The sequence below is a fragment of the Agaribacterium haliotis genome, assembly GCF_002312815.1.
Taxonomy (GTDB): domain Bacteria; phylum Pseudomonadota; class Gammaproteobacteria; order Pseudomonadales; family Cellvibrionaceae; genus Agaribacterium; species Agaribacterium haliotis.
The window spans coordinates 403,699-461,369 of sequence record NZ_NKQJ01000001.1 but is presented as its reverse complement, the minus strand read 5'-3'; the positions used below and the strand labels follow the sequence as shown (position 1 = coordinate 461,369).

Genomic DNA, 57,671 nt, shown 5'->3' with positions numbered 1-57,671 from the left:
ATTACGGAATAAAAGTATCTTCTAGTCCGCAGGGGGTTGAAGTGTATGATGGAGCTTATCGCGTTGGGGAGAATGGTCGTTCATTTGGTAGAAAAATGAGCTATGTTTTCCTGCGTAATACTAGTGACGAAGCTCGTACGGTTACCATTAACTTCGATCGTGGATGTACAGACTAATCTCCGATGATCTAAGAGCCTAATCCTTGTACTTATGTCTGTTTCAAGGATTAGGCCCGATAAAACGAAAATTTCCACCTATGCGGCATTTTTAACTGCCGATTTTTTCTGGTTGCTTGGTCGATGTTGGCCCTTTGTTTGTATACGTTAGCGCATAACGAATACTGTTAGAGGGAGGCGTGGTCGACATTTCAACTCTGCCCGAAACAAAACTGAAAAAAATAATTATTTTTTTATTCACACAAAATACAGGGATATGGGCTTATAGTCATAGATGACGCTACTTTCCTTATTTGTGTCACTCTCGTGTCACATATCTGAAATATAGCTTTCAAGTCTTTGTCATATTTGCTTTGCATCATAGCGCGCGTATTTGCTTGTTTGCGCGCCAAGTTGGTGTTTGTTTGATCCCCGGGGGAGGCTGACAAACATTTAAGCCAGCGGCCTGCTTACCAGTTATTTCTATTCCCATTGGGACCAACCTAAAGCAAGGCATGATGATGATTAAGAGCTCTCGTAGTTTGCTCGCAGCTGCTGTCGCCCTGGCCGCGCAAGGCGCGTGGTCGGCTGATACCTACCTCAATGTTTTTCTCGACAAAGCACCGATTGAAGGTGTTGAAGTTCGCCTTGATGGCGAGTTAATTGGCTCGACTGATGCTGTAGGCCGCGCTTCAAGTGCTATTGAAGAAGGTCATCATAAAATCGAATTACTTCGTGCAGGTGAGATCGTCAGTCGCTTTGACTATTACACCGAAGCGAACCAAGATGCAGAGATCAGTGTGACCTTCTCTGATAAAGCGAGTGAGCCCAAGGTAACGGTTAAAAAGTTCGCAACAGATGACAAGAGTGTTGTGGGTTTTGTTGGTGGTATTGTGCGTGACGCCAACGGCAAACCAGTTGTTGATGCCCTGATCAAAGACAGTGAGAGTGATGTTCAGACACGAACAAACCAAGATGGTGCGTTTGAGCTGGCGCTGCCTAGAGGCACTTACAACCTCAATATCTCTCACCCTGATTTAAGCTCTGCGAGTATCGATGACGTTCGTGTCTTGGCGGGTCTGGGGGTTTCGAGTTCTATTACACTCTACCCAAAAGCTGACGGTGTTGATGTTGCTGCGCCTGTTATCGCAGGGCCAATTGAAGAAGTAATGACCTTAGGTACATACAAGCCTCTCGATAGTTCTTCTGGTATTGAGCGCTTTTCTACCGGTGTTGTGGATGCAATGGATGTTGTGCAACTTGAGCGCCTAGGTGATAGCAATGTTGCAATTGCATTAACTCGCCTTGTAGGTGTTACCGTTAATGCCGGCAAATATGCAAATATCCGCGGTCTTGATGGTCGTTATATTTCTGCGAGTTTGAACGGCTTTTTGATGCCCAGTACTGACCCTATGCGTCGTGATGTGCAGCTGGATTTATTCCCGTCAAACATTCTATCTGGTGTGGAGGTTCAGAAAAACTTTTCTGCTGGAGCGCTCGGTACAACTACCGGTGGTGAACTGAAGATTAAAACCAAAGGCTTACCTGACGAGCGTGTTGGCAAGGTTAGTGTGAAGCTAGGTGGTAATTCCGAGGTGACAGGTAAAGACATCCTTAGCTATAAGGGCAGCTCGAGTGATGCATTTACTTATGACTCTGGCCTTAGAGATATGCCCAGCGGATTTTTGGAAGAAACAAACGGCGCAAGTGAGCTCTTTATTGGCTGTGATCTGGATGACTGTATCGACCAGTTCTCAGCGGCTGTTTACGCTGTGCAGTTTCAGAACGAATACGATTTAAAAACGACGACAGGTAACCCAGATGTAGGGATGTCGGTGTCTTTTGGTGATGTTTTAGACAGCGGTGTGTTTGGTTATTACGGCGCGATGAATTACAACTACGAGACAAGTGCTCGTGTTGATGCTGAGTTAAGTGATCGTTCAAGTGCTGTAGGTGACTACGATCGTAGCGAAGAGACTTATTCGATTGACGGTTACCTTGTTTTAGGGTCGGAATTTCGCGCTGAAGATGAAATCCTTAGTCGCACGATGTTTATTCGAGAGGGGGAGAAGCTCGCTCGTGCTGAAAGTTACATCGATAAAGAGGGTAACTCGTTTGATACAGGATTTTTACAATGGGTAGAGCGCCAGTTCGTATCTCAGCAAATCACTGGTAAACATGTTTTTGATTTCGCGGCTGATTCGCATCAGTTTGATTGGCGTATTGCGTATTCGAATACTCAGCGCCATGAGCCAGACCGTCGTGCTTATTATTACCTCAATGGTTTTCTCCAGCTCAACGGTGTAGAGCGTCGTTGGTCCGACCTTGATGAAGATAGCGTGGATTTTGGCTTTGACTATTTGGCTCCTGTGTCTCTTTCTGAAGGCGTAAACACAGATATCACCTTTGGTGCTTTGCTGTCTGATAAGAGTCGTACTTATGAGCTTTACCGTGTTGGTAGCCGAAATGGCCAGAATGCTTCTCAACTTGATAGGAGAATCGAGAATAGTCCGAGTGATATTCTTTCTTATCAAAATTACGTTGATGATGTTATTCGCCTGAATGTATTAACGGCAAAAACGGATTCTTACGATGCCGATGAAGATATTGAGGCGGTTTATTTAAATACTAATACCGAATTTGGCAGTGAGTGGACTTTAGAGGCCGGCGTGCGTCAAGAGGATTTTAGCCAGTCTATTGTATACCCTAATGACGATCGCTCTACCCCCTCAAAACCGTTAGACTCAAGTGAGTTGTTACCCGCAGCAATGCTTACCTTTGCCCCGGGTGACACATGGCAATTCCGCTTTGGTGGTAGCCAGACAGTTTCCTATCCCGGGATTATCGAACGTTCTGAATCTCGTTTTTATGACCCAGAGACAGATCAGCTTGTTGTTGGTAACCCGAACTTAGTTGTGTCGGACATCGACAATATTGATTTTCGTGTTGAGTATTATTTCAGTGATGAAGAAAGCGTTTCTTTAGCTTTATTTAATAAGAAAATTTCAAATCCCATTGAGCGTGCAGTGCTGGATGGTTCAGGATCGGCTGCTCAGGGTTACACCTTCCGAAATAATGAGTCTGCAACTTTAAATGGTGTTGAGCTTGATGCTAGTGCAAATATGTTTGAGACCACGTCCTGGCTTGGTTTTGTTGCAGGAAACATAACTTACATTTCATCTGAGGTGGAGCTAAACAGCACGTCGTTGAGGTTGGAGGGAGAGAATGCCGACGGTCGTGAGTTACAGGGCCAGAGTCCGTGGTTAGCTAACTTGCAGTTTGGTTTTGATCATTTTCCTTGGGATCAAAAATTTACTCTTTTAGTTAATTATTACGACGATCGAATTTATGCGGTGAATCGCGGAAGTTTTGTTGGGCCTCGCTATGAAATCGGTCGCACCATGGTTAACTTTAATTACGAAAAACAGTTTGGCGAAGCATTCAAGCTCAAAGCTAAACTTGGTAACTTGTTAGATGAGCCGGTTGAATATTCTGTTGATGATGAAATAGTTGAATCATATAAAGAAGGTATTGACTATAGTCTCTCAGCAAGTTTTGAATTTTAAGGTATAAGTTTTTAAGTTACGAAGCCCATCACTTTCCTTATTTAAGTGACGGGCTTTTTTTGTATCTGCGTCTCTGTTTTTTTGTGGTGATTGGTGTACAAAAATACACGGTTTTGTCTTGTGTTTGTAACATGTGTGAAATATTTGGCGCCCAGAATTTCCAGCACTGATTAAAACACCCTCCTTATGTAGGACTTAATATGAAACACAATAAACTCTTTGCGACCATAGCCATGCTTGGCTCTGTTAGCATGCTTACTGCTTGTGGCGGTGATGACGGTGATAACGTTGTTATTACCCCACCTCAGCCTACCCCTAGCCCCAGCTCTGACCCAACAGCTCCTGGTGACTGCGGCTCTGCTGTTCAGGCCTCGTTTGTTAGTTTTAACCAAGACTGTAGCGTGGGTACCTTAAGTGGTGTCGTTAATCAAGATTACACACTTGATGCTGAGCGCATGTGGCAGCTCCGCGGTGAAGTTGTAGTTGGTCAAGGTAACGGTACCGTTGCTAACGCCGACGACGTTCAGAAAATTAAAGATGCTGGCGTTACTCTGACTATTGATGCCGGTGTTGAGGTTAAGGCCTATGATGATGGCGCCTTGATTGTTACTCGCGGTTCAAAGCTAATGGCTGAAGGTACAGCCTCTGACCCAATTACTTTCTCTAGCCTTGATTCAAATTATGACGGTCTTGGTGAATGGGGTGGTGTAATTGTTCAAGGCTTTGCTCCTCAATACGGTCAGGGCGGTACTGGCGTATGCCACAAAGACAGCACCTGGTGTAATATTGAAGGTGAAGGTGGTACGGTCGTTGGCCTATATGGCGGTAACGAAGAAGATGATAACAGTGGTGTTATCAAGTATGTTCGTATTGCTGAGGGCGGAAAAATTGCTGGCCCCGATAACGAAATAAACGGCTTAACTTTGCAAGGTGTTGGCCACGGTACTACTGTTGAGTACGTGCAAGTTCACGGGAACCTCGATGACGGTATTGAGTGGTTTGGCGGTACAGTTAACGCTAAATACTTAGTGTTGACTAATAATGATGACGACGATATCGATTTTGACGAAGGTTACATGGGTAATATTCAGTATGCCATCGTTCAAAAAGACCCTCTGGCGGTCGCACCTCAAGGTAAAAATGATCCTCGTGGTATTGAAGCTAACTCTAGTGACAAAGACTTTGTTAGTGAGACAACCGCGGTAATTGCTAATGTAACTATCGTTGGTTCAGAGGTGAACAAAGCTGCAAACTCAAAAGGTGATGGTTTGCAACCTGGCATGCGTTTGCGTGGCGGTTTAACGGTTGAAATCGTGAACTCTGCAGTGACTAACTTTGATGATTGTGTTCGCGTTGACGATGTTGACGCTGATGAAAAGCCTGATACTGGTGATGCGGACGGTAAAGAGTTCTACTCAACTGTTACTTTGACAAATGTCGCTGGTGCTTGTGACGACAAGTTCTACGCAAAGCGCGCGGCGGACAACGAAAGTGGTGTAATGCAGAATGCCCCGTTCTCTTTAAGCCCCACATACGCAATTCAAGAAGAGTTCGCCAAGCTGGATTCTGCGGTTGCAATCACTCCTGTTGCCAACGGTTCAAGTTTCTCGTTTGATTCAACGGATTTTATTGGTGCAGTTGACCCTGCTAGCACTTCCGCTTGGTGGCAAGGCTGGACTCTTCCTGGCACCCTTGGTGCGAAACCTAAAGAAACTGGTTTTGCAACCTGTAACGATGAGATGACCCAGTGTACGTTGCAGGGTACTGTTGATGAAAACTACACTCTGGTAAGTGGCGTTGAGTACCTACTTCGTGGAGAAGTACTTGTAGGTAGCGGTAATGTTGCTATCTCAAGTGCCGATGGTGTTGCTCGAATCAAAGAGGAAGGTGTTACCTTAAGCATTCAGCCTGGCGTTCATATTCGTGGTTACGATGACGGTTCTTTGCTTGTTACTCGCGGCTCTAAATTGAATGCAATTGGTACTAAGACTGCACCGATTACCTTTAGCTCGCTTGACAATGGTTACGACGGTCTCGGTGAATGGGGCGGTGTCATTATTCAGGGTTTTGCACCTCAATATGGCCAGCGCGCTACGGGTGCATGCTGGGGGGAAAACACCTGGTGTAATGTTGAAGGCGAAGGCGGTACTGTTGTAGGCAACTACGGTGGTAATGAGCCTGCCGATAACAGCGGTACGATTCAATATGTGCGTATTGCCGAAGGCGGAAAAATTGCAGGTCCTGACAACGAAATTAACGGCTTGACCCTGCAAGGTGTTGGTCATGGCACTACCATTGAATATGTTCAGGTTCACAACAATCTTGACGATGGTGTTGAGTGGTTTGGTGGAACGGTGAATGCTAAGTATTTGGTATTGACTGGCAACGACGACGACGACATCGATTTTGATGAAGGCTACATGGGTAATATTCAGTACGCCATCATTGTGAAAGATCAAGACGCTACAGCTCCTCAAGGTAAAAATGACCCTCGCGGTATTGAAGCTAACTCTTCTGACTCTGAGTACGCGCCTGAAACGCGCGGTGTTTTAGCTAACATTCTAATCTGGGGTTCCGAAGTCAATAAAGCAGAAAATAGCAAGGGTGATGGCAAGCAGCCAGGTATGCGACTGCGCGGTGGTCTGACTGCTTCTGTATACAACACAGCGGTTAAAAACTTTGACGACTGTGTGCGTATTGATGATGTAGATGCTGACGACAAGCCTGAAACTGGTGATGCGAACGGGAAAGAAGCTTACTCTAATGTGACTTTGGTAAATATCCTCGGTGAGTGTGACGACAAGCTTCATGCAAAAGGACGTGTTGCCGATTCTGAAACTAATGTTCAAGGCCCAGGCGCTAGTGTTACTGTTGATGCAGCATACGCATTGACTGATGCTGCTGCACAGGTAACTGAAGTAACTCCTACAGCATATGACAACGGTTCAGGCTTTACTTTTGACGCCACTGACTATGTCGGTGCGGTTGCACCAGGTACAGCAGCGAATGAAGCTTGGTGGGCCGGTTGGACCATTGAAGGTTCTTTATAAGCTGTAATCCCCTCCGCTGTTAGCGGAAGTGATCTTAAAAAAACCCGCTCAATGAGCGGGTTTTTTTGCTTGTTGTTCTTGGTCTAGTTTTAGTGATCTAGTGTTATGATCGTTACGTAAGCAAGTTTTTATAGCGAGCGTATCTATGTCCCGGTCTTCATTCGCCTGTTTTTTTCTGTTGCTGTTGCCCATCTTTGCTGTTGCCGAAGGTTCAGGCATTAAAATAACCATCCTCAGCGAATCCAAATCTGAAGCGCTTTCCGGCGCCAAGCTTGAACTGATTTCTCGAGATGGGCAGCGCAGTGAGTTTCGCGCTGATAATGCCGGGGGCGCTGAGTTTGACGCTGCGCCGGGGCTTTACGAGCTGCGGGTAAGTGCCGATACGTATCAAAGTGAGCTTGTGCCTTCGCTTCGTGTGCGCAAAAATAAAATTACCGAGCTTAAAGTTTATTTAAGCCGCAGCTATGAACTTGAAGAGACCTTGGTGCTCGGGCGCGGTTTAAGCTCGGTATCGGGCGATTTAAGTCCGTCTTACAGTTATGGGCGCGAAGAGCTTCGCAGTGCTGCGGGCAGTGGCGGCGAAGTGTTAAGAGCCCTCGATGGTCTGCCGGGTTTAAGTTCAACCGGCGATTCTGCAAGTTTCAGTGTGCGCGGCCGCGGGCCGGACGACAACTTAATTACTGTGGACGGTATTCCTTTTGCGAATGTTGTGCATTTTCGCGAGAGCCTTGGCGAACAAGAGGAGCTTGAAGGTGGGCGCTATTCCATCTTTGCGCCGAATGTTGTTGCCAATGCCGATTTTAAACCCGGCGGTTGGTCGGCCGATTACAGCGGTAAAAATGCGTCGTTGTTAAATTTACAGGTTGCCTCGGGCAACAGTGTGTCGCCTTCTTTAACTGCCCGCGTAGATATTTCAGGGCCGGAGCTGACCTATGATGGCCCAAGTTTTGTACACGATAAGACCTCTTTGTTGTTTTCTGTTCGCCACCTGGATTTTGGCCGTGTATTTGAGTTGATAGACCAAGACAGCATTGGCTCGCCAACCCTGACCGATCTTATTGTTAAAACAAGTACGGAATTAAACAGTGCCAATCAGTTGGATGTACTGTTGATTGCTGCGCCGGAAAAATACGAGCGCACGATAGATAATGTACTGGTGTTAAATGACGACGATGAAATAGACGATGTCTCGTTGGTCAGTACCGAGCAAGATAACAATCTTGCGGCGCTGAATTGGATGGTTCAGGCCGATAACTATTCAATTAAAAACAGTTTGTATTATCGATACCTGGATAAAACCAGTGTTGTCGGTGAAGCGTATCCAGATTTGGGGCCGCAGCCGCCGCAAGCGGCAAGTGTGCCACAAAAACCAGAGCTCTTAAGCCAAAAAGAAAAGGAAACAGAACTTGGCTGGCGCCTGGACTTAAGCTACGACAATGCCCTGGGGCAATTTCGCAGCGGCCTGCGTTTAACTCAGCTTGATAGCGACTATGAAAGTGAGCTGCAAGAAGACTGGATCCGCTATGTTTACGATCAGAATGATTATCGCCCAGACCCGAATCAAAAGTATTTATTACTAGAGCCCGAGTTTGTTAATAACAGCTACAGTGAGAGCCTGTCGCAGTATTCAATTTATGCAGATCAGAATTTTTACGCAGGGCAGTTGCTTATGCAGGCCGGTTTGGCGCTTGACTACGATGCGTGGTCTGAACAATCGCTGTGGTCGCCGCGCCTGGCCGCGCGTTGGCCGGTGGCTGCCGGGCTTGAGTTAAATGCCAGTCTCGGCCGTTATTATCAGGCCCCCGAAGCGCTGGATAGGGCGGCGGCTTCGGCTAATCGCGATCTTAGCAGCGAAATTTCCGATCAGTTCAACCTGGGGTTCACTAAGGATCTTCCGGCAACATGGCAGCTCATTGGCGAGGCCTATTATCAGCAGCTGGATGATTTAATTGCTCCGCGCGATCGAGCTACGGGTATCACAACAAACAGCGGCAGCGGTTATTCTCGCGGTGTCGATTTTGTCTTGAATCGCTTTTTTGCCGATCGTTGGTCGTTAAACCTGGCCTATTCCTTTAATCAAAGCAAAGTCGATTTTGATGACGGCCTTGGGCAGTTGCATGCCGATTATCAGCGCCCCCATGTTTTTAGTATTGGTGGCCTGTGGGAATTTAACGAGCGCTGGAAAATGTCAGCGCGCTGGAAGTGGATGAGTGGCCGTCCGGACGACAGTTATATTATCCACGACGATGTATTAGCAGATTTGGGCCCAGGCCAGCCGCTGCGTTACTCCAAAGAAATTACCACCCAGAATGACCAGCGCTTTGATGCCTACAATTCATTAAATGTTCGTGTCGATTACGAGCGCACGCTCGGGCCAACAACGGTTGTTGCGTTTGTTGATGTGATTAATTTACTTGGCTCGGCCAATGAAAACCAAAGCGGTTTTAATGAGCGCACCGGTGAGGTGCCCGACAGCGATGGCAGCGCCTTTCCGCTCGTTGGTTTGCGTTTTGATTTTTAGGCTTGTGCAATTTCCGTTGTTTGATTTTTAAGCACTTGGGCCGTAAATTCATCAGCTTCACTTTGCTTGCTCTGTGTTATAGTTTGTGCCATCTAACGCATACATGGAGTGTCACAAATGAGTAACGAAACCGCCGCCAATCCCGATTTGGTAAAGCAGGCCGAAGCCTTTTTTGCCGATGGCAGCTGGATTGAAGCCCTGATTCCATTTTTCACCAATGTCGGCATTGCGATTGTTGTTTATATCGTCGGCATCTGGATTGTTAATCGCTTTTTGGCCCTGGTTGATAAAGCCATGAGCCTGAAAAAGTTTGATCAGGCTCTGCAGCACTTTGTGCATGCGGTGTTATCGATGGCGCTGAAGTTTGTCGTGGTGCTTGTGGCGCTTGATATTGTCGGCATTCCGACAACATCTTTGCTGGCGGTACTTGGTGCGGCTGGTCTGGCTATCGGTTTGGCGCTGAAAGACTCACTGTCAAACTTTGCTTCGGGTGTTATGTTGATTGTCTTTAAGCCTTTTCGTCTCGGCGATTTTGTTGAGGCCGGCGGCACGGCGGGCGTGGTGGAAAAAATCACCGTCTTTAATACGATCTTTCGCTCACCCGATAACAAAGAAATTATTGTGCCAAACGCACAGATTTACGGCGGTACTATTGTCAATGTCAGTGCTAAACCAACGCGCCGGGTCGACCTGGTCATGGGTATCAGCTACGACGACGATATGAAAAAAGCCAGGCAATTGATGCTCGAGGTTATCGAGGCCGATGAGCGTGTATTAAAAGAGCCCGAACCTGTGATAGCGGTAGATGAGCTGGCCGATAGCAGCGTTAACTTTGTTGTGCGCCCCTGGTGTAAAACCCCTGATTATTGGGCGGTAAAGTGGGATTTAACCGAAGCCATCAAAGAGAAGTTTGATAACAACGGTATTACCATTCCTTACCCTCAGCAGGATGTTTATATGCATCAAAACCCTGTTGCTGAAGTGTCTGGCGATGCGCAAGAAGCTATGAAATAGATGTGTCTTAATAGCGGCGGCTAAAGAGGCCGCTAAATAAGATGTGACAGGTAAAATTAATATCTTTTTTACTAGCACATTAAATTAAAAAGAGGGCATTGATGCCCTCTTTTTGTTTCTGTCGGCTTTGTGTTATTCACCCCAATGGATGATGCGCTCGTTTAAATCTGGCCGCACGCGCTCGCTGGGTTCTTCTTTGGTCGAGCCTATATAAATAAAGCCCGCCATGCGCTCGTTTTCATTGAGTTCGAGCACTTTGTTGATGTCTTCGTCAAACGCGTACCACTCGGTCACCCACTGGGCTTTAAAACCTAGCGCCTGTGCCGCGAGCAAAATATTCTGGCAGGCCGCGCCGGCGCTTAACTCTTGTTCCCACACGGGTACCTTGTGCTGTAGGTTGGGGTTGGAGCTCACGCCAATGACTATAGGCGCACGCATAAAACGCTGGGCTTCAAACTCAAGCAGTTTTGCAGATGCCGAGTTTTCTTTCTGCGCAAAGCGCAGTTTTAAAATGGCGCCAAATTCGGCCCGTTTATCACCGCGAAATACAAAAAAACGCCACGGACCGATTTTGCCGTGATCGGGTACACGGTGCGCAGCTTTGAGTATATCGTGCAGCTCTTCGTCATTCGGGCCCGGTTCGCACATATTGTTGGCGAGCACCGAGCGGCGGCTGTGAAGTGCGTTGAGTAGGGTATTTGAGCTCATGCTTTTTCCTTGGGGTGTTACGCATGCCTAGTTGACAGTAAGGATAAATACTGATGAAACAAAGGCGAAGATTAGAGCAAAAATTTGACCAATTCGAGCGGCTCTATTGGCTCCAATACGAGCGAATTGGAGCACACTGTTTGCGTAAAGGGTACAAAAGGTTATGAGTATTGGTAATATGTAACGAAAATCGATATTAGCTGGGAAGGTCATTCTCATATAGGTGACAGCAGCCCACAATACAAAGCCAACGAGGATTATTGGTGCAAGTTGTATCACTGTTATTTGGGGTGTGTAGTAGAGCCCGATAAAAATGTATATAAGCATAAATACAAATACGGCACTTAATATAATCGCGCTATTAATACCCGCTGGATAAGGGTACTTAAATTCGCCAACTAAGCCTGTCTTGCCAAGGTAGTTCCAGAAAAATTGCCGGCCGTAGCGATCGTCGTAAGGGTCGGTGAACGGTTTGGTTATGAACACTTTTGCGTCAAACCATAAGTAGTTTGCGGCGGTGTTACCGACAATGTTGGCTTTTGATAAGCCTTCAATATCATCAATGTAGAGTTTGTCGCGCTTGCCTTCCATCTTGAGTATTAGTGCGGGGCCAACGGTAATTCCGACGCATGGTATAACTATCAGCAGCGGGATAATTGAGCGTTTGAGGTAGAGAAGCCATTGCTTTGTCTTGATCATGCGAACAAAGCCTAGTAGGCCGATAACCGCAATTAATATTTCCCCATTGGCTTTAGTGAGTGTAGTGGCGCCTGCGAGCGCTGATGCGATTATTAGATCTCTATTGCTATCGCTGTGATACCACAAATAGATGTAGTACATGGTGATTGCAAAAAGGGCGTAGAGCAGCGGGTCGTTGCCGATACGGATAGAGTGAATGATCGCGGATGGCCAGCAAGCAAGGACAAGGCTGACGATTATCAGGGTTTGGGCTTTTAGGTTGGAACCCAGCGCGCTTTTCCAGTCGTCAAAGCGGGTGCTTGTTAACCTGTCACTCTCTGGCCAAAATACTTTTTGTAGTAGCAGTAAGCCGTAGAGTAAAAACGCTGCTGAACAAAAAAGGCTGAAAAATTGTAGAACTTTTAGGCCCGCGTGTTGTGAGCCAGGTAAAACAATTTGTGTGAGTTTATAGACAATGGCGCTTGCGTAGTAATAAAGGGGGGGGTGAAAAAAAGCACCTCCTACAGCGTAGTCAACTGGTGGGAGCTTCCAGTTTTCGGCAAGGTAAGTGGTGTAGCCAAAGTGATCGCCTACATCATGGCTTCGCTCTTCGGCATCTGTTTGTGAGAGATAAAAAACTCTCAGGGCTAAGGCAAAAACTAGAATAATTAGCAGTGGGCTGGATAGTTTAAGCTTTCTTGCCCATGCGATATAAAAGACAGCAACGAAGATAAACGCGAGCAGATACATCAAGCTGACTGATGAGCTCGGCAGCTCCTTGGATATCACCAACCCCATTAAGCCGCCTCGGTCATAGTAGCTCGCTTCAATGGTGTTATCACCTTTTTTGAGGTACGGGCTTAGGTCTATCAAAAAGCCATTGCGATAATCGGAGCGGGCTTTATTTGGTATATGGTTAAGGTCTACGTCGATACCATTGATGGCCAGCTTATCTATTCTATCGTCGGGTACGATACGAAAGGTTTGCTGCCCTTGCATGCTGACATAAATGTCGCCGCGCAGTGTATAGTGGCCTGTGCCTTTGGATTGCCAAAAACCCGGAGTTGCAACGTCGATAGTTTCTTTGGCTGGCGTTACTAATTCGAAGTTAGAGTATTTGGGCTGGTTTACGTTAACCGTTGTAATAAGTGCGATGAGTGTCGTTAATAGTATGGCTGTAACGATTATTGCGGCCTTAGCTTTCGCCATGGGGGTTCTCCTTGGGGGCGACACTGGTTTTGTCTTCAAACTCTCTGCGTAAAATTGCTAGCTCCTGAGTAAGCAACTTACATTTTTCAGATAAGGATGAAATAACGATAGAAAATTGAATAAGTATGCAGAAAATGCTGATGATTAACAGCATCAGAATTGCCGTAGGGGCGTAAGCAATCCCCAATAGCGAGGCTGCAAAGTCAACTAGATCGCGGAAAACTGCGAGGACAACAAACAAGCCTGTGAACCCTAACCATACCAGTGAATATTCCACTCGGATATGTTTGCGTTTGACTAGGCGAACAACAAATAGAAAGAGCAAAACACTTAATATTATCGCAAAAATTTGCATGCGCTGAGTGGTCAGCGACGCGAAAAGCTCATTTGGATTCATCATTTTTGCGTGACCTCCAGTATGCCATGAGCATTGATATGCTCACTTTGACCATGTAGTAAATGCTTTTCCAGCTTGAAATAGATGATTCGCCGCCTTGCCGTGCTTTCATTTCTGTTGCGACTTCAGTTAGCTTGAACCCGGCTCTTGCTAACTCAATAACGGCTTCCGGTTCTGGATAGTCTGTAGGGTAATTATCAGCTAAGAACTCAATTGCGGGGCGTCCGTAAGCACGAAAACCCGAAGTGCTGTCAGTGACGCGTTGCTTTATAAGTAAACGGTTTAGCGTTTCAAAAAAGTAGATACCTAAGCGACGTATTCGAGTAGATTGAAAACCTTGGGTTTGCTCTACAAAACGCGAGCCGATACAAATATCGTAACCGTCATCTAGTTTGTGGATAAGTTTTGGGATTTCGCTGGCCATATGTTGGCCATCCCCATCAAACTGAATTGCAACGTCGAAATTAAAGCGTTTTGCGTATTTAAAGCCAGTTTGTACTGCGCCACCTATGCCTAAGTTGGCTGGTAGGTCGAGGACTTTTGCTCCTGCATTTTCTGCAAGTTGCGCAGTGTCGTCTTGAGAGCCATCGTTGATCACGACACAGAAGTAGCCCTTTTTTTGCTCATTGATAGAGTTGACAACACCCACAATGCTCGCTGCTTCATTGTATGCTGGGATAATTATTAATATTCTTTTAGCTTGCACTGTGCCTCCTTTTGAAGATCAAAACACGGCTTATAAAAAAGTTTATTATCGGCAGGCTGATAACCACAAGCAGCATGGCCCAAGTAAACGGCATTATGTGTGTCAACCACTCAATTCCCACTGCGCTTATTAACCAATTGAGCGTACCTAGGGAGGCATATTGCATGAGATTCTTTAATGTGATGCTGCTTTTGAATGTAAAAAGCGCATGGCCAACATATGAAACTATAAAGCCGCAAACAAAACCTAGTGTGTTGGCTATCTGCACACGTCCCTCGAGTAAGTGCTCGCTTAACAGAGCGACAAAGAAATGTGCACACGCAGCAAGCACGCCGACGATAACAAATTTAATAGCATTGAGAAGCATCAGCTTCGTCTCGTGTTGAAAACGGGGCGCGAATAGATCGTCGCTTGGTTCGGTATGTCCACGACTCGTAAATTCGGCTTTGAGAGAAGTGCTGGTGCATTGCTGTCAGTTGATGTTGAGCTTATCAGAATATCTTAAACTGCGTTTGAAGGAGATCTCGAAGCGGTATAGAAACAGGCCATGTTTCTTGTAATTGATGTTATGTCCCGAAATCGCAAAGGCCTAATACTCAGTCACGGCGGCGTGTACCAGAGTTAGCGTAATACCAGCAGGCGAGGATGGTAGCTTGTATCTAGGCCAAATACTAGGCAGATCCGGTTGCAATTGTGTTGTTGGGCACGAAGTAATGACTCGGCCTATTGGAGTCCTTATAATTCTGTCGCTTCTCTGTCCCTAAGAGTGGCTTAACGAGCTACTGCTTAGATTACAATCCCGCTTTTGAGGTAGTTTATGACGGTTCGCACCCGTATCGCGCCATCGCCAACTGGCGACCCGCACGTAGGCACGGCCTATATCGCACTGTTTAATCTGTGTTTTGCTCGCCAGCACGGCGGCCAGTTTATTTTGCGTATCGAAGATACCGATCAGAGCCGCTCCACCCCGGAAAGTGAGCAGGCCATTCTCGACAGCCTGCGCTGGTTGGGTCTTGACTGGGATGAAGGTCCGGATGTTGGCGGTAATTCTGGCCCCTACCGCCAGAGCGAGCGCAAAGATATCTACGGCCAATATGTACAGCAGCTACTCGACGCCGGCCACGCCTTTAAGTGCTACCGCACCGGTGAAGAGCTGGATGCTCTGCGCGCCGAGCGAAAAGAGGCGGGCATACACACGGCGCTGAAAGCTTCTGACCTTAAGCTTGACGATGCTGAATACGCTAAACGCGAAGCGGCCGGTGAGCCCTATGTGGTGCGCATGGTGGTGCCGGAAGAAGAGGGCACTTGCGCGGTAGAAGATATGCTGCGCGGCACGATGGAGCTTGACTGGACTTTGGTTGACGCTCAGATCCTAATGAAGAGCGATGGCATGCCGACTTACCACCTGGCCAATGTTGTCGATGACCACCTGATGGGTATTACCCACGTTTTGCGAGGTGAAGAGTGGATTAACTCGGCGCCCAAACACCTACTTTTATATAAGTACTTTGGCTGGCAGGCGCCGACCTTCTGCCATTTACCGCTGCTGCGCAACCCGGATAAAAGCAAGCTCAGCAAACGCAAAAACCCAACCAGTATTTTGTATTACAAGCGAATGGGTTATTTACCTGAAGCGGTGTGTAATTATCTCGGCCGTATGGGCTGGTCTATGCCCAGCGGCGAAGAGAAGTTCAGCTTGGCACAAATGCAGGCGGCGTTTGATATTCAGCGTGTTAGCCTCGGTGGGCCGATTTTTGATGTCGAAAAGTTAAGCTGGCTTAACGGCCTGTGGATACGTGAAGATTTAAGCCAGGAGCAGCTGGCCGATCGCCTGGCTGAATGGCTGCTTAATCGCGAAAATATGTTGGCGGTACTGCCCCAGGTACAGCCGCGTATGGAAACCTTTAGTGATTTTGTTCCAGCGGTGAGTTTTTTGGCCTCGGGCATGTTGCCGCTCACTGAGGCGAGTTTTGCCGAAAACAAATTAGAGCTAGAAGAGCAGAAAAAGGTACTGCAATTTGCCCTGTGGCGCCTTGAAGCGCTGCGTACTTGGCAGCGCGATCAAATTTTTGCCGAATTAAAATCGCTCGCCGATGGGCTCAATATCAAAATGAAAGATTTTCTCGCGCCGGTATTTATTGCCATTGCCGGCTCGACCTCTTCGTTTTCGGTAATGGATGGCATGAGCTTGCTCGGCGCCGACCTAAGCCGCGCCCGCCTGCGCTTTGCTGTTGAGGTATTAGGCGGTGCAGGTAAAAAGGTTCTGAAACGTTACGAGAAAGAGTATCAGGCTTTAGTTTGATTTCTGGCTAAGGCTGCTGGTTTGCGGGGCCTACTTCTCTAGCAGTTGTGGGCCCGTTTGTTGAGTGATGCTCTTAAGCGTAGCCAAGCTCCGCCATAAGCACCCGGTTTCGGCCTTGCTGTTTGGCTCGCAGTAAGGCGAGATCTGCCTGTTTTAGGGTGAATTCGAGGCTGTGCTGCGGGAAGTATTCGGCGACGCCAAAGCTTGCGCTGATGATTAAAGGTTTGTCGCCGCAGTTGAATTTGCGGGTGTTGAGCGCGAGGCGGATCTTTTCGGCTTGGCGCACGGCAGCCTCGCGTTCGCAGTCGGACATTAAAATTAAAAATTCTTCACCGCCCCAGCGCGCGACAGTGTCTTCTTCGCGCACTAGAGATTTTAATGAAAATGAAAAGTCTTTGAGCACCTGATCGCCGATATCGTGGCCAAATTCATCGTTAATGGATTTAAAGCGGTCGACATCGACAAGAATGACACAAAACGGAATGTAGTATTCTTTGTAAATATTGATTGCGTGCTGCAGGCGGTTGGTCATTTCGCGGCGGTTGACGAGCTTGGTTAAATAATCCGTGCGTGCACACTCTTTTAGCACCACTTCCATACGGCGGCGTTCGCTGACTTCTTGTTCGAGCTTGTTATGGCTGTCGCGCAGTTCGGCTGTGCGATGTTGCACCTGCTGTTCAAGCTCGTTTTGGGTCTGGCTCATATGATCTAGCAGGTAGTTAAACGCGGTGCTTAGATGGTCGAGCTCATCGCCGGTGTTTTTAACGGCGTTTTCTTTTAGCGGGGCTAAAGACGCGCAGCGCCGGTGCAGGTTGTCTATACGCGAAAGCATATTGCGCGAGAGCACATGGGCAAAGGCGTAAGCAAAGATAATTGATAGCACAAGCGAGGCGATGCCTTTGTTGCGCAAATCAACTAATTTATTAGCAAAGGTGTCGGCGCGCATATCTATACCGACCAAATACGGGCTGGTGCCGCCGGCAATCGGCGCGTAACCGGACATGAAACTGCCCCAGCGGTCGTGGGTGATTTCTTTGTCTACGCTCAGTTTACTAAAGCCACTTTGAAGTGCGGATATGTTTTCGTTGTAAATCTCACCGACTGTTGCAGGCGCTTCGATATCTGAGTCAAGCACAAAGCGCACGGTTGAGCCGTCCTGCTGCATAACGTAAATAAAGGCGATATCGCTGTTAGCTTCGGCTAAATCGCGAATTTCATTTAAATAAAATTGATAATCGGCTGAATTCCGGCCCGAACTTGCAAGAATGTTGTCGAGTTTGCTGCCGTCGAAACTCTGCGCAAGCAGCGCGGCACTGTGTTTAAGGCGCGACTGTAGGCTGTTTGTCAGCTGCGCCATGGCGCTGACAAAAAAGAACGAGCCAATAGAGCCGCTAACAAAAACAATGGCCAGAAAGTGGCTTAAAAATAACTTGGTACGAATGCTGAACTTCATCATTGAACTTCATTTGTCAGTCGAAAAGCTGCACAGTTACAGCAGGGCAACAAAAACTCGGCACGAGCCACGCTTACAACAAAGCTCCTTGTGACTCAGCGCCCGAGGTGTTAAATGGCGCCAAAAGCACTTGGGAATGAGATGCCAGGAGCGCTCAAATTACGAGATTATCGTAAATACACGGGCGAGGGTAGTTTTCGATAAGAAACTCTGATAATCGCCTGATTTACGAGCAAAAGTGCCAGTGTATAAGCTGTTTTCACCAGTTTTTCTGTTGTTGAGCCAGCCTGCAGGGAATGCGCTCAAAAAATAAAAAATTAGCAGTTGACAGAGCCTGGGCCCATCCATAGAATGCGCAGCCTCTGTTTAGGGGCCTTAGCTCAGCTGGGAGAGCGCAACACTGGCAGTGTTGAGGTCAGCGGTTCGATCCCGCTAGGCTCCACCAAACAAACAAAAAAGCCCGCATCGCAAGATGCGGGCTTTTTTGTTTGTCTGCTGATCGCCCAGCTGGATTGTTCTTGGCTTCGGTTCAAAAAATTGCCGGGAGCAATTTTAAACGTCCGAACGGGCGGCCCGAAGGGTGAAAGCCAGGAAGGCTTCCATAATCCCGCGGACAGATGCCGAATCCCCTCCAGTCTCCCTATAAAGCAAGCAAATCCACGGGCTAAGTTGTTTGTCTGTTGATCCTCTCAAAATCCTTGCTCCACGCCCCAATGCCCTATATAATCCCGCGCGCTAAAACGGCTGTGTAACGAGCGCTCAGGTCAGGTCCAGCTCAGCCAGCCCAAACTAACTAACCCGTAGCCTGATCCTGCGGCAGGTCATTTGCTCCCTCAGTAAGTGGCTGATTTTATAGGTATAACCTTATGAGCGAATCTTTCGCGGAACTCTTTGAAGAAAGCTTAAAAACAGTCGAAATGGCTCCCGGTGCAATTGTTACTGGTGTAGTTATCGACATCGACAACGACTGGGTGACGGTTCACGCTGGTCTGAAGTCTGAAGGTGTAATCCCTGCTGAGCAGTTCAAAAACGAACTCGGTGAGCTTGAGCTGGCCATCGGTGACGAAGTGCAGGTTGCCCTGGAAACCGTAGAAGACGGTTTCGGTGAGACGCGTCTGTCTCGCGAAAAAGCCAAGCGCGCTGAAGCTTGGAAAGTACTTGAAGCTGCTCACGAAGCAGAAGAAGTGGTTACCGGCGTTATTAATGGCAAGGTTAAAGGTGGTTTCACCGTCGACGTTGCTGGCATCCGCGCCTTCTTGCCTGGTTCTTTGGTTGATGTTCGCCCTCTGCGCGAAACCACTCACCTCGAAGGCAAAGAACTCGAATTTAAAGTTATCAAGCTCGACGCCAAGCGCAACAACGTTGTTGTCAGTCGTCGCGCTGTGATGGAAGCGGCCAACTCTGAAGAGCGCGAAGCGCTGCTGGCTAACCTGCAAGAAGGTCAGTCTGTTAAAGGTATTGTCAAGAACCTTACCGACTACGGTGCCTTTGTTGATCTGGGCGGCGTAGACGGCCTGCTGCACATCACCGACATGGCTTGGAAGCGCATCAAGCATCCTTCTGAGATTGTTAACGTTGGCGACGAAATCGACGTTAAAGTGCTTAAGTTCGACCGCGAGCGCAACCGCGTAAGCCTCGGCCTCAAGCAGCTGGGTGAAGATCCTTGGGCAGCGATCAAAGATCGTTACCCAGAAGGTGCCAAGACCATGGCCAAAGTTACCAACCTTACCGACTACGGCTGTTTTGCTGAAATCGAAGAGGGTGTTGAAGGTCTGGTTCACGTATCCGAAATGGATTGGACCAACAAAAACATCCACCCATCTAAGGTTGTAAACCTAGGTGATGAAGTTGAAGTAATGATCCTCGACATCGACGAAGAGCGTCGTCGTATTTCTCTGGGTATCAAGCAGTGTCACGAAAACCCATGGGATGCGTTCTCTAGCCAGTTCAACAAAGGCGACAAGATCAGCGGTAAGATCAAATCTATCACTGACTTCGGTATCTTCATTGGTCTGGACGGCGGCATCGACGGTCTGGTTCACTTGTCTGACATCAGCTGGAACGAAGCCGGTGAAGAAGCGGTTCGCAACTTCAAGAAAGGCGACGAGCTGGAAACAGTTGTACTTGCCATCGATCCAGAGCGCGAGCGCATCAGCCTCGGCATCAAGCAGCTTGAAGACGATCCATTCAGCAACTATGTAAGCACTAACGACAAAGGCGCCATTGTTAAGGGTGTTGTTGTTTCTGTTGCTGCCAAAGAAGCTGTGATCAAGCTGGCCGACGATGTTGAAGCAACTCTGAAGGCTTCTGAAATCAGCCGCGACAAGGTAGAAGATGCCTCAAACGTGCTGAAAGAAGGCGAAGAAGTTGAAGCTAAGATCACTGCTGTTGATCGCAAAAACCGTTCAATCATCTTGTCTATCAAAGCAAAAGACAGCGATGACGAGCGTGCGGCGATTAAAGAGCACAGCCAAAAGTCTGCAGAAGCTGCCCAGCCTGCAACCATTGGCGACCTGATCAAAGCTCAGATCGAAAGCCAGAAGTAACGTACAGGATGTACTAACGCCGTGGAGCACATGGATGTGCGAGAGCGGTGCTTCTTGCTTAAGAAAAAGGCGAGCCCGGCAACGGCCTCGCCTTTTTTGTGCCTGTTTTTTGAGCTTTGTTTTTAGTGGGAGTAGCAGGCCCAGGTTTTTAAACGCTTGGCTTCGATGGGCTCAGCCGCCGGGCAATGTTAAGATGGCTGCTATTTAGCTAAGCGCCCGCAAGCAGTATTGATAAGTATGAAAGTAACGTTAAAAACAGGTGAAAGTTTCGAGTGCGCTGAGAGCTCGATGCTCGACGCTGCATTGGTGGCAGGTTTGGCGCTGCCTTATAGCTGCAGGCGCGGTGACTGCGATAGCTGTGCGTGTACCTTGCTTGAAGGGCAGGCCGAGCAGCGCGATCAGTTGAAAATGCCCGGTGAATTAATACTTAGCTGTGAAGCCAGGCCGCTAACTGACTGCCGTATCGATGCAGAGCATTTGCCTGAATTGGCCGATATTAAACCAAAGCTGATGCCGGCAAAAATATCTGAGCTTAGCATTCGTACTGATGTGGCCGTGCTTAAGTTGCGCACAGCGCCCGGCTCAAGCTTGCCTTTTCTTGAGGGGCAATACCTCGATATTGTTTATGCTGGGCTTAGACGAAGTTATTCCATCGCAAGCACAGCGCATGATGCATTGATCGAGCTGCATATTAAGCGTGTTGATCAGGGTTTGATGAGCGCCAAAGTTTTTGATGAATTTAAATTGAATACTTTGCTGCGTATTAATGGGCCGTTTGGCAGCTTTTTTGTGCGCGACTCGCAAAAGCCGCTTATTTTCCTCGCTACAGGAACAGGTTTTGCGCCAGTTCAGGCGATGGTGGCAAAGTTAATTGCCGATCACAGCAAGCGCGATATTTATATCTATTGGGGCAACCGCTATCGCGCTGATTTTTACACGGAACTGCCGCTTAGCTGGGCTGCTGAGCACCCCAATATTCACTTTCGGGCTGTTATTTCCAGAGAGGCGGACACAGAGCTTGGGCAAAACACCGCTCGTTACGTGCAAGACGCCGTTATTGAAGACGGGCTGGATGTAGCCGCCTTTGATGTTTATGCCTGTGGTTCTACCGATATGATTCATTCGGCGAAAAATGCATTTGTGCAGCGGGGCTTGAATGAAGGCAGTTTTTATTCTGATGCCTTTATCGCAACATCCTAGCGATATCGGGCTCCGCGACTGTGCTTTAGGGGGCACTTGAGCGATAAGTAGAATGGTGCGCAAGTTTGAGTGTCGACTGTAGACATTATTAGATTAAAAAAGCGCAATAAAAATTAAAAACGCGCGTTAGCGTAAAGGAAAAATATGAAGGCGGTGATTCTTGCCGGTGGTTTAGGTACACGCTTAAGTGAAGAAACGGCGATAAAACCTAAACCAATGGTTGAAATTGGTGGCAAGCCGATACTCTGGCACATTATGAAGCAGTACTCCGCTCACGGTGTTAACGATTTTGTTGTGTGCTGTGGTTACAAGGGCTATGTCATCAAAGAGTATTTTGCCAATTACTTTTTGCATATGTCGGATGTGACCTTTGATATGTCTACCAACGAAATGCATGTGCACGAAAAGCGCGCAGAGCCCTGGCGTGTTACCTTGGTTGATACCGGCGAGCAATCAATGACGGGAGGCCGCCTTAAGCGTGTGCGTGAGCATCTGCGCTCCGAAGAGGCTTTTTGTTTTACCTATGGCGACGGTGTTGGCAATGTCGATATTCAGGCCCTGATTCAGTTTCACAAAAACCACGGCAAAAAAGCCACACTGACGGCGGCGTATCCACCTGGGCGCTTTGGGGCTCTGGATATCCAAAATGGCCAGGTATTAAGTTTTAAAGAAAAGCCGCGCGGCGACGGCGCGATGATAAATGCCGGTTTTTTTGTGCTCTCACCCGATGTGATTGATTTAATTGATGGCGATGACAGTATTTGGGAGCAGGAGCCCTTAAATAACTTGTCGGCACAAGGTGAGTTGATGGCCTTTGAGCACAAAGGTTTTTGGCAGCCGATGGATACGCTAAGAGACAAGGTCTATTTGGAAAAACTCTGGGCTCAAAATCAAGCACCGTGGAAGATCTGGAGCTAACAATGATCGATCGCACTTTTTGGGCGGGGAAAAAAGTCTTTTTAACCGGCCATACTGGCTTTAAAGGCAGCTGGTTGAGTCTGTGGTTGCAAAGTTTGGGGGCGCAGTTAAAAGGTTTTGCGCTGGCGCCGCCAACAAGCCCGAGTATGTTTGAGGCGTTAAATATTGCCGAGGGCATGCAGTCTCAGCTTGGTGATATTCGCGATTTAGCGTTGCTGCAAAAAGCGCTTAATGATTTTAAGCCGGAAATTGTTATCCATATGGCCGCACAGCCTCTGGTGCGCCTTTCATACGCGCAGCCAGTTGAAACATACAGTAGCAATGTGATGGGTACGGTGCATGTGCTCGAAGCCGTGCGCCAACTTGGCGGCGTAAAGGCTGTGGTAAATGTAACCAGTGACAAGTGTTACGAAAATAAAGAGTGGCCGTGGGCCTATCGCGAAAATGAGCCCAAGGGTGGTTATGACCCGTATAGCAACAGCAAAGGCTGCGCCGAGCTGGTTGCCGATGCGTACAGAAATTCCTATTTTAATCGCGAACAGTATCCGCAGCACGGCTGTGCGCTGGCCTCTGTTCGCGCTGGCAATGTAATAGGTGGCGGCGATTGGGCGGACGATCGTTTGATTCCCGATATGATTAAAGCGTTTGAAGCAAAACAATCGGTAACCATACGCAGCCCTCACGCTATTCGCCCATGGCAGCATGTGTTGGAACCGCTTTCGGGCTATTTGCTGACCGCAGAGCGTCTGTATAAAGATGGGCCTGAATTTGCCGAAGGCTGGAATTTTGGCCCGGATGACAGCGATGCAAAACCGGTAAGCTGGATTGTTGAGCGATTAACGGCGCTGTGGGGCGAGGGCGCGAGCTGGAACTTGGATGAAAAACCGCAGCCGCATGAGGCCGCGTATTTAAAGCTCGACTGCTCCAAAGCAAAAATGCGAATGCACTGGCGGCCGCGCTGGAGCCTTGAGCAGACTCTTGAGCGCATTGTTGCCTGGCACAAAGCCTATGCCCTTAGTGATGGCGGCAATAACAGCGCAGCGAATCATTCGCTGGCCGATAACAAGCAAGTAGATATGAAAGCCTATAGCCTGAGTGAAATTGACGACTATATGGCGACACCAATACGAGAATAAAAGATGAACAAAGAACAAATTCGCAGCGAGATCGCTAAGCTTGTTGCGCAGTATTCAGAACTGGAAGACAGCCCCAAGCTTTTTGTTGGTGGTGAAACGCCAGTACCACCTTCAGGCAAGGTAGTTGGCTGTAAAGAGCGCCAGTTAATGGTTGAGGCTTCTCTTGATGCGTGGCTGACCACCGGGCGTTTTAACGATCAGTTCGAGCAGCGCCTCGCCGATTACATTGGTGTGCCGCATGTGCTGACAACCGTTTCTGGCTCATCGGCAAATTTATTGGCTTTGGCTGCGCTGACCTCACCCAAACTTGGCGACAGGTGCCTCAAGCCCGGCGATGAGATGATTACCGTTGCCGCAGGTTTTCCGACAACGGTGAACCCCGCGATTCAATATGGCTTGGTGCCGGTATTTGTAGATGTGCACATTCCCAGCTACAACATCGACCCGGCATTAATTGAAGCGGCCATTAGCGATAAAACCAAAGTAATTATGATTGCCCATACGCTTGGCAACCCTTTTGATTTAAAAGAAGTGCGCCGCATTGCCGATAAATACAACTTGTGGTTAATCGAAGATTGCTGTGATGCACTCGGTTCACGCTACGACGGTAAAAACGTTGGCACCTTTGGTGATATTGGCACCGTTAGTTTTTATCCGGCCCACCATATTACCATGGGCGAGGGCGGTGCCGTGTTTACCGCTTCTAAAGAGTTGCACACAATTATTGAATCGTTTCGGGATTGGGGTCGCGATTGTTATTGCGCGCCGGGCTGTGACGATACCTGTGGCAAGCGTTTTGATCAGCAGCTCGGTTCACTGCCGCACGGCTACGACCACAAATACACCTATTCGCACGTCGGTTTTAATATGAAGATTACCGATATGCAAGCCGCTTGTGCGTTGGCGCAGATGGACAGGCTCGATGATTTTGTGCAAAAGCGCAAAGAAAATTTTCAGCTGTTAAAAGACTTGTTGCAAAGCTGCAGTGAGTTTATTGAATTGCCCGAGGCCACCCTTAACTCCGACCCGTCCTGGTTTGGTTTCCCGATTACTTTAAAAGAAAGTGCCGGGGTAAGCCGGGTGGATTTATTAAAATTTCTCGACGGTGAAAAAATAGGTACACGCCTATTGTTTGCCGGCAACTTAACGCGCCAGCCCTATTTTGAACAAGTGAACTATCGCATAAGTGGTGAACTGAGCAATACCGATAGGGTGATGAATCAAACATTTTGGCTTGGTATTTACCCCGGCTTAAGCAAAGAGCAGCTTGAGTTTGTTGCTGCGAAATTTGAAGAGTTTTTTGGTTTGGGTTTTTAATGTCGGCGCCGATACTTATTACCGGCGCATCCGGCTTTATTGGTGAGCGACTGGCAAGGCTTTTTTTAAACTCTGGCCGGCAAGTTATTTCTTGGGGGCGAAGCCGCCCGGATATTGACTGTGTGCATATCGATAGTGCTGGTCTTTCGGAAGCAGCTGGTTCAGCAGCAGGCCTAAACGGCTTAACAGCGGTGTTTGACAGCTATAAACCATCGCTGGTGATCAATGCGGTTGCTAGCTTTGACAACGGCGATATTTCTGCGCTCACTGAAGTTAATTTTGAGCTGCCTTTAAATTTGCTTGAACGATGTGCCGAGCATGGCAGCCAATTTATTCAATTGGGTAGTTATTGGCAGTTAGGCAATGCGGGTAAAGCAGGTGCGCCGATTGATCTGTATTCAGCAACAAAAGCGGCGTTGTTGCCGCTAATGCAGCACTACGCGCTTTACCGTGGTGTCAGTTGTTTAAACTGTATTTTATACGGTACCTATGGCGAAGGTGATAAGCGCGGTAAAGTGTTAGATTTAATTATTAACGCCGCGCAAAAGGGCGAGCCGCTTAAGTTAAGTGCTGGTGATCAGCGCTTAAACCTTACAGATATTGATGATCTACTACATTCCATTCAGGTTTTGAGTAAATCAATGCCTAAGGGCTACAGCGAGGCTTACCTATATGCCAAGCATGACTATTCGATCAAAGAGCTTGTTTCGTTGGTTCAAGCCGAGAAAAATTTTGAAGCGGTATTCGGGGCAAAAAACCTAAGGGCGGTTGAGCTTAGCCAGCCTTTATACCCCGCCGCATCTTCACTTATCGAAACAACCACGGTGAAAGACTATATAAAATCAAGATTGGGGCAAAACAATTGAGTGGTTCAACACCTGAAAAAGCTCTATTGCAGATTTTAATTCCAACTTATGCCAGGGCCGAGCTGCTTGAGCAGAATTTAAATTCGCTTGCAGAGTTATTAATTAAGTTGCAGGCGTGTGACGATGTAGCCTTGTTAATCTCCAATAACGCAAGCCCAGATCACACGGCAGAAGTAATAAATACGTTTTCGGCTCAAGCGCCGATGCCGCTACAGTGTATAGAGCAGTCAACTAATATTGGCCTTGAGCCCAACGCGCTCGCGTGTTTACAGGCGGCAACTGCGCCCTATGTTATGTTTCTGGGCGACGACGACTTTTTGTCTGAAGGATATTTGAAGCAAGTGCTGGCTCACGTTCGTGCAGGCAGGCAAGAGTGCTTGTGCCCGTCATTTCGCGAATGTGATATTGACGGTGTGCCGTTTAGCCGCGCGCGCGATGAAGGTTTGGGCGAGAAAGACTTTAAGCCAGGTTTCAAAGCGCTTTGGTGGCTGGCCTGGCGTTCACATCAGATGAGCGGTTTGTGTTTTGTGCGTGCGGGTGTCTATGAAACTTATCGGCAGGCCGGCTGTGCAAATCTCTACCCTTTTGTTTTTTTTGTAATCTTTAGTGCATTGAATCGTGGCGGGCGCTTGTTGCCGCAATATCCGCTTAGGGTGACCTCGATAGGCCAGCAAAGTAAAGACTGGAGCTACGGCGATGACGGTTTGATTGATGACTTTTTGCAAAACTACAAAAAGCTGCCAGGCTTAGCCTTCTGGGCCAGAGTGGCGCTGGAGTTTCAATTTCTTCGGGGGCAGCGCTGGCGCTACAAAGAGCTGATGATCAAAAATCCAGGCAAGTTTTTGGCGATTGTTTGGCGACTGCAAAATGCCTCTTGGGTGGTTAAGAGCTACTTGTTTATTTATGCGCCGCTTAAGGCCGGCCGCGAGTCTTTAAAGCGCTCTAGCAGTAGGTCTAATGGTGGCTCTAATAAGAAGAGCGCTTAGGCTGGCTTCTGGCGAGCATATTTGTGTGGCGGCAATGCGTGCTCAGCAGGCAAATCTGAGGCTAAAGTTTGAGCAAAGCGGGGCCGGGGCCTATCAGATTGCCCTACTAATCTACGCTATTTGTACGAATAAAAAGAAAAAGCCTTGAATAACAATAAGTTGCAGGTCTAAACTTAGCTTTGTCTTAAGTGCCGGGCTGCAAAAAGTTGCCCGGTGCTATTAATAGTGCACGGATAAAGCAAGCTATGACAAAGTCTGAACTTATTGAACGTATCGCCGATCAGCAAGATCAGCTAAGCCCGAAAGATATTGAGCTTGGCGTGAAGTTGATACTCGAAGAGATGTCGGGTGCGCTGGAATGCGGTGAACGCATAGAGATCCGTGGATTTGGCAGCTTTTCACTGCACTACCGCAACAGCCGTATGGGCCGCAACCCCAAAACCGGCGAGGCCGTTAAACTTGAGGGCAAATTTGTACCGCACTTTAAACCCGGTAAAGAGCTAAGAGATAGGGTTAATGACGCGATGGAAGAGCTGCCCGTGCGGCGTTTGTAAGCCTTGTTCTGCTTGGTGAATATGCGACTATCAGCGCTTTCGCCCTTACTTGTTTGAGAGGCAACCCTGTATCGTCACCAGCTTAAAAGCGCCCGAGATTGGTGAATCTCTGGCGCTTTTGTGTTTCTGGGGGGGGCTTTGCCTTGTTTGTATGTCAAAGTGCCGCAGCTTACAAAGGGCCCTCGCATTCACGGCGAGCTTATTGTTAATACAGTTGTTTAAGTAATAAGCAGAATCATTTTTTTAACTAAAAGTCACTAACAAAAACGGTCAGTTGGTGTCGATTTTAGTGTCAGGTTTCACTTTTTTTGTCTTTGTTTGATGTTGCTGTGTGAGTTATTACTAACTGTTACAAAAAGCTAGCAAACTCAGGGCCTTAGGGCTCACATACGCCCATCTTTCTGCTAGAATGCCGCCCCTTGATATCAGCTTGCAAGACGCCACCGTTTGACGTTTGTTCATTCAAATACTCAGCTAACGCAAGCCCAGTTATTCAGGACCCAGCATGAGCTTTGTACAACCCGTTATTCTCTCCGGTGGCAGCGGCACCCGTCTCTGGCCCAAATCCCGTAAAGCCTACCCAAAACAGCTGCACACCCTCTACGGTGACTACACCATGTTGCAGCATACGGTTTTGCGTGTGGCCACAAAAGCTGCGCCGATGGTGATCTGCAATGACAGCCAGCGTTTTATGGTCGCAGAGCAGCTTGCTGAACTTACAACGGACACAGAAAAAAAAGTACAAATCATACTCGAGCCCATTGGCCGCAATACCGCGCCAGCGATTGCTGTGGCTGCGTTGCAAGCATTAAAAACCGACGCCAATGCGGTGCTTGTGGTATTGCCTGCTGATCACCTAATCAAAGATACCAAAGCTTTCCAAGGTGCGCTGGATATTGCCATCAACAAGGCCGAAGAGGGGCTGTTAGTCGCCTTTGGCATTGTGCCAAGTGCAGCTGAAACAGGTTACGGTTATATCAATGCCGCAAGCAGCACAGAAACCGGCGCTGAGATAAAGAAGTTTGTTGAAAAACCAGATAGCGAAACCGCCCAGGCCTATGTAGACAGCGGCGAGTTTTTCTGGAATAGCGGCATGTTTGTGTTTAAAGCGCAGGGTTTTATAGACGAGTTAACACAGTTCGAACCCGCCATTGTAGAGCACGCAAATACCGCGCTGCTTGACGCCAAAGAAGACCTCGATTTCTGCCGCCTGGATGAAGCCGCGTTTAGCCAGTGCAATGATATAAGTGTTGACTACGCGGTAATGGAAAAAACCAGCAAAGCCTGGATGGTGCCACTTGATGCCAACTGGAGCGACCTGGGCAGCTGGGAAAGCCTATATCAAAGCCTTGAAAAAGACGAAAACGGCAATGTCTGCAAGGGCGATATTATTACGTATGAATGCAGTAATTCGCTGTTTCACAGTGAAAACAAACTTATCAGTGCTATTGGCCTAAAAGACATAGCCGTTATTGATACCGATGACAGCTTGCTCGTCTGTAACCTGGCCGATAGCCAAAATGTAAAACACATCGTCGATAAGCTCAAAACGGAAGGGCGCAGTGAAAGTAGCCTGCACCGCAAAGTCTACCGGCCATGGGGCAGCTACGACAGCATAGGCAGCGGCGAGCGCTATCAAGTGAAGTGTATTGAAGTGAAGCCGGGCGCCAGCCTAAGCCTGCAAATGCACCACCACCGCGCCGAGCATTGGATTGTAGTCAGTGGTACAGCCATTGTGCATCGCGGTGAAGAAGAGCACTTGTTAAGTGAAAACCAAAGTATCTATATACCGCTAGGTGAAACGCATCGTTTAACCAACCCTGGGAAGATTCCGTTGCAGCTGATTGAGGTACAGAGTGGGAGTTACCTGGGGGAAGATGACATTGTTCGTTTTGAAGATACTTTTGGCCGAGTGTAGCGCTACTGCTAGGCGTAACGAATTAGGGTAAAGAAAGGTAAACCATGGAAAAAGCCATAGCGCTGCTAGCTATATCTTTCACAGCTTGTTTTATTATTATCAAGCTGCTCAAACCTTTAGCCTATTGGGCCGAGCTGGTAGATAAACCGGGCGGGCGCAAAGACCACAAAGGTGTTATCCCACTTATTGGTGGTTTGGCTATTTATGCTGCCGTATCTATAAGTACCTTCTTCTTTATTGATCAGCCCTTGTTTATACGGCTATTTCTCCTGGCCGGTGGTTTGATTGTATTTATGGGTATGGTTGACGATCGGTACGAATTAAGTGCGCGTTTTCGCTTGGTTGGCCAATTACTTGTTTGTGGCATATTCGTTTATGGTTTAGATATTCGTATTACGAACTTCGGTAACCTCTTTGGTATGGGGGATATTACGGTTGGTTGGCTTGGCTACCCATTAACCGTGCTTTCATTAATGGGTGTAATGAACGCCTTTAATATGATGGACGGTATGGACGGTTTGGTTGGCTCGCTTTGCTTGGTGGTTTTTGCAGGCCTTGCTTATCTTTTTTGCCAAAGCTCTAACGTTGTTCCTGAATTCCTTTGTTTGACTTTTGTTGGTGCTATCTCTGCGTTTCTTATTTTTAATATTTGGGGGAGTCCTGGAGGAAATAGGCTCAGAAAAATTTTCATGGGTGACGCTGGGTCAATGTTTCTTGGTTTATGTATAGGTGTTCTTGTTGTGTATGGGGCTCAGAATCCAATTCGGAGTTTTGAGCCTATTACGGCCTTGTGGTTTGTGCTGTTGCCTATGACGGATATGTTCACCATTATGTATCGAAGAGTAAAGCGAGGGCGATCTCCTATGGCTCCTGATAGAACCCATATTCATCACATTTTGTTGAGGGCGGGATATAGCCGGTCTGATGCTCTTTGTATATTAGTTCTGGCTCAATCTGGTTGTGTCGTTTTGGGGATCGTATTAGCTGGGGATGCACTACTGTCTATTGCTTTTGCTTTAATTTTAGTCGCCTTGTATCAATACTTTCTAAAAAGATCATGGCGCTTCATCCGTTGGAAAAAGAGGTGCTCTAGTGTTTGCTAGTGTGGTGAGGAAATAATGGAACAAGCTGAAATCGATCTGTTAAAGCTTGCCCGCTTAATTCTAAGGCGGAAACTGCTGGTTATAACTATCGCCTTGGTGATTGTGGTGAGTATGGGATGGTACGCCAAGTCGTTGCCAGATATTTACCGTTCGGAGGTTCTTTTATCTCCAGTAGAGTCTGGTGCTGCTGGAGGGATTGGTAAGCTGGGTGGTCTAGCTTCCATCGCCGGGGTGGACTTGAGTGGGGGGAATAGTAAGGCTGATCTAGCTATCGAGGTTTTAAAATCACGACGCTTTTTAATGGGGTTCATTAAAAAGCATGAGCTTGAAGCTGTGGTGCTAGCTTCAGAATCTTGGGACAACGTAAGTGGTGATCTGATATATGATGAATCTATTTATGATAATGAAACAGGCGTTTGGTCTACTGCTCTACAGGAAAGGGGAGGGGGCGGCCCTAGCCTTCAAAAGGCGTATGATCATTTTGTGAAAAACTTCCAGGTGCTGGTAGATAAAAAGAATGGCTTTGTTCGGATTTCTTATGAGCACCCCTCTCCTTTTGTAGCACATGATGTAGTCGGTTGGTTAGTAGTAGATCTTGATAGTGATATGAGAGCTAGTGCTCTAAGGGATGCGAACAACAATATAGCCTATTTGAATAATAAGTCTGAGGGTACCTCTGTTGTAGAAGCTAGGGCGGTGTTCTATTCGTTACTCGAAGAGCAGATTAAATCTCGTATGTTTGCGGAAGTGAGTGCTGAGTTTGTATTCCGTGTTATTGATCCGGCGATTGTGCCTGAAGCGCCTGCTGGGCCCTTCAGGTTGTTGTATCTGATATTCGGCATAGCGTTTGGTTTTGGGGCTGGGATGTTCGCCTCTTTGTTTGTTGCTTGGCGTAAAGGTGAGCTTGGAGTAGTTGATTGAGCTTTATGGGACTTAATGTGAAAAATAAAGATAAAATTGCGGTCGTGGGTGCGGGTTTTTCAGGTGCTGTTATTGCCAATTTGCTCGCTAAAGAAGGCTTCTATGTTGATGTGTTAGATTCTCGTGATCATATTGGTGGGAACTGCTTTACCAAGAGATATGAAGATTCGGGTGTTGTTGAGCATGTTTACGGCCCCCATATTTTTCACACTGATAACGAAGATGTTTGGCGGTTTGTTACGAGTTTGGTGAAGTTTCGTAGTTACACCAATCGCGTAAAGTCTACGGTTAATGGGAGTGTGTATTCCTTGCCGATTAATCTCCATACTATCAATCAGTTTTTCAATAAGGTGCTTTCTCCTGGAGAGGCGCGGGAGTTTGTTTCTAATATGGGGGATCAATCAATTGCCGATCCTGTTACGTTTGAAGATCAAGCTCTGAAGTTTGTCGGGAAGGAGCTGTATGAGGCATTTTTTAAGGGATATACAGAAAAGCAGTGGGGTGTTTCTCCCCGAGAACTACCTGCTTCGATTTTGAAACGACTCCCGGTTAGATTTAATTACGATGACAATTATTTTAGTCATCGGTTCCAAGGTATGCCAGAGGATGGATATACGTCAATTTTTGAAAAACTCCTAGGGCATGAAAATATTAATGTTGTTTTGGGACGTGATTTTTCTCGTGAAGATCGAAAAAAGTATAAACATGTTTTTTATTCTGGTGCCATTGATGCATGGTTCGGGTTTGAGTACGGAGATCTAGGTTATAGAACTTTAGAATTTAAAAGGGAGGTCTATGATTTTGATTTTCAAGGGTGTGCGGTAATGAACTATGGTGATGCGTCAGTCCCATTTACTCGCCGCGCGCAGCATGACTATTTCTCACCTTGGGAAGAAGCCAAAAAACACGTTGTGTATACCGAATACAGTCGGGCCTCAGCTCGTGGCGATACACCGTATTACCCTATTAGGTTGGTAGAAGAGAAAGAGTTGCTCAAAAAGTACGTTGAACGAGCAAGTAAGGAAGTGGGTGTCACATTTGTCGGCCGTTTAGGTACTTATAGGTATCTAGATATGGATGTAACTATCTCTGAAGCGATGAATGTTGCGAATCAGTCCATAGCATGCTGGCTTGAAGGTCGCAGGCCTCCTTCCTTTTTCGTGGACCCTTTAGCATAGATGCTTGCTCGAGTATCGAAGTCCGCTGCCTTACTATTCTTGCAGCAGTTTTTTAACTTGGTGTTACCTTTGGTTGCGATGAAGCTTGTGGTTGATCGATATGGAGTCGATCAGTTTGGTAAGCTGGTTTTGTGCCAAGCATTAATGCAGTATTTCATGGTGGCTGTAGATTTTGGTTTTAATATTACTGCTACAAATTATGTGGCGAAAAACAGAGATCGAGCTCAGCTGCAAAAGAAGGTAGTAACGATATACTCTATCAAGCTACTATTTTTAGTGCTGTCATCAATTATTTGCTTAGGTTATGTGCTTTTTCTGCCCGAGTTGACTTACATGCTGTTGCTGTGCTTTGTTGCTGTGATTGGTCAGAGCTTATATCCATATTGGTATTTTTTAGGGTTGGAGCGGCTAATTGGTGTTACAGCTTTGTCGGTAATTGTTCGTGTTTTTTCATTGCTTGTTTTGGTGTTTTTCCTTGACAGTGATGATTCAATATTGATCTTTGTGTTTTTTTTATCTTTCCCTTATCTGGTTGTTGGTGTGGTAGGTCTGGGGTTACTGGCGACGCAGCTGTCGGGATTTACTCGGCAAGTCCATTTTCGAGATGTACTTTTTGAGCTGAAAGAGGGGTGGCCAATTTTTATTTCGAACTTTTGCTCAGTTGTTTATACAAACTCATCCGTAGTGATTGTATCCGGGTTGGCCGGTAGCAGCGCTGCAGGAATATATGGGGTTGCAGACCGTCTAATCAAGGCTGTTTTAGGTGGGGTGGGAGTAGTATCACAAGCCTTTTATCCGGTGACTAGCCAAGTATCCTCAAATAGTAAAATAGATGCATTTATTAGGTATATGCGAATGCCACTTGTCATAGCTTTAGTCTTCGGCGGGGCTGTGATTTCAGGCGTTTTTTTGGTGGGTGAGAGGGTAATGAACCTCGTTGTGGGGCAAGACGCGCTTGATATTTACTCAGTGCTATTAATACTATCTCCTATACCTATGATGGTGGGGCTTTCAAGCGTACTTGGCGTGCATATGCTAACTAACTTGGGTATGACAAGAGCTTTTGGCTTTTCAGTTCTTGTATCTACTATTTCTTTTGGTCTGTCTGTCGTTGTATTAGCGCCACTTTTGGGAGTAAATGGGGTCGCGTGGTCATATTTGTTGGCAGAATTAAGTGTCGTTGTCGTTATGGCTATTATGCTAGAGCACCGGTTTAGAGCTCTGAGTCGGGTGTTTGGGTTTAAGAGGGGGGTTAAATGAAGTACTTTTTTTTATGTCGCGGGGGGGCTGTTACAGGTGGCCCGGAGGCAATGCATCAGCTTGCAGCTGCAGCAAAAAAGGTTGGTCTGGATGCTTGTCTTGTGTACTACCCAGTTGGTCGAGCGTGGGAAGTACCAGAGGTTTATAGAGAGTACGATATAAATACTGCAGAGCGCGCTGATGACTCATCGGAGTCTGTGATTGTTGCTTGTGAGACTGAAACTGGGGTGTTGAGGAAGTTTAAAAAGGCTACGTGCTGTGTTTGGTGGTTAAGCGTTGATAATTACTATAAGTCACGCAGCCTAATAAAAGCTAGGGTTCGTAGTTTTATTGATGGGTATCGATCTTTTTCAGTAAATCAGATGGGGGCTTTTTGGCATCTAGCGCAGTCGGAATATGCTCGTAGCCATCTTAAAGAGATAGGGTTTAAGAATGTAATGATGCTATCTGATTATCTCAATTCAAAGTTCTTTGAGCCGGGTAGTGCAGTCACAAAGCGGAAAGCTGTCGCTTACAATCCGGCTAAGGGGCGGGAGTACACTATGCGTCTAATTGAGGAGTCGCGTCCTGATCTTGAGTGGGTTCCTATTGTTGGGTTATCACCCGATGGAGTTCATCAGCTTTTAAGGGAGGTTATGGTCTACGTCGATTTTGGCGGTCATCCTGGTAAAGATCGAATCCCTAGGGAAGCTTGTATGTCTGGGTGCTGCGTAATTACAGGGAAAAAAGGAAGTGCTGGCTTTTCACAAGATGTCCCTATCCGAGATGAGTTTAAGTTTGATCAAGATTGTCCCGAGTTTTCCCAGCTTGTATTGAAAAAAATATATGAGTGTGTAGATGAATTTGATCAGAAGATCGAAAAGTTTAAAGGGTATCAAGATCTAATTCGTGGGCAGCAGTCTTTGTTTGAGAGGGAGGTGGCAGAGTTTGGGCGAGTCTTTAAAGAAAGATGACGATAAAGTTGTTATTGTTGTTGTAAATTATTTCTCATCAAGACTTTTAGAAAAAAATCTGCCTAAGTTGGTCTTGCTTGGAAAAGTTGTCGTGGTTGACAACTCTTGCTGCGCCATTGAACGGCGGGCTTTAGAGTCTCTAGAGGCGAATAATCTTGGTGTGTATGTTGTCTATTCAAAATCAAATGTTGGCTTTGGTGGGGGGTGTAATCTGGGGGTGGAGTTTGCTCTTGATCTCGGCTTTCAGTTTCATTCTATTGGGTTGGTAAATCCTGATGTTTGCATCGCTGAGCCTGAGTCGATGAAGGAAGCTTTAGCCCGTTTTGAACGTAGTGAGGCGGCCTATTTTCAGCCAAGAGTGATAGACTCTAGAGGTGCTCGGTCAGTTCAAGGGTTGCGACATGCCGCGCCTGTACCGTTATTGTTGTCTTATACTTTTCTTCGAGGATGCATATCTGCACTAGCGGTCCTTCGTGTATACCCAAGTGAAGACGCGGACACTCAAAGTATCTTTGTTCCCTCTGGAGCTTGTGTGTTTGTGAAAACGCAAGTGCTGCAGCAATCTGGAGGTATTCCGCAAAATAATTTTTTATATTTTGAGGAATTGTTGTTTGCGCATCGAGCTCGCGTAAAGTCGGGTTACCTTGATGAGCATGTTAGTGTTCTTCATGAAGTGGGGGCTACGACCGGGCACAAGGCTGGTAAGGGGAGCCCCAAAATGCTTCGTTATAGGCTGACTTCCCATTTGTCCTGTGTGGATGAAATGCTAGAAGGAAGATTATTCTCAAAGGTTTTTGTTAAAGCTCTTATTGGTTTGGATTATTTTTTTCGACGTATTTATATGGCGGTGTAAAGTGATATTAAATTTGAGGGGTGGCTTTGGAAATCAGTGTATTCAGTTATCCCAGTTTAAATCGGTTGATGAGCTGGATGGCCTGCGAGTGAATATATACTCTTCTAATTTGGCCCCCCCTTTTGTTGGAGCTCTAAAAGAAAAAGCCTTTTCTTCACTTGCTTGCCATCTTTTAGGTGGGGGGCTTAGGAAGATACTTAGTGTAATGGCTAGATCCCAAAAAGACCTAGATGGAAGTTTTCTAAAAGACGGTTATTGGCAATACGGGGAGGTGCCATCTGTTTTCCCTTTGTGGGTGGCAAACTCTATCAAGAAACATTTGGTCGATGTGTCTGAAGAGCCAGTAGTAATGCATGTTCGGGGTGGGGACTATCTTAATAATAAGTCTCTAGCTACTTATGTGAGTCTTGATGAGGAATATTATCGAAACGCTCTTGAAGAGTTGCTCGAGAGCGGGGTTGATATTTCTCGAGTGGTTGTTGTTACTAACGACCTGGATGCAGTTTCGAATGTGCTTGAAGATCTTCAGGGGCATTTCGATGGTATTGGTTTTGAGGTTGCGCCTAGGGGGATGTGGGAAGATTTCAGTCTTTTATATGCATCGCAAAACTGTATTTGTGCAAATAGTAGTTTTTCTCTCGCGGCAAGAATTTTAAGGAATACCCATTCACGGAATGGAAGAACTGTATATCCCTCACCTTGGTTTAAAGCTCGAACATATGAGGATCCGGTTTACAAGGACTTTCATCCTGTTTTGGTTAGGTATGAGCGGGCTGAATAGTAGTGGAAAAATTTTCCGTTTTAATGTCTGTTTATGAAAAAGAGAGCCCAGAGTACCTCAGAGAGGCGCTTAGTAGTCTATCTCATCAGACCCTGTTGCCCAGCGAAGTTGTAATTGTTGAAGATGGGCCAATTTCAAGTGAGCTTAGCCAAACTATTTCCGAGTTTAGTGATGCGCTACCAATTGCTCGTTTTCCCTTGAGTGTTAATGTGGGCCTCGGAAGAGCTCTCAATATTGGAATGGAACGTTGTAGCTATGAACTAGTTGCTCGGATGGATACTGATGATATTTGCGTGGGAGATCGGTTTTATAAACAGGTTGGCAATATGGTCGATGATCCAGACTTGGCTGTTTTGGGGGGGGCAATAGAAGAATTTGATACTGTTCCCGGAGATTTAGCTAGGGTTAGGTCTACACCAACTACATACAAAGCGATATGTGGGTTTTTGAAAACAAGAAATCCTTTTAATCATATGACTGTACTGCTTCGAAAGAGTGTGATCCTTTCCGTGGGAGGCTATAGGGATTTTCCTGGGTTTGAAGATTATGAGCTTTGGACGCGTGTAATTGCGGCAGGATACAAAGTTGGAAATCTTAGCGATGTTTTGGTATATGCTCGAGTAGGTAATGGAATGTTGGCTCGTCGATCCGGCTGGTCATATTTTGGGGCCGAAGTTCGGGCATATATGGCATTTTATAAGAGTGGTGCTCTTTCTTTGTTTGAGGCACTTGTTGCTTTAATGTTGAGGTTTTTTGTCCGGCTCATACCTAAGAGACTTCTTGGTATAGTATATCGAGCCTTTTTGCGTGGCTAGCCCCTTTAAGATTAGCCTTAGGTGGGGGTGCGATTGGCTTGTTGGAGAAGTGAGCGTACTATATGTGATGGCGGTGTTTCTGCTCTCCCTGATGTGGGCATTGCTGATTGCTGTAGTCGTGGAAGGGGTTAGTTTAGATTTTCAGCCAATTGTTGAGGTTATTAGTGTCTTCCGGGAGGTGGAAGGCGTTGGCGCAAAACTTTATTGGGCCTTTTCCGGTAATACACTTCTGCTGTTTTTTTTAGATTTAGCTTTCCCTGGGCTCTCTCCATTAGAGCAAACGAAGTTACTTTATGTATTCGCTGCGTTCGTTCGATGTTTTGTATTGTTTCTGATCTTCCGGCCTTATGCAGCAGTTTGTCTTTTGTTCGCATTTACTTGGGCTTTTGATCTTAATCAGGCGAGGTTGTCGGTCGCATTTAGTTTCTATTTACTGTTTTTGGTTTCAAAAAGGCCTTCTTGGGCTGTGTTGGCGATGCTGACTCATAACCTTGTTTGGCCCTTGGCTTTATATAGGGTTGTTCCGAAGTCTCTTAGGGTAATAAGTCTTGTTGGGGGACTAGCTCTAATAGTGATGGTGGTGCCAATCGTGTTTCCCCGTTATTTAGTAGTCTTTGAAGGTCACCAAATACCAAAAAACATATTGATCTATGTGATTCTGGCGTTACCCATCATATGGGGGCTATTTAGGTTGAGGCTCTCTGCTCCTGAAATACAGGTTTGTGGCGGGCTTTTTTTTGCGCTGTTTTTCCTCGTTCGGATGGGGATGTCTCCAGTATATTTAGGGCGAGTAGCTGAGTTGTTGTTTCATGTTACCGTAGTGTATATGTTTTTGTATGCTACTAATATTGGTTATCAAAAACAAATAGGACGTAGTGTTATGGTTGTGCAGCTTTTTTCCTACGCCATGGCAGTTTCTATTTTAGTAGGGCTTTACCAGGTTGCCACGATTAGTGGCAATATCTGGCGTTTTTTTTAGGAGGGTATATGAAGAAGGCTTTAATAACAGGTGTTACAGGTCAAGACGGATCCTATCTTGCGGAATTTTTGTTAGAAAAGGGGTATGAAGTTCACGGTATTAAACGTCGTGCTTCTTCGTTTAATACTGATCGCATAGATCATATTTTTCAGGATCCTCATATAGAGGGCAGTAAATTTAAGCTGCATTATGGAGATCTGACCGATACTTCTAACCTAGTTAGGTTGCTCCAGGAGATTGAGCCCGATGAAGTCTACAACTTGGGGGCTCAGTCGCATGTGGCGGTTTCGTTCGAGTCACCAGAATACACCGCTGATTGTGATGCGGTTGGGACTTTAAGGCTTTTGGAAGCGATTCGATTTAGTGGCTTGGAAAAGAAAACTCGTTTTTACCAAGCTTCTACATCTGAGTTATATGGCTTGGTTCAAGAGGTGCCTCAAAAAGAGACTACTCCTTTTTATCCAAGGTCGCCCTATGCAGTTGCAAAACTATATGCGTACTGGATTACCGTGAATTATCGTGAGTCTTATGGTATCTATGCGTGCAATGGCATTTTGTTTAATCACGAATCGCCTCGTAGAGGGGAAACTTTTGTCACGCGAAAAATTACCAGAGCTCTAGCAAACATCTCTCAAGGCCTTGAGAAATGTTTGTATTTGGGGAATATGAATGCTTTAAGAGACTGGGGGCATGCCAAAGACTATGTTCGAATGCAGTGGCTAATGCTTCAGCAAGATAAGCCCGAAGATTTTGTAATTGCTACGGGTAAACAGATATCAGTTCGTGAATTTGTTGCAATGTCTGCAAAAGCTTTAGGTATTGAAATTGAGTTTTCTGGAGAGGGTATTGATGAGGTGGGTAGGGTTGCATCTATTTCAGGAGATGTCGCTCGCTTCCTAAATGTTGGCGATACGCTAGTAAGGGTTGATCCTCGGTATTTCCGGCCAGCAGAGGTAGAAACTCTTCTGGGTGACCCCACTAATGCTAAACAAAAGCTCGGTTGGGTTCCAGAAATTACAGTGGAAGAAATGTGTCGAGAGATGGTTGAGGCTGATTTGCAGAAGGCAAAGCAGCACGCACTGCTCAAGTCTCACGGTCACGATATTTCGGTAAGCGTGGAGGGTTAGCGTTGAAAGTTTTTGTGACCGGTGGTCGCGGTATGGTGGGGAGAAATGTAATTTCTCTTGCTAAGCAGCATGATTTCGAGATCTGTTCTCCGTCCAGTTCTGAGCTAAATTTATTGGATGCTCAAGCTATCCATGACTCTATACAACAGTTTAGACCGGATGTTGTCATTCATGCGGCTGGAAAAGTTGGCGGCATTCAAGCGAATATTCAATCTCCGTTTGATTTTTTTTATGATAATTTGCAGATGGGTATAAACGTAGTTTATGCAGCTTGGCAAAATGGAGTGGATAAGCTTATAAACCTCGGTAGTTCTTGTATGTATCCCAAAAACGCAACGAATCCTCTTAGGGAGGATTGCGTTCTTTCTGGCGACCTGGAACCTACAAATGAAGGGTACGCTTTAGCAAAGCTTTCCGTGGGTCGAATGTGTGAATATCTTTATCGACAATACGGGGTGGAGTACAAGACAATTGTTCCGTGTAACTTGTATGGTCTGTGGGATAAGTTTTCTCCAAATAACTCTCATATGGTTCCAGCTGTAATCCGTAAAATTCACGAAGCGTCAGTTTCTGGATCTCATGATGTTGAAATTTGGGGGGACGGCAAGGCTCGAAGAGAATTCATGTTCGCAGAGGATTTAGCAGACTTTATACTCTATGCAATAAGGAACTATGATCACATACCTTCATTTATTAATGCAGGGGTTGGCATTGATCATAGTATTGTTGAGTATTACGAGACTATTGCAAAGATTATTGGGTTCAACGGCCGGTTTGTACATGATTTGACAAAGCCTTCAGGTATGTCTCAAAAACTTGTAGATGTTTCAAAGCAAAAAGAACTTGGCTGGTCGCCTAAAACCAGTCTGGTGGACGGTATTCAGTTAACATATAAACACTTTTTGGAGGAGCAAATATGAGGCTTCCACTTGCGACAGCAACTTGGGATGAGTGCGAATACCAAGCAATTCAAGACGTTGTTGAGTCGGGCATGTTTAGCATGGGTCCTAAGGTTAAGGCGTTTGAAGAGGCGTTTGCCAAGTATGTTGGCTCAAAGTTCTGTGTAATGGTGAACTCTGGCTCTTCTGCAAATTTGCTCGCAATTGCAGCATTGAGATATCGTAAGCAAGGCATGGCACTTCATCCTGGTGATGAGGTTATCGTACCAGCAGTTTCTTGGTCAACAACGTATAGCCCGCTCTATCAATATGGGCTAAAAATAAAATTTGTTGATGTTGACCCAAACACACTAAACATATGTTTAGATGCATTGGAACAAGCGATCACTGACGATACAAAAGCGATCATGTCAGTAAACTTATTGGGTAACCCGGTCGATTATACAAGAGTAAAGCATCTTGCTCATCAAAAGAGTATTTTGTTAATTGAGGATAACTGTGAGTCTCTAGGTGCCTCGCTTGATGGGAAACAAGCTGGGACGTTTGGTGTTTTAGGTACTTTTAGTAGCTTTTTTAGTCATCATATATCCACGATGGAAGGGGGAATGGTTGTTACAGATGACGAAGAGCTATACCATATTATGCTTTCATTGCGTTCGCATGGTTGGACACGCCACCTTCCTTTTGATAATAGGGTTTGTGATAAAAGTGACAATGATTTTGACGAATCATTTAGGTTTGTATTGCCTGGGTATAATCTTCGTCCTTTAGAAATGTCCGGCGCTTTAGGGTTGGAACAGCTTAAGAAGCTTGACAAATTAATTGATGGAAGAAGAAAAAACGCTGCTGCTTTTAAGATGGCGTTTTCGGATATTGAAGGAGTCAGAGTTCAGAAGGAAGTTGGTAGTAGCTCTTGGTTTGGGTTTTCAATAGTGCTTGAAAAATATCCTGATCTAAGGGAGGGGCTGATTTCTTCTCTTGTAGATCGAGGTGTTGATTGTAGGCCGATTGTTGCTGGAAATTTCGCTAACAACTCAGTTGTTGATTATTTTGACTCTACCATTCACGGTAGCTTGGTGAATGCCGATGAAGTTGATAGGTGTGGCTTTTTCATTGGTAATCATCACCATGATGTTAGTGATGAGTTATTTCAAATCGCTGAGTTTATTAAAGCGTTTTTGAAGGATAGGGGGGCGAAATGTTAGCCGTCGTTGGTGGAGCTGGATTTATAGGGTCTAGATTATGTAAAAGGCTTCGGGATTCCAAAGAGGACTTTAATATACTTGATAAAGCCTCGTCGCCGGTTTTTCCTGATCTTTCTGAAAATGTTGATGTTAGAGACTTGTCAGCTCTTTCAAAAGCTATGAAGGGTTGCTCTAGAATTGTAAATCTTGCAGCTGAGCATAGAGATGATGTGAGCCCAAAAAGTCTTTATCGCGAAGTAAATGTAGATGGTGCAAAAAACATTTGCGAAGCTGCTCGTGCGAATAACGTAAACTCAATTGTTTTCACTAGCTCAGTGGCAGTATATGGTTTTGCTCCGCTTGGCACCGGTGAGGATGGCGAAATTAACCCTTTTAACGACTACGGCAGTACAAAGTGGGAGGCTGAAAAAATATTTCGTTCCTGGCAGCAGGAAGATCCCGATAGTCGAACCTTGACTATTATTCGTCCTACTGTCGTTTTCGGTGAGCGTAACAGGGGGAATGTATATAACCTTCTAAAGCAAATCGCTTCAGGGAAGTTTTGCATGATCGGTAAAGGGAATAATCGAAAGTCGATGGCGTATGTTGAAAATGTCGCTGCATTTATTGAGCATTCTCTACGGTTTTCTCCGGGTATTCATACTTATAATTATATCGATAAGCCGGATTTTGATATGAACACCCTTGTTAGTAACTGTAATGCCAAGCTGCGGGGTGAAGCTTTAATTGGTATGCGCTTGCCAAAGGTTTTTGGCTTGTGTGTTGGTTATGCGTTTGACCTTTTGGCTTTTTTTACCCGGAAAAAGTTTGCTATTAGCTCTATTCGTGTAAAAAAATTCTGTGCAGATTCTATGTATTCTACTGCGGTTGAAGAGACGGGTTTTGTCCCGCCTGTAAAACTAGAAGATGCCTTAGATAAAACTCTTCAGTTTGAGTTTTTAGAAGATAATTCTACTGAGCCCGTTTTTTATTCGGAATAAAATATACTGAGTCAGAGTAAAATTTACTCTGACTCAGTATATTTTAGCCGTATTGAGACTCAACCCAATCCTGATAAGAACCATCCATCACCTTGCTCCACCACTCTTCATTATCCAGATACCACTGTAAAGTCTTCTTAATACCTGTTTCAAAACTTTCTGCAGGTACATAACCTAGCTCGCCTTCAGCCTTAGTTGGATCAATAGCATAGCGACGGTCATGGCCAGGGCGATCTTTTACGTAGGTGATAAGCGATGCAGCATCACCAGATATGGCTGCTTGGGCTTCTGGGAAACGCTTGGCTAACTCACTGTCTTCAGCAAATGTGTCGTTCATAAGCTTACAAACCAGCTGAACGATGTCGATATTGGTCCACTCGTTAATACCACCAATGTTGTAGCACTCGCCAACTATGCCTTTGTTGATAACCAGCTCAATTCCTCTTGCGTGATCTTCAACATATAACCAGTCACGAATCTGTTTTCCGTCACCATAAATAGGAAGGGCTTTGTTGAACAGAATATTGGTGATGACTAGTGGTATCAGCTTTTCCGGGAAGTGGTAAGGGCCGTAGTTGTTGGAGCAGTTGGAGGTACTCACCTGTAAGCCGTAGGTGTGTAAGTATGCGCGAACCAAGTGGTCACTAGCGGCTTTACTTGCTGAATACGGAGAGTTTGGTGCGTAAGGTGTACTTTCGTTAAAGGCCGGGTCGTCTGCTTCAAGCGTACCGTAAACTTCATCTGTGCTTACGTGGTGGAAGCGGTGCTCGGGTTTTAGGCCTTCATCTATCCACAGTTTTTTGGCTGCTTTTAGCAAGCTGTGTGTACCGATGATATTGGTTTCAATAAAGGCATCTGGGCCGGTAATTGAGCGGTCTACGTGGCTTTCTGCTGCGAAGTGAACAATGGTGTCTGCATCGTGCTCGCGGAGTAGCTTTTCCGCTAGGTCTTGATCGCAGATGTTGCCGTGGACAAAAGAGAAGTTCCTATTGTCTTTTACTGGGTCTAGATTCGCGATATTACCCGCATAGGTCAGTGCATCCAGAACAACAACTTTGTCTTCAGGGTATTGGCCTAACCAGTAGTGAACAAAGTTGGCGCCAATAAATCCGGCGCCGCCGGTTACGAGTAGTGACTTAGGCATGGTCTAGATTCTTCTCTTCGTTTTGATTCTGCTGCAAGGCCTTTAGTTCTTGCAGCATAGCTTTAAGTTGTTCGTTCCAGTGTGTGTTCTCGATCTGAGAGATTGCTTTGAGTACTTTGTCTTTGCTGAGAACACTGAATGCTGGGCGTTCTGCTGGGGTTGGGTAGCCCGAGCTAGGAATGGCATTAAGCTTGGCTTTTTTCTGCAGTAGGCCTAAGTTCAGACCTTCAGACTGGATGGCTTCAGCGAAGTCGTACCAACTGGCTACGCCGGCGTCGCTCCAATTGTATAGGCCCTCGATCTTTTCATCGATTGCGTGCCAGCATAATTCGGCGAGGCCCTTTGCCCAGGTAGGTGTGCCTACTTGGTCAACGACGATATTTAGCTCATCGCGCTCATTCATAAAGCGCAGCATGCTTTTTACAAAGTTGTTTCCGTGAGCGGAGTAGACCCAGGCTGTGCGAATAATTGCCCATGGGCCTGTCGCATACCGTTCTAGCGCTTTTTCTCCCGCTAGTTTACTGGCACCATATACGCTGAGTGGGCGAGGCGTCGCGTTTTCATCAAGTGGCGTAGTGTGAGTACCGTCAAAAACAAAGTCAGTACTTATCTGCAGAAGGTAGCAGTTGCTACCTGCGTATTTAGCTAAGTTGGCAACGCCTGTTTCATTTACCGCGTACGCTAGCTCTTGTTCTTCTTCAGCTTTATCGACTGCGGTGTAGGCTGCGGCGTTAATAATAACGTCGGGTTTGTGTGTGCCCAGATAGTTTTCTACAGCGCCCGCGTCGGTAATATCTAAGTCGTCAGCACTTGCATACAGTAGGGTGGTAGAGGCGCCTGCGCTACGCTTGAGTTCCCATGCTAGCTGTCCGCCAGCGCCGGTGATTAATACTTTCATTATTTGTCCTGAAAGATGTCCCGAACCGGGCCTATTTAAACTTATCTGCTTGCTCGAAACCTGGTGCTTGAGCGTCTTTTTCTGAGAGTGTTGGTGCCTGATTATCAACGAGTGGCCAGTCAATACTCAGCCTTGAATCATTCCAAAGCAAAGAGCGTTCATACTCCGGTGCATAGTAGTTCGTACATTTATAGACAAATTCAGCACTTTCACTGGTGACGTAAAAGCCATGAGCAAAGCCTTCGGGAACCCACAGTTGACGTTTGTTTGCTGCGCTTAGTTCTACCCCCACCCATTGGCCAAACGTTGCAGAGCTTTTGCGTATATCGACGGCTACGTCGTAGACAGATCCTTTTACCACTCGTACGAGCTTTCCCTGAGGGTTTTGAATTTGGTAGTGGAGGCCCCGAAGTATTCCTTGTGCGCTGGAGCTATGGTTTTCTTGCACAAATTCGCGCGGTGCGCATTTTTCATTGAACTCACTGGCACGGAAGGTTTCCATGAAAAAACCGCGATCATCTCCAAATACTTGAGGTTCGAGAATGACGACCTCAGGGATTTTTGTTTGTATGAATTTCATTCTTATTTATATCTGTTGAATTAGTACACATCACGGTCAAGTAGACCAAGCAGGTAGTTTCCGTAACCACTTTTTTGCAGTGGTTTAGCGAGGGAGCGCAGTTGGTCGGCACTGATAAAGCCTGAGCGGTAGGCTACTTCTTCAGGGCAGTTTACTTTTAAGCCCTGTCGTTTTTCAATCGTGCTAATAAACTGCGCTGCTTCTAGTAGGTGGTCGTGGGTTCCGGTATCAAGCCAGGCCGTGCCTCTACCCATGATTTCAACCTGGAGATTTCCTGATTTGAGGTAGTGGTCAATTACATCGGTAATTTCAAGCTCACCTCTAGGAGAGGGTTCAACGTTTGCAGCCACTTTACAGACTGTATTGTCAAAGAAATAAATACCGGGTACTGCGTAATTACTTTTGGGGTGAGTTGGTTTTTCTTCAATTGATAGAGCTTTACCGTTTGCGTCAAACTCAACAACACCGTAAGCCTGAGGGTTGGCTACGTGGTAACCAAAAACAGTCGCGCCACGTTCTTGTGCGCAGGCATTTTGCAGGGTGGTCGCCAGATCATGGCCGTAAAATAAGTTGTCACCTAATACCAGAGCTGCAGACTCACCATTGAGAAACTGTTCTCCGATAATAAAGGCTTGCGCAAGGCCTTCGGGCTTGGGTTGTTCTGCATAGCGTATTTCTAAGCCCCACTTGGCGCCATCACCAAGCAGTGCCTCAAAGCGGGGAAGCTCAATCGGAGTACTGATGATCAAAATTTCTCTTATTCCCGCCTGCATTAATGTTGCCAAGGGATAGTAGATCATCGGCTTGTCGTAAACAGGCATTAGCTGCTTGCTTACAACTTGGGTGAGGGGGTAGAGACGCGTGCCGCTACCTCCCGCAAGGATTATGCCTTTGCGATTCATATTGTTGTTACTTGTTGTGCTGTTTTTCTGCGTCACGATAATATGGCGAAGCTATTCCCGTATGAAGTTGAGTCAGTTAAAGCTGTTAAACAAAGCAACTTCAGTTTGCAGGGTAGCTCAGCCCTTCTATGAGCGAGTCTATCATTAGTTGGTGTAAAAGCTTTTATACCAGTTAACAAAGCTTTCGACCCCTTTATAAATATCAACAGTCGGCTGATGGCCAGTCGCAGCCACGAGTGAATCAATTTTACCACGGATGACATGAGGGATGTTTTGTTGGTATGGAATTTTCAGTTGGATTCGGGTCCTGCCCGAGGAAGGTTTGCCCCGCGAGCGAAGCGAGTGCATTGGGTATAACGGGGAGGGGCTGTCCCCGTCAGGGGATGAGCCCTTCCCATCAGAGGATGAACTCTTCCCATCAAGGAAGGAGCCGTTCCCATTAGGATATGAGCCCTTTCTATCAGCTTGCGTGGGCGTTTGTGCTTTCTTGCTCTGGCACTTGGTTGCGGTTGTTGTTGCTTTTACAAGCGTATTTGCTGGTCTAGCCAATCAGCCTTGTGGGTTGCTTGTATAGGGCGTATTTGCCGCAGGCGCGTACTTCGTCGACGATTTCTTTTAGGTAGGTGTAGGCTTTGTCGTGCAGTTCGCGACCGCTGCTGCCGCCGAGTTTGTCTCCGTTGGCTTTTGCCAGCAAGGTGGCGATTTTGTCGGCGGTGGTGGCAGCTTGGTCCAGGCGTGCCAGGTCGAAGTTGATGGCTTGCAGGGCTTCGCTGTGTTGGCGGCCCAGTGCGGCGAGCGTGCTTAGGTCTTGAATCATGTCGGCGTGGCTGTTGCCGTCGGCGATGTGGCTTACGCGGCCGAGTAGGTCTTGGTGTTTTCTGAACGCGTAGCGGAAGTTGCGTAGCAGGTTGTCGCGCATGTCGTAGGCGTTTTGTTGTTGCTCGGCCCACTGTGCTTCGGCTTCACGCAGTGCGCCAACGCGTTCGCTAAGTTGTTGCAGGTAGTTTTTGTTCAGGCCGTGCTGGTTGAGTGTTTCCTGATCTCGCCTTCCTGGCAAAAGTAAAAAATAGCGTGGGCGCCAACAGCAATTTTCGATAGCCCTTTCGCACGTAGGTCACACTTGTACCTAAATCGGGATTGTTCGAGATGGATTCGAGGGCAGAAAAAATATCGTCAATGTAGCTGTCGGCACTTTCAGCCCCCCCATTGTTCGAAGGAGTATTGCCAAATATCGATCAGGTCTACATCTGCAAGCTTTGACTTCTTTATGTGTCGCACTATTTTTGCAGTCTCTGTCTCGCTATGGCTTTGACTCCATCAGCAGATAAGCCTTGTTCAAAACCACTCTGCTCGCCTTCGGTTAAGGCTGCACGAAGAGCGTTTAGCTTCAAAGATTGATACTCTGTTTCAGACAGTACAACGGCGACTGGCTTTCCATTACGTGTAACGCTTACTGGCCCTGATTGTGACTTTAACAGCAGTTCGCCAAATTCACGCTTTGCATCAGATGCTCTATAAGTCTCCATGGAGCCCTCCAAAAGTGATCATTTTGATTATTTTAATCATTTTTGCATCTGTGAGGTAAGTTGGTGGGGCGATGATGGTATGCGAGGGGTAGTCACATCCATACCCGTCATGCCGGACTTGATCCGGTATCTAGATTGCGGGTCGGAGGTCGCTGCAAAAGTTTGCCCCGCGAGCGTAGCGAGTGTTTAGGGTATGGCTAGGCAGAGCTGGGGCTTAGGTGGTTAATCTTAATGATTAGTTGGCATCCAATTGGTCTTCGTCGAGAGGGGGGCTTCCCCCTTTGCGGGTGAGTATTTCCCTGAAGTCGTCTAGGTTTGCACTTTGCGAGCGTTTTTCAAAGAATGAGCTGGTTTCCAGAGCCATTATTTTTTCTGCCACTGTAAGTGTTACAAATTGGTTGATGCTGGTGCCTTCCTGCTCTGCGGCCCGGCCCTGTGTAAACTCCCTGATAAGCTGCCCGCTGTGGATTGCCTACATTTGCATGACTGATTATAGCCAGTTGTTACGTTGTTGGTAAGCGTTAGGCTGCCGCTGCTGCTAGCGCCGCCTAATGCTATTTTATCCGCTTGCTAGATCTTTGGGGTTCGGGCTTTGTCTCGCATTTTACAAAGCCAATATTCAGCCCAAACGGTTTAGCAATTTTTAGCAGGGTTTCTAGTTCTGGGTTGTGTTTGTCGTTTTCGATGGCGCTAACTACCTTTCTTGAAAGTCCGACGATGCGCTTGCCGTACTCTTCTTGTGTCATGCCTAATAATAGGCGCATCTGTTTGGTGGCTTGGCCGATGCTGAGTTCACCGCTTGGAATTTTATTAAGTAACTGTCGTTTTTGGCTGTTAAAGCGTTCGGGGTCGAGTTTTTCGATTTTAGCTTTAGGCATGTCAGCGTTACCTTAGCGTTTGTAGGGCTGTTTGGCTGGCTTTGCTGCAACGAGTGATGATGTCTTGGTCTATGCCAAGTGCGTGCATGGTTTTATCGAGCTGTTGCAGAGCTTCTGTGAGTGGATTTAGATCCCGCTCAAGTTGCTGTGTATTTGCCCAGGGTTCAAAAAAATTGACAACGGCTTTCCAGTTTGGGCGGCCAGCGTGTTCTTTGTCTTTGTCCCATCGGGTTACACGGGCAATACCTTCGGGGTCTAGGTACATGGGGGCGAAGTCAAAGAGGGGGCTTAGTTCGCAATCGCCTGTGCGATTGCGCAGAATAGCTGTATTTCTGCCGTGGTTATCGGTGTTGCCCATAACTGTATTGAGTATGTCGCGCTTTATATATTCCAGAGCCGTGGCGTAATGCTTGTCTGGGGCCGTATGTGCCATCAATGCTTGGCACAATTGTTCGTGGCTGGCGGCTTGCCCAAAATGGGCGATGCCTGCGACAGAGTAGAGCGATTCGACGGCCAGCCTCACTGTCCGCCCGTCTTTTTGTAAGCGATCAAAACGTGGAATAAACAGCGCTTGCTCGTGTAGCTCCAGTGGCTTTGCAACTTTTAGTTGGAATTGCCTTGCCACTTCAAGATAGGGCGCTTCATTTTTTAACACTTTAGTGTCGGCCGGTTTTTTACCGCGAGGGAATTTTACAATCCAGTGGTCTCTTATTTTACTGTCGCTGATTGCGCCTTCGGCGTGCCAGCGGTCTTGAGTGTCGCGAACCAAGAGAAATTTGGGGGCTTCGCCTTGCACATCTGTCGCTCCGCTAACGGCTGCGCCACGTTGATATGCGTATTCTATAAAACCTTCTTGTTTGTTGATGATTTCAGCTTTGCTAAAACCCGGGTGCTCATTTATTGGCTGAAGCTCTCCGCCTGAATCCGGTAATGTAGAAGAGATTTTTGATTGATACGCAGCCGCTTCTTTAATACGCAGGTTACCTACCGGGTTGGCGCTGGCGTGTTTTAATAATTCAAACTCGCCACTTAGGCCGGTACTAATATTCAGGCGTTTTGCCCAGCGCCTGCGGCCTTCGCCCCCCGGTAGCAAATCAAGCAAAAACGCAGGCCACTGCGCTTCGGTATGGCTTGTGAAGTCCACCGGGTAGCGACAGCTCAACACGGCGCCGGCGCTGTTTGGGGCATGCATATGATCGATAACAAAGGGGGCTAAATAATCAAGCTTTGTTGCCCCCTGGTGACCGGCTTCGGGTTTATCAAAAGAAATTTCAGCGGCGTCATGCCACTGCTTGCCCAGAAAGATTTGTACACATAAACGATTCATATGGGTACTTTATGGGGGCATAAATGTGCTGTCAACGTCTTTTATGGGTGCTATGCTACTCATAAAAGGCCTATTTTGATGGCGAAATTTTTCTAAACGCAGTAGTTCCCGCCGGTTTTTCTTATTCAGCCAACTTTATTCAAACACAACTCCAACCAGCGCTCAGCCGCTTTACTTGTCGCACTGTGGCGCTGTTTGACGATATTAAAGTGGCGCCGCATTGGGCGTTTTTTTAGTGGCAGGGCTTTGAGGCTGCCGAGTTTTATTTCATCGGCGACGGCAATTTCAGAGAGGCAGCCAAGGCCAAGGCCAGCTTTAACGGCGTTTTTTATGGCTTCGTTGTGGGTCAGTTCGGCGCGGATATTGAGCTTGGCGAGCAGGTCGCTCATGCTTTTATCGAAGGTTTGCCTGTGCGCCGAGCCGGGTTCGCGCAAAATCCACTCGGCTTTGAGCAAGTCTTTGTCTGTTAGTTCTGTGCAATGCGCCATTGGGTGATCGGCCGCGCAAAAAACAAGCATATTGTCGGGGCGCCAGGGGCTGAGCGTTAGATCTTTGTGGTGAACCTCGGCTTCAATTAGGCCTATGTCGACTTCAAAGTTCAAAACTTTACTGATGATCTCCGGCGAGCTGCCGACACGGATATCGACCTTTACTTCGGGGTAGAGTTGGTTAAAGCGCGCTAAGTAGTTAAACGCCAGGTAGTTGCCAATGGTTAGGCTGGCGCCGACACGCAGTTGTTCTTGCTGCTCGTAATTGAGCAGCTCGTTTTCAAAATCCTGGGCTTCATTTAGCAGCCGTTCGGCCTTGGCGCGCAGCTTACTGCCTTGCTGGTTCAGGCGCACGCGCTTGGCGCTGCGTTCAAATAGTTGCAGCTCATAGCGTTTCTCAAATTCCTGCAAGGCTGTGCTGGCCGCAGACTGCGACATATTTAGATCTTTTGCCGCGAGGCTAATGCTCTGGTGGCGGGCGACGGCAAGGAAGATTTCGAGTTGGCGCAGGGTGTATTTCATTATTTAGCTGCGTGTGTTTTGTTTGTGCTGATTATGCGTCAGTATAATCGATATTATGCATCGCTTTAATCGGATTTCTGAATGCTGCTTTTGTGCGTATAATGCACAGCCAAATTTTTAGTCAGGTCTGATAAAGGTCTAAGCAATGGATGAATCCAGACGTACTCACCTCAAGCAGCTTGAGGCCGAGTCTATTCACATTATTCGTGAGGTTGCGGCGGAGTTTGATAACCCCGTCATGCTCTATTCAATTGGTAAAGACAGTGCGGTTATGCTGCACCTGGCTCGCAAAGCCTTTGCCCCTGGTGTGCCTCCTTTCCCTTTGCTGCACGTAGACACTACGTGGAAATTTAAGGAGATGATTGAGTTTCGCAACAAGATGGCCGAAGAAGTGGGTATGGAGCTGCTGGTTCATACCAACCAAGAAGGCAAAGAGGCGAACATTAACCCCTTTGATCACGGTTCGGCGAAGTACACCGATATTATGAAAACTGTGGCCCTGAAGCAGGCGCTGGACAAGTACCAGTTTGACGCTGCTTTTGGTGGTGCCCGTCGCGATGAAGAGAAGAGCCGTGCAAAAGAGCGCGTCTATAGCTTCCGCGATAAAAATCACCGTTGGGACCCTAAAAACCAGCGCCCAGAGCTTTGGAACCTGTACAACAGCCGTGTAAACAAGGGTGAGAGCATCCGTGTTTTCCCTCTGTCGAACTGGACGGAGCTGGATATCTGGCAGTACATCTACCTTGAAAGCATCAAGATTGTGCCTCTGTATTACAGCGCCCCGCGCCCGGTTGTTGAGCGCGACGGCATGCTGATTATGGTCGATGATGAGCGCCTGCCGTTGGAAGAGGGCGAAGTACCCGAAGAGAAGTGGGTGCGTTTTCGTACTCTGGGTTGTTACCCGCTGACCGGTGCGGTTGAGTCTAAGGCTGAGACTCTGCCTGAGATTATTCAGGAAATGTTGCTGACGACGACTTCAGAGCGTTCAGGGCGTGCGATTGATCACGACCAGAGCGGTTCAATGGAGAAGAAAAAACGCGAAGGCTATTTCTAAAAATCGATGCTTAGCTAGTTTACTTGCCATCGCGGCCGCTTTTGGCCGCTCAGAATGCTCATTTACTGCGTGTAAACTCCGCTTCTTCGCGGCCAAAAGCGACCACGCTGGCTGCGACACCTACGCTAATCATTCGATTTTATGTCGAGAGATTTAAGCAAAGAGAATTGTGAGATTGGATACGAGCTTCCGGTCTCAACACTAAACGAGAAACGATTATGTCTCACCAAAGTGATCTGATTGCAGAAGATATTCATCAATATTTGAAGCAGCATGAAGAAAAAGATTTGCTGCGTTTTATTACTTGTGGTTCCGTTGATGACGGTAAATCCACACTGATTGGCCGCCTGTTGCACGACACCAAAATGATCTATGAAGATCAGTTGGCGGCGATTTCTAAGGATTCTAAAACTCATGGTACCACCGGCGAGAAAATTGACTTGGCGTTGTTGGTTGATGGCCTGCAGAGTGAGCGTGAGCAGGGTATTACTATTGATGTTGCTTACCGTTATTTTTCTACCGACAAGCGCAAGTTCATCATCGCCGATACCCCGGGGCACGAGCAGTACACGCGCAATATGGCGACGGGTGCGTCGACGGCGTCGATGGCGATTTTGTTGATTGATGCGCGCTACGGTGTACAAACACAAACGCGTCGCCACAGCTTTATTTGCTCGCTGCTTGGTATTAAGCATTTTGTTATTGCGGTAAATAAAATGGATTTAATCGATTTCTCGCAAGAGAAATTCGACGCAATTCAAGCCGATTACGAAGCGTTTGCCAAAAGTTTACCGAGCCAGCCGGAATTTACCTTTATTCCTATTTCGGCCTTAGATGGCGATAACGTTGCCGGTTTAAGTGAAAAGAGCCCGTGGTATCAGGGCCAGCCACTTTTGGACATCCTTGAAAGTATCGATATTGCCGACGATGAAAACACCGAAAGCAAGCGCTTTCCTGTGCAGTATGTAAACCGCCCGAATCTGAATTTCCGTGGTTTTTGTGGCACGGTTGCCGCCGGTGTTTTTAAGGCCGGTGATGAAGTAATGGCGCTGCCTTCGCATAAAAAATCTACGGTCAAAGAGGTGGTGACTTACGAAGGTACTATCGATGCAGCCTATCCCGGTGATGCAGTTACCTTGACCTTAAACGATGAAATCGATATCAGCCGTGGCGATATGATTGTTGCAGCCAACGACAGTGTTAAACCTGTTAATGCAATGATGATTGACGTGGTGTGGATGCACGAAGATGCGCTGGAAGTTGGCAAAAGCTATTACGTGAAAGTTGGCACGGCCGAAGTTAGTGGTACCGTCACTGATATTGAGTACCAGGTGGATGTGAATACACTTGAAAAAAGTGCGGTTCAGTCGCTGCCGTTAAACGGCATTGCCCGCGTTAAATTGGAATTGACCGAGGCCGTATGTGTTGATGCTTATCAGCAAAGTCGCCATACCGGGAATCTAATTTTCATTGATCGTTTAACAAACGTGACCGTCGGCGCGGCAATGGTGGTTGAAGCGCTTGATCAAGAGCAGGCTGCCTGGCACAAGCTTGAGCTAAATCGCCAAACACGTGAGGCGAGCCTTGGTCAAAAAGCGACAGCGCTGTGCGTATACGGTGACGCAGCCAGCGGTTATGCGGCGGAGCTCGAAAAAGCCTTGTTTGCTAGTGGTTTGGCAACCTACGTTGTGCCCTCAGCCGAAGCCGGGGTATGTTCTGCGCTGTTGGATGCCGGTTTATTTGTTGTTGCCGATTTAAGTGCAAAAGAAGCCGATTCGCGCGCTGCGTTTTACGCTCAGCTTGATGAGTCTGCGACCTTGACCCTGGCGCTTGGCAAAGATGTTGGCGCCGAGGCCGATATCAGCATCAGCGTAGCTGAGCAAACGCAAGATGAAATTATTGCTCAGGTTCTGCGTAAGCTAAGAGAATTTAAACGCCTCGCTTAATGCCTCTTTAGGCTCTGTAAAAAATGCGGTTCCGATCAACAGCTTGATCGGAACCGCATTTTTTTTAGGGGTATTGGGCTTTTTGTTACGGCGCTTTTGGGGAATAGATTTTTCTGGCCTTAGCTGTGCGCTGGGCACTAATCACTATAGTGCTGCTTAAGCCACTGCTAAAATAGTTCGCCACCACGTTTTGTTATTTAGATACCAATTTATGGTGTCATTGATGCCCTGTTCAAAACCTATCTTGCTACTAAAACCCAGCTCTTTTTTGGCTTTGTTTGTATTGAGTGCATAGCGCCTGTCGTGGCCGGGGCGGTCTTGAATATGGCGGATAAGTGACTGGCTGTTACCGGCGATGGCGGCTCTGGCTTCGGGAAAGTCCTGGGCAAAGTTTTTATTTGCAGCAAATTGCTGATCCATGCTTTTACACACTGCGCTGACTAAGTCGATATTTTTTATTTCTTTGTTCGCACCCAGGTTATAGCTTTGCCCGGCTTTGCCGTTGAGCAAGATCTGTTCAATGCCGCGAACGTGGTCGTTAACGTGTATCCAGTCGCGTATTTGTTGGCCGTCGCCGTAGATGGGTAACGGTTTGTTTTGCAGGATATTAAGAATAAGTAGGGGGATCAGTTTTTCCGGAAACTGCCTTGGGCCGTAATTATTGCTGCAGTAAGAAAGGCTGCACTTTAGGCCATAGGTCTGCTGATACGCTCTTACAAGGTGGTCGCTTGCGGCCTTGCTGGCAGAATAGGGTGAATTAGGTTGGTAGTTGCTGTTTTCGTTAAATGCCGGGGCCGAGCTGCTTAAACTGCCGAAGACTTCATCGGTGCTGATATGGTGAAAGCGGTGCTCAATATCGCCGTATTTGTTCTTATCGCTGTTATCGAGCCAGAGTTTTTTGGCCGCCTGCAACAGGCGCTGGGTGCCGACAACGTTGTTTTGAATAAAGGTTTCGGGCGCATTGATAGAGCGGTCGACATGGCTCTCGGCGGCAAAGTGCACAATACAGTTAATGGCTTTCTGTTTGAGCAGCTCTTCAAGCAAAGCCTGGTCACAGATATCGCCGTGCACAAAACTGAAGTTCTCGAGTGTTTCGACTTGGTGGAGATTACTGCGATTGCCCGCATAGCTCAGTACATCAAGCACGGTAACTTCGCTATTGGGGTGTTGCTGCAGCCAGTGCAATACAAAGTTGGCGCCGATAAAACCCGCGCCGCCGGTAACTAGGAGTCGGTTTAGCATGGCCGCTAGTTTACGCTTGCTTGGCCTTGGGGCAAAGCCGGGCGTGCCTACGTATTAGTAGGGGTGATTGGTAGGCAAGGGGCAGGAGCCGCGAATAGGCGGCTAGAGGGGGGGCGCGCGGGAATTGAGAGGCGAAACAAGGCCCCAAAACAAAACCCGAAAACAAAAAAGCCATTGAATTTCCCCAATGGCTTTTTTGAAGGTCGCCTCGCGGCGGTACATCCCTTTGCTTCTAACAACCTACGTCCAGTGTAGATTTAAGCTAATTGTCGCTTCCTTTGACCTTCCTGGCCGACTGCGTTCCCTACATCCTTCCTTAGGATGAGTCCTTAATGCCCGTGTCCGTGGCAGTTCATGCTTCCGTTCCATATCCCTATGGCGCTTATATTAGTGCTCTCACCCAATGCAAACTACGGCAAATCACCTAAAAGCTTGTGAGACATTGACCATAAAGGCTGTAGGCAAAACGGTGTTTGCCCCGCAAAGGCTCCAGTTAACTGGGTAGCTGGGCCTTGCTTGGGAGAGCGTAGGCGCTTAGAAAACGCGCAAGCTGATAGGGCGGCTGGCACAAAGCTTCGACAATACAAGCACAAACCGGCGCAAAAAGGAGCTTAAAAGCTTGGATTTATGGTGTAAAATCGCCAACTCGAGTATAAACCTACTATGGATATGTAAATGAAGATTGCCGTTGCCGGTACGGGCTATGTCGGCCTGTCCAATGCTGTATTACTGGCCCAGAACAATGAAGTTGTCGCGCTCGACATCATTGAAGACAAGGTAGAGCTGATCAATCAGCGCAAGTCGCCAATTGAAGACCGTGAGCTTGAAGACTATCTCGCCAACAAAGAGCTGAACCTGGTGGCGACGACGGACAAAGAGCTTGCCTACAAAGACGCCAGTTTTGTCATTATCGCAACGCCAACAGATTACGACCCAGAAACAGATTATTTTAATACTCGTTCGGTCGAGGCGGTGATTAAAGATGTGCTCGCCTTAAACCCGGGTGCAACGATGATTATTAAATCGACGATTCCGGTTGGTTTTACCGCTCGTATTCGCGAAGATCTCGGCACGGAAAACGTAATTTTTTCGCCAGAATTTTTGCGTGAGGGGCGCGCACTGTACGACAACTTGTACCCGTCGCGTATTGTTGTTGGTGAGCGCAGTGAGCGCGCCGAGACTTTTGCCCAGCTGTTACTGCAAGGTGCTGAAAAACCCGCGGCTGAGGTTCCGTTATTATTTACCGAATCCACTGAAGCCGAAGCGATTAAGCTGTTTGCCAATACCTACCTGGCTATGCGTGTTGCATATTTTAACGAGCTGGATACCTATGCCGAAACCCACGGCCTGGATTCGCGCCAAATTATTGAAGGTGTTGGCATGGACCCTCGCATTGGCGGCCACTACAACAACCCGAGTTTTGGTTACGGCGGTTATTGCCTGCCGAAAGATACTAAGCAGCTGCTCGCCAACTACAACGATGTGCCGAATAATCTTATTCGTGCGATTGTTGATGCCAATACCACACGCAAAGACTTTGTCGCCGATTCCATTATTTCTCGTGGGCCAAAGCGCGTTGGTATTTACCGCTTAATTATGAAGGCCGGCTCCGATAATTTTCGCGCCAGCTCCATTCAGGGCGTGATGAAGCGTATCAAAGCCAAAGGCATCGAAGTGGTTATTTATGAGCCGGTGCTAAAAGAGGCTGAGTTTTTCCGCTCTGAAGTGGTTAAAGACTTACAGCAATTTAAAGACAGCTGTGATGTGATTGTCGCAAACCGAATGGTGGATGAGATTCGCGATGTTGCCGACAAGGTGTATACGCGTGATCTTTTTGGTTCAGACTAACGCAGCTAAAGCGTCTTTCTAAGGCTCTAAAAGACTGCTAAAAAACTCCGTAAAAAGAAAAGGCCGCTTAGCGAACTAAGCGGCCTTTTTTTGAAAGCTTACCACGGGGTGTTCATCCGTGAACAACCTGTGGCGCTTCCCCCCGAGCATCCTTGCTCGTCGGCTCATCCTTGAGCCTTCACTTCGACATGCCTGTCTCCGTGTCCTTCCGTACTGCATCCTTGCAAAATCATAGTAGACGCTAATTTATTGCCTTGCCAACGATAATAGCGGCAAATTTTGTAGGACATTGACGTTGCGTTATGCGCGATATTGGCCGGAACAGATAAAATGAACAAATATGTCACTAAATATGAGCGTTTTTGTCAGTGTTTCCTTTCAAGCTTTTGTCTAAGCTGTGTGTGTATCGTTCATGGATGAATTATATGCGTTGTTATTTTCTGCTTATTTGCAGTTTCGCGCTAAGTATTCCCGCCTTTAGCCAGTCAGCCCAAAAGGATGTGCAGCTTGCTATGTCTTTGCCTTTTTTTAAAAAAGAAACCAGTGAATATGTTATTGCCTCACCCCTTAAGGGCGTGTTGCTATATCAAGGTAAGCCTTTAGCGGATACGTTAATCACAAGGCATATGCGTTGGACTGGCAATGAAGACAAAGGTGAGCTGCAGGAATTTTATACAGATAAAAATGGTTCTTTTGATCTGCCGTTGTATACAAAGCAGCTTACTCTAAATGTGCTGACGGAGTTTTTCTCTACTCAGCAGATTACAGTTTCTGTCGATAATACCCCCGTTGACATATGGTATAGCGGAAAGGTTTCGAATGATCTTTGGGATGACACTGGGGGGGAGAGTCTTAGAGCGTTGGTTTGTGACCCCTTGGCTGTTGAGGTTGCGGTCTACTACGAAGGAAGTGGATCCGCACGAATGCTAACCCGATGTCGCTGGGAGGGCATGCCAGAGGATCATCAAGAAGTTCAGAATTATTAAAATCAGGAGAAAGAAATGGCAAAGGAATTGCCTCCTAGCGATGCTTCATCGCTAGCTCGAGATGTTTACCTTATAA

The 57,671-nt window shown here is 46.9% G+C and carries 50 protein-coding genes and 1 tRNA gene (2 of these 51 only partly in view); 34 read left to right on the top strand and 17 right to left on the bottom strand.

Annotated elements, in window-relative coordinates; all coding sequences use genetic code 11:
* The 5 genes from CFK45_RS02045 to CFK45_RS02025 form a co-directional block, all read left to right on the top strand.
* Nucleotides 1-176, top strand: partial view of a hypothetical protein gene (locus tag CFK45_RS02045; protein WP_096084724.1) — the end only. It extends 1,603 nt beyond the left edge of the window; the window shows 176 of its 1,779 coding nt (coding positions 1,604-1,779); its start codon lies off the left edge, out of view; the stop codon is at nt 174-176.
* A 494-nt stretch (nt 177-670) separates the two neighbouring features.
* Nucleotides 671-3,721 (top strand): TonB-dependent receptor, encoded by a 3,051-nt coding sequence (locus tag CFK45_RS02040; protein WP_096084723.1) that lies wholly within the window; start codon nt 671-673, stop codon nt 3,719-3,721.
* 251 nt (nt 3,722-3,972) lie between these two features.
* A complete protein-coding gene (locus CFK45_RS02035; RefSeq protein WP_239923504.1) occupies nt 3,973-6,771 on the top strand; it encodes a hypothetical protein in 2,799 nt (932 codons plus the stop codon).
* A 145-nt stretch (nt 6,772-6,916) separates the two neighbouring features.
* The gene (locus tag CFK45_RS02030; RefSeq protein WP_096084721.1) at nt 6,917-9,292 is read left to right on the top strand and encodes a TonB-dependent receptor; all 2,376 of its coding nucleotides are present in this window, start codon (nt 6,917-6,919) and stop codon (nt 9,290-9,292) included.
* A 117-nt stretch (nt 9,293-9,409) separates the two neighbouring features.
* Nucleotides 9,410-10,306, top strand: a complete 897-nt coding sequence (locus CFK45_RS02025) for a mechanosensitive ion channel family protein (protein WP_096084720.1) — start codon at nt 9,410-9,412, stop codon at nt 10,304-10,306.
* Nucleotides 10,307-10,438: 132 nt separating this feature from the next.
* Here CFK45_RS02025 and CFK45_RS02020 read toward each other — a convergent pair whose 3' ends face one another.
* From CFK45_RS02020 to CFK45_RS18860, 5 genes are read right to left on the bottom strand one after another with little or no spacing between them, the layout of a single operon-like run.
* Nucleotides 10,439-11,014, bottom strand: a complete 576-nt coding sequence (locus CFK45_RS02020; RefSeq protein ID WP_096084719.1) for a nitroreductase family protein — start codon at nt 11,012-11,014, stop codon at nt 10,439-10,441.
* Nucleotides 11,015-11,041: 27 nt separating this feature from the next.
* Nucleotides 11,042-12,901, bottom strand: a complete 1,860-nt coding sequence (locus CFK45_RS02015) for an ArnT family glycosyltransferase (protein ID WP_096084718.1) — start codon at nt 12,899-12,901, stop codon at nt 11,042-11,044.
* The gene (locus tag CFK45_RS02010; RefSeq protein WP_096084717.1) at nt 12,888-13,301 is read right to left on the bottom strand and encodes a DUF2304 domain-containing protein; all 414 of its coding nucleotides are present in this window, start codon (nt 13,299-13,301) and stop codon (nt 12,888-12,890) included. The genes CFK45_RS02015 and CFK45_RS02010 overlap by 14 nt, the downstream gene beginning before the upstream one ends.
* Complete coding sequence (locus tag CFK45_RS02005; protein ID WP_096084716.1) at nt 13,285-14,004, bottom strand: glycosyltransferase family 2 protein; 720 nt, start codon at nt 14,002-14,004, stop codon at nt 13,285-13,287. Before CFK45_RS02005 ends, CFK45_RS02010 begins: the two co-directional genes overlap by 17 nt.
* Complete coding sequence (locus CFK45_RS18860) at nt 13,994-14,371, bottom strand: GtrA family protein (RefSeq protein WP_096084715.1); 378 nt, start codon at nt 14,369-14,371, stop codon at nt 13,994-13,996. The genes CFK45_RS02005 and CFK45_RS18860 overlap by 11 nt, the downstream gene beginning before the upstream one ends.
* A gap of 450 nt (nt 14,372-14,821) precedes the next feature.
* Here CFK45_RS18860 and gltX point away from each other — a divergent pair, with 450 nt between their 5' ends.
* Nucleotides 14,822-16,306, top strand: a complete 1,485-nt coding sequence (gene gltX, locus CFK45_RS01995) for a glutamate--tRNA ligase (RefSeq protein ID WP_096084714.1) — start codon at nt 14,822-14,824, stop codon at nt 16,304-16,306.
* Between the two features lie 73 nt (nt 16,307-16,379).
* On the opposite strand, the gene CFK45_RS01990 is transcribed toward gltX, so the two are convergent.
* Nucleotides 16,380-17,762 (bottom strand): GGDEF domain-containing protein, encoded by a 1,383-nt coding sequence (locus CFK45_RS01990; protein ID WP_096084713.1) that lies wholly within the window; start codon nt 17,760-17,762, stop codon nt 16,380-16,382.
* 366 nt (nt 17,763-18,128) lie between these two features.
* On the opposite strand from CFK45_RS01990, the gene CFK45_RS01980 reads away from it, so the two are divergent.
* From CFK45_RS01980 to CFK45_RS01870, 23 genes are all read left to right on the top strand, one after another.
* Nucleotides 18,129-18,204 (top strand) — tRNA-Ala (locus tag CFK45_RS01980).
* A 421-nt stretch (nt 18,205-18,625) separates the two neighbouring features.
* Nucleotides 18,626-20,305, top strand: a complete 1,680-nt coding sequence (rpsA, locus tag CFK45_RS01975; RefSeq protein WP_096084711.1) for a 30S ribosomal protein S1 — start codon at nt 18,626-18,628, stop codon at nt 20,303-20,305.
* A gap of 237 nt (nt 20,306-20,542) precedes the next feature.
* Nucleotides 20,543-21,505 carry an FAD-binding oxidoreductase gene (locus CFK45_RS01970; protein WP_096084710.1) on the top strand — a complete coding sequence of 321 codons (963 nt, stop codon included), beginning with the start codon at nt 20,543-20,545 and terminating at the stop codon, nt 21,503-21,505.
* A gap of 144 nt (nt 21,506-21,649) precedes the next feature.
* A complete protein-coding gene (rfbF, locus tag CFK45_RS01965) occupies nt 21,650-22,423 on the top strand; it encodes a glucose-1-phosphate cytidylyltransferase (protein WP_096084709.1) in 774 nt (257 codons plus the stop codon).
* 2 nt (nt 22,424-22,425) lie between these two features.
* Nucleotides 22,426-23,559: a CDP-glucose 4,6-dehydratase gene (gene rfbG / locus CFK45_RS01960; RefSeq protein ID WP_096084708.1), complete on the top strand. Its 1,134-nt coding sequence runs from the start codon at nt 22,426-22,428 to the stop codon at nt 23,557-23,559.
* 3 nt (nt 23,560-23,562) lie between these two features.
* Entirely contained in the window at nt 23,563-24,876 is a 1,314-nt protein-coding gene (rfbH, locus tag CFK45_RS01955; RefSeq protein ID WP_096084707.1) for a lipopolysaccharide biosynthesis protein RfbH, read from the top strand.
* Nucleotides 24,876-25,742 carry an NAD-dependent epimerase/dehydratase family protein gene (locus tag CFK45_RS01950; RefSeq protein WP_096084706.1) on the top strand — a complete coding sequence of 289 codons (867 nt, stop codon included), beginning with the start codon at nt 24,876-24,878 and terminating at the stop codon, nt 25,740-25,742. Before rfbH ends, CFK45_RS01950 begins: the two co-directional genes overlap by 1 nt.
* On the top strand, nt 25,739-26,728 hold the full coding sequence (locus tag CFK45_RS01945) for a glycosyltransferase family 2 protein (RefSeq protein ID WP_158224572.1): 990 nt from the start codon (nt 25,739-25,741) through the stop codon (nt 26,726-26,728). The genes CFK45_RS01950 and CFK45_RS01945 overlap by 4 nt, the downstream gene beginning before the upstream one ends.
* A 233-nt stretch (nt 26,729-26,961) precedes the next feature.
* Nucleotides 26,962-27,282: an integration host factor subunit beta gene (gene ihfB / locus CFK45_RS01940; RefSeq protein ID WP_275655673.1), complete on the top strand. Its 321-nt coding sequence runs from the start codon at nt 26,962-26,964 to the stop codon at nt 27,280-27,282.
* Between the two features lie 505 nt (nt 27,283-27,787).
* Complete coding sequence (locus tag CFK45_RS01935; RefSeq protein ID WP_096084703.1) at nt 27,788-29,200, top strand: mannose-1-phosphate guanylyltransferase/mannose-6-phosphate isomerase; 1,413 nt, start codon at nt 27,788-27,790, stop codon at nt 29,198-29,200.
* A gap of 44 nt (nt 29,201-29,244) precedes the next feature.
* Nucleotides 29,245-30,303, top strand: coding sequence for an MraY family glycosyltransferase (locus CFK45_RS01930; protein WP_096084702.1), 1,059 nt, complete (start codon nt 29,245-29,247; stop codon nt 30,301-30,303).
* Between the two features lie 15 nt (nt 30,304-30,318).
* Nucleotides 30,319-31,224, top strand: a complete 906-nt coding sequence (locus CFK45_RS01925) for a Wzz/FepE/Etk N-terminal domain-containing protein (protein WP_096084701.1) — start codon at nt 30,319-30,321, stop codon at nt 31,222-31,224.
* Between the two features lie 17 nt (nt 31,225-31,241).
* Nucleotides 31,242-32,402 carry a UDP-galactopyranose mutase gene (glf, locus tag CFK45_RS01920; protein WP_096084897.1) on the top strand — a complete coding sequence of 387 codons (1,161 nt, stop codon included), beginning with the start codon at nt 31,242-31,244 and terminating at the stop codon, nt 32,400-32,402.
* On the top strand, nt 32,403-33,662 hold the full coding sequence (locus CFK45_RS01915) for an oligosaccharide flippase family protein (RefSeq protein WP_096084700.1): 1,260 nt from the start codon (nt 32,403-32,405) through the stop codon (nt 33,660-33,662). It abuts the gene before it with no gap.
* Entirely contained in the window at nt 33,659-34,615 is a 957-nt protein-coding gene (locus CFK45_RS01910) for a hypothetical protein (RefSeq protein WP_096084699.1), read from the top strand. Before CFK45_RS01915 ends, CFK45_RS01910 begins: the two co-directional genes overlap by 4 nt.
* Nucleotides 34,590-35,468: a glycosyltransferase family protein gene (locus CFK45_RS01905; RefSeq protein WP_096084698.1), complete on the top strand. Its 879-nt coding sequence runs from the start codon at nt 34,590-34,592 to the stop codon at nt 35,466-35,468. Before CFK45_RS01910 ends, CFK45_RS01905 begins: the two co-directional genes overlap by 26 nt.
* A gap of 1 nt (nt 35,469) precedes the next feature.
* Nucleotides 35,470-36,249, top strand: a complete 780-nt coding sequence (locus CFK45_RS01900; protein WP_096084697.1) for an alpha-1,2-fucosyltransferase — start codon at nt 35,470-35,472, stop codon at nt 36,247-36,249.
* A gap of 2 nt (nt 36,250-36,251) precedes the next feature.
* Nucleotides 36,252-37,064 carry a glycosyltransferase gene (locus CFK45_RS01895; protein ID WP_096084696.1) on the top strand — a complete coding sequence of 271 codons (813 nt, stop codon included), beginning with the start codon at nt 36,252-36,254 and terminating at the stop codon, nt 37,062-37,064.
* 49 nt (nt 37,065-37,113) lie between these two features.
* Nucleotides 37,114-38,043 carry a hypothetical protein gene (locus CFK45_RS01890; RefSeq protein ID WP_143247448.1) on the top strand — a complete coding sequence of 310 codons (930 nt, stop codon included), beginning with the start codon at nt 37,114-37,116 and terminating at the stop codon, nt 38,041-38,043.
* A gap of 8 nt (nt 38,044-38,051) precedes the next feature.
* Entirely contained in the window at nt 38,052-39,170 is a 1,119-nt protein-coding gene (gene gmd, locus CFK45_RS01885; RefSeq protein WP_096084694.1) for a GDP-mannose 4,6-dehydratase, read from the top strand.
* A 2-nt stretch (nt 39,171-39,172) separates the two neighbouring features.
* Nucleotides 39,173-40,090, top strand: coding sequence for a GDP-L-fucose synthase family protein (locus CFK45_RS01880; RefSeq protein WP_096084693.1), 918 nt, complete (start codon nt 39,173-39,175; stop codon nt 40,088-40,090).
* Nucleotides 40,087-41,274, top strand: coding sequence for a DegT/DnrJ/EryC1/StrS family aminotransferase (locus CFK45_RS01875; RefSeq protein WP_096084692.1), 1,188 nt, complete (start codon nt 40,087-40,089; stop codon nt 41,272-41,274). The genes CFK45_RS01880 and CFK45_RS01875 overlap by 4 nt, the downstream gene beginning before the upstream one ends.
* Complete coding sequence (locus CFK45_RS01870; RefSeq protein WP_096084691.1) at nt 41,268-42,254, top strand: NAD-dependent epimerase/dehydratase family protein; 987 nt, start codon at nt 41,268-41,270, stop codon at nt 42,252-42,254. Before CFK45_RS01875 ends, CFK45_RS01870 begins: the two co-directional genes overlap by 7 nt.
* A gap of 43 nt (nt 42,255-42,297) precedes the next feature.
* Here the strand turns inward: CFK45_RS01870 and rfbB (CFK45_RS01865) are convergent, their stop codons facing one another.
* The 10 genes from rfbB (CFK45_RS01865) to CFK45_RS01820 form a co-directional block, all read right to left on the bottom strand.
* Complete coding sequence (gene rfbB / locus CFK45_RS01865; RefSeq protein WP_096084690.1) at nt 42,298-43,398, bottom strand: dTDP-glucose 4,6-dehydratase; 1,101 nt, start codon at nt 43,396-43,398, stop codon at nt 42,298-42,300.
* Complete coding sequence (gene rfbD / locus CFK45_RS01860) at nt 43,391-44,296, bottom strand: dTDP-4-dehydrorhamnose reductase (RefSeq protein WP_096084689.1); 906 nt, start codon at nt 44,294-44,296, stop codon at nt 43,391-43,393. The genes rfbB (CFK45_RS01865) and rfbD overlap by 8 nt, the downstream gene beginning before the upstream one ends.
* A 31-nt stretch (nt 44,297-44,327) precedes the next feature.
* Complete coding sequence (gene rfbC / locus CFK45_RS01855; RefSeq protein WP_096084688.1) at nt 44,328-44,876, bottom strand: dTDP-4-dehydrorhamnose 3,5-epimerase; 549 nt, start codon at nt 44,874-44,876, stop codon at nt 44,328-44,330.
* A 20-nt stretch (nt 44,877-44,896) separates the two neighbouring features.
* Nucleotides 44,897-45,778, bottom strand: coding sequence for a glucose-1-phosphate thymidylyltransferase RfbA (rfbA, locus tag CFK45_RS01850; protein ID WP_096084687.1), 882 nt, complete (start codon nt 45,776-45,778; stop codon nt 44,897-44,899).
* A gap of 541 nt (nt 45,779-46,319) precedes the next feature.
* Entirely contained in the window at nt 46,320-46,835 is a 516-nt protein-coding gene (locus CFK45_RS01845) for a hypothetical protein (RefSeq protein WP_096084686.1), read from the bottom strand.
* A 220-nt stretch (nt 46,836-47,055) separates the two neighbouring features.
* On the bottom strand, nt 47,056-47,304 hold the full coding sequence (locus CFK45_RS01840) for a type II toxin-antitoxin system Phd/YefM family antitoxin (RefSeq protein WP_096084685.1): 249 nt from the start codon (nt 47,302-47,304) through the stop codon (nt 47,056-47,058).
* A gap of 235 nt (nt 47,305-47,539) precedes the next feature.
* The gene (locus CFK45_RS18785; protein WP_275655667.1) at nt 47,540-47,668 is read right to left on the bottom strand and encodes a hypothetical protein; all 129 of its coding nucleotides are present in this window, start codon (nt 47,666-47,668) and stop codon (nt 47,540-47,542) included.
* 190 nt (nt 47,669-47,858) lie between these two features.
* Nucleotides 47,859-48,182, bottom strand: a complete 324-nt coding sequence (locus CFK45_RS01830; RefSeq protein WP_096084683.1) for a helix-turn-helix transcriptional regulator — start codon at nt 48,180-48,182, stop codon at nt 47,859-47,861.
* A gap of 7 nt (nt 48,183-48,189) precedes the next feature.
* Nucleotides 48,190-49,509 (bottom strand): type II toxin-antitoxin system HipA family toxin, encoded by a 1,320-nt coding sequence (locus CFK45_RS01825; RefSeq protein WP_096084682.1) that lies wholly within the window; start codon nt 49,507-49,509, stop codon nt 48,190-48,192.
* Nucleotides 49,510-49,634: 125 nt separating this feature from the next.
* Nucleotides 49,635-50,519 carry a LysR family transcriptional regulator gene (locus tag CFK45_RS01820; RefSeq protein ID WP_096084681.1) on the bottom strand — a complete coding sequence of 295 codons (885 nt, stop codon included), beginning with the start codon at nt 50,517-50,519 and terminating at the stop codon, nt 49,635-49,637.
* A 145-nt stretch (nt 50,520-50,664) separates the two neighbouring features.
* Here CFK45_RS01820 and cysD point away from each other — a divergent pair, with 145 nt between their 5' ends.
* Nucleotides 50,665-51,573, top strand: a complete 909-nt coding sequence (gene cysD / locus CFK45_RS01815; protein ID WP_096084680.1) for a sulfate adenylyltransferase subunit CysD — start codon at nt 50,665-50,667, stop codon at nt 51,571-51,573.
* Nucleotides 51,574-51,791: 218 nt separating this feature from the next.
* Nucleotides 51,792-53,519 carry a sulfate adenylyltransferase subunit CysN gene (cysN, locus tag CFK45_RS01810; protein ID WP_096084679.1) on the top strand — a complete coding sequence of 576 codons (1,728 nt, stop codon included), beginning with the start codon at nt 51,792-51,794 and terminating at the stop codon, nt 53,517-53,519.
* Between the two features lie 156 nt (nt 53,520-53,675).
* On the opposite strand, the gene rfbB (CFK45_RS01805) is transcribed toward cysN, so the two are convergent.
* Nucleotides 53,676-54,761, bottom strand: coding sequence for a dTDP-glucose 4,6-dehydratase (gene rfbB / locus CFK45_RS01805; RefSeq protein WP_096084678.1), 1,086 nt, complete (start codon nt 54,759-54,761; stop codon nt 53,676-53,678).
* A 675-nt stretch (nt 54,762-55,436) separates the two neighbouring features.
* Between rfbB (CFK45_RS01805) and CFK45_RS01800 the strand changes: the two genes are divergently transcribed.
* The 3 genes from CFK45_RS01800 to CFK45_RS01790 form a co-directional block, all read left to right on the top strand.
* On the top strand, nt 55,437-56,609 hold the full coding sequence (locus CFK45_RS01800; protein WP_096084677.1) for a nucleotide sugar dehydrogenase: 1,173 nt from the start codon (nt 55,437-55,439) through the stop codon (nt 56,607-56,609).
* A 425-nt stretch (nt 56,610-57,034) separates the two neighbouring features.
* Nucleotides 57,035-57,595 carry a DUF4198 domain-containing protein gene (locus CFK45_RS01795; protein WP_143247447.1) on the top strand — a complete coding sequence of 187 codons (561 nt, stop codon included), beginning with the start codon at nt 57,035-57,037 and terminating at the stop codon, nt 57,593-57,595.
* 15 nt (nt 57,596-57,610) lie between these two features.
* Nucleotides 57,611-57,671 carry the beginning of a lipase family protein gene (locus CFK45_RS01790; RefSeq protein WP_096084675.1) on the top strand. Its footprint extends 1,103 nt past the window's final position, so 61 of the gene's 1,164 nt are visible here — the first part of the coding sequence; it begins with the start codon at nt 57,611-57,613; the stop codon falls past the right edge of the window.

Coding starts and splice junctions, on each gene's coding strand:
- CFK45_RS02040 (WP_096084723.1), top strand. CDS start 671: ATGATGATGATTAAGAGCTCTCGTAGTTTGCTCGCAGCTGCTGTCGCC.
- CFK45_RS02035 (WP_239923504.1), top strand. CDS start 3,973: ATGCTTACTGCTTGTGGCGGTGATGACGGTGATAACGTTGTTATTACC.
- CFK45_RS02030 (WP_096084721.1), top strand. CDS start 6,917: ATGTCCCGGTCTTCATTCGCCTGTTTTTTTCTGTTGCTGTTGCCCATC.
- CFK45_RS02025 (WP_096084720.1), top strand. CDS start 9,410: ATGAGTAACGAAACCGCCGCCAATCCCGATTTGGTAAAGCAGGCCGAA.
- CFK45_RS02020 (WP_096084719.1), bottom strand. CDS start 11,014: ATGAGCTCAAATACCCTACTCAACGCACTTCACAGCCGCCGCTCGGTG.
- CFK45_RS02015 (WP_096084718.1), bottom strand. CDS start 12,901: ATGGCGAAAGCTAAGGCCGCAATAATCGTTACAGCCATACTATTAACG.
- CFK45_RS02010 (WP_096084717.1), bottom strand. CDS start 13,301: ATGATGAATCCAAATGAGCTTTTCGCGTCGCTGACCACTCAGCGCATG.
- CFK45_RS18860 (WP_096084715.1), bottom strand. CDS start 14,371: ATGCTTCTCAATGCTATTAAATTTGTTATCGTCGGCGTGCTTGCTGCG.
- gltX (WP_096084714.1), top strand. CDS start 14,822: ATGACGGTTCGCACCCGTATCGCGCCATCGCCAACTGGCGACCCGCAC.
- CFK45_RS01990 (WP_096084713.1), bottom strand. CDS start 17,762: ATGATGAAGTTCAGCATTCGTACCAAGTTATTTTTAAGCCACTTTCTG.
- rpsA (WP_096084711.1), top strand. CDS start 18,626: ATGAGCGAATCTTTCGCGGAACTCTTTGAAGAAAGCTTAAAAACAGTC.
- CFK45_RS01970 (WP_096084710.1), top strand. CDS start 20,543: ATGAAAGTAACGTTAAAAACAGGTGAAAGTTTCGAGTGCGCTGAGAGC.
- rfbF (WP_096084709.1), top strand. CDS start 21,650: ATGAAGGCGGTGATTCTTGCCGGTGGTTTAGGTACACGCTTAAGTGAA.
- rfbG (WP_096084708.1), top strand. CDS start 22,426: ATGATCGATCGCACTTTTTGGGCGGGGAAAAAAGTCTTTTTAACCGGC.
- rfbH (WP_096084707.1), top strand. CDS start 23,563: ATGAACAAAGAACAAATTCGCAGCGAGATCGCTAAGCTTGTTGCGCAG.
- CFK45_RS01950 (WP_096084706.1), top strand. CDS start 24,876: ATGTCGGCGCCGATACTTATTACCGGCGCATCCGGCTTTATTGGTGAG.
- CFK45_RS01935 (WP_096084703.1), top strand. CDS start 27,788: ATGAGCTTTGTACAACCCGTTATTCTCTCCGGTGGCAGCGGCACCCGT.
- CFK45_RS01930 (WP_096084702.1), top strand. CDS start 29,245: ATGGAAAAAGCCATAGCGCTGCTAGCTATATCTTTCACAGCTTGTTTT.
- CFK45_RS01925 (WP_096084701.1), top strand. CDS start 30,319: ATGGAACAAGCTGAAATCGATCTGTTAAAGCTTGCCCGCTTAATTCTA.
- CFK45_RS01915 (WP_096084700.1), top strand. CDS start 32,403: ATGCTTGCTCGAGTATCGAAGTCCGCTGCCTTACTATTCTTGCAGCAG.
- CFK45_RS01910 (WP_096084699.1), top strand. CDS start 33,659: ATGAAGTACTTTTTTTTATGTCGCGGGGGGGCTGTTACAGGTGGCCCG.
- gmd (WP_096084694.1), top strand. CDS start 38,052: ATGAAGAAGGCTTTAATAACAGGTGTTACAGGTCAAGACGGATCCTAT.
- CFK45_RS01875 (WP_096084692.1), top strand. CDS start 40,087: ATGAGGCTTCCACTTGCGACAGCAACTTGGGATGAGTGCGAATACCAA.
- CFK45_RS01870 (WP_096084691.1), top strand. CDS start 41,268: ATGTTAGCCGTCGTTGGTGGAGCTGGATTTATAGGGTCTAGATTATGT.
- rfbB (WP_096084690.1), bottom strand. CDS start 43,398: ATGCCTAAGTCACTACTCGTAACCGGCGGCGCCGGATTTATTGGCGCC.
- rfbD (WP_096084689.1), bottom strand. CDS start 44,296: ATGAAAGTATTAATCACCGGCGCTGGCGGACAGCTAGCATGGGAACTC.
- rfbC (WP_096084688.1), bottom strand. CDS start 44,876: ATGAAATTCATACAAACAAAAATCCCTGAGGTCGTCATTCTCGAACCT.
- rfbA (WP_096084687.1), bottom strand. CDS start 45,778: ATGAATCGCAAAGGCATAATCCTTGCGGGAGGTAGCGGCACGCGTCTC.
- CFK45_RS01840 (WP_096084685.1), bottom strand. CDS start 47,304: ATGGAGACTTATAGAGCATCTGATGCAAAGCGTGAATTTGGCGAACTG.
- CFK45_RS18785 (WP_275655667.1), bottom strand. CDS start 47,668: ATGGCTCTGGAAACCAGCTCATTCTTTGAAAAACGCTCGCAAAGTGCA.
- CFK45_RS01830 (WP_096084683.1), bottom strand. CDS start 48,182: ATGCCTAAAGCTAAAATCGAAAAACTCGACCCCGAACGCTTTAACAGC.
- CFK45_RS01825 (WP_096084682.1), bottom strand. CDS start 49,509: ATGAATCGTTTATGTGTACAAATCTTTCTGGGCAAGCAGTGGCATGAC.
- CFK45_RS01820 (WP_096084681.1), bottom strand. CDS start 50,519: ATGAAATACACCCTGCGCCAACTCGAAATCTTCCTTGCCGTCGCCCGC.
- cysD (WP_096084680.1), top strand. CDS start 50,665: ATGGATGAATCCAGACGTACTCACCTCAAGCAGCTTGAGGCCGAGTCT.
- cysN (WP_096084679.1), top strand. CDS start 51,792: ATGTCTCACCAAAGTGATCTGATTGCAGAAGATATTCATCAATATTTG.
- rfbB (WP_096084678.1), bottom strand. CDS start 54,761: ATGCTAAACCGACTCCTAGTTACCGGCGGCGCGGGTTTTATCGGCGCC.
- CFK45_RS01800 (WP_096084677.1), top strand. CDS start 55,437: ATGAAGATTGCCGTTGCCGGTACGGGCTATGTCGGCCTGTCCAATGCT.
- CFK45_RS01795 (WP_143247447.1), top strand. CDS start 57,035: ATGCGTTGTTATTTTCTGCTTATTTGCAGTTTCGCGCTAAGTATTCCC.